Source organism: Pseudoroseicyclus aestuarii, assembly GCF_003217255.1.
In the GTDB taxonomy this organism is placed as follows: Bacteria; Pseudomonadota; Alphaproteobacteria; order Rhodobacterales; family Rhodobacteraceae; genus Pseudoroseicyclus; species Pseudoroseicyclus aestuarii.
The window spans coordinates 166,904-222,425 of sequence record NZ_QJTE01000003.1 but is presented as its reverse complement, the minus strand read 5'-3'; the positions used below and the strand labels follow the sequence as shown (position 1 = coordinate 222,425).

The following is a 55,522-nucleotide window of genomic DNA, read 5'->3' as shown; positions in this document are numbered from 1 at the left end:
GGGCATCCCCTCGGTTCCGGGCGGCGACGGGCGCGACCACCCGGTGCGGATCGAGACGCTGGTCGAAAAGCCCTTCGGCGACCTGATCCATTTCGCCGTGCAGGGCCGCGCGCCGCGTCCGCGCCGGGTGCTGCTGGTGGCGCCGATGTCGGGCCACTACGCGACGCTCCTGCGCAAGACGGTCATCAGCCTGCTGCCCGATTGCGAGGTCTTCGTCACCGACTGGCACAATGCCCGCGATGTTCCCCTGTCCGAGGGGGCCTTCGATATCGAGGCCTATACGCTCTACCTCGCGCAGTTCATGCGGCACCTTGGTGCCGACCTGCATGTCATCGCCGTCTGCCAGCCCGCGCCGCTGGCGCTGGCCGCGACCGCCATGATCGCGCAGGACACGCCCGAGGCGCAGCCGCGCAGCCTGACGCTGATCGGCGGGCCGGTCGATCCCGATGCCGCGGCCACCGATGTGACCGATTTCGGGCGCCGGGTGACGATGGGCCAGCTTGAGCAGACGATGATCCAGCAGGTCGGCGCCGGGCACGCGGGCGCCGGGCGCCCGGTCTATCCCGGCCTGCTGCAGCTAAGCTCCTTCGTGGCGATGAACGCCGGCAGCCATGCCGAGGCCTTTGGCGCCCAGATCCTGCGCGTCGCCGATGGCACGGCGCGCGAGGCCGACCGGCACAACAGCTTCTACGACGAATACCTCGCCGTGATGGAGATGCCCGCCGAATTCTACCTCTCGACCGTGGCGCGGATCTTCAAGGCGCGCGAGATCGCGCGCAATGCCTTCACCGTGGATGGCCAGCCCGTCGACATCGGCTGCATCGACCGCACCGCCGTCCACGTGATCGAGGGCGAGGCGGACGATATCTCGGCCCCCGGCCAGTGCCGCGCCGCCCTACCGCTGCTGACCGGCCTGCCCGAGACGAAGAAAGCCGCGCACCTGGAACCGGGGGCGGGGCACTACGGCATTTTCGCCGGGCGCAGCTGGCGCGACAGCATCCGCCCGCTCGTCCTGCGCTTCATCGACGCGCAGGCGCAGCCCGGCGACTGACGCTGAGGCACCACTTGCATGGACGGGCGCGTTGACAGCACCTCTCGCCGCGCCACATGCTGCATCAACGCCGGGAGGGGCCGATGGACGGAGACACAGCCGCCGCCAAGATCTGGGAGCCGTTCGGGACGCTCTACGCGGATCCCGAAGCGCGCTCCATGGCGCGAGTAGGCGTGGTCGACGTCGGGTCGAACTCCGTCCGCCTCGTCGTCTTCGACGGCGCCGCGCGCAGCCCGGCCTATTTCTATAACGAGAAGATCATGTGCGCCCTCGGCGCCGGCCTGTCGGAAAGCGGCAGCCTCTCGGCCGAGGGGCGGGTGCGGGCGCTGCGCGCGCTCAAGCGCTTTGCCGCGCTGGCCGATGGCATGGGCGTCTCGCCCCTGACGGCTGTCGCCACGGCGGCGGTGCGCGATGCCGACGACGGGCAGGACTTCGTCGACGAGGTAAAGCGCGAGACGGGGATCGAGATCCACGTGATCCCCGGCGACGAAGAGGCCCGGCTCTCCGCGCAGGGTGTGCTTCTGGGCTGGCCCGGCAGCTACGGCCTTGTCTGCGATATCGGCGGCAGCTCGATGGAGCTGGCGGATCTGGCCGACGGCAATGTCGGACGGCGCCTGACCTCCCCTCTCGGGCCGCTGAAGCTGCGCGAGGTGAAGGGCGGGGACAAGGGTCTCGACGCCTTCATCAAGGAGACGATTTCCGACCTGCACGACCGCATGCAGTCCGAGGTGGGGATGCGGCTGTTCCTCGTCGGGGGCAGCTGGCGCGCCATCGCCCGGATCGACATGGCGCGGCGGGACTACCCGCTCACGGTGCTGCACGAATACCGCATGACCCCCGAAGCCGTGGCCGAGACGCGCAAGTACATCGAGGCGCAGGACGCGGACGAGCTGCGATCCCGCGCCGGCGTCAGCTCCGACCGGATGGCCCTGGTGCCGCTGGCGATCCGCGTGCTCGAACGGCTGGTCAAGGTCTTCGAGCCCAAGGATATCGCCATCAGCTCCTACGGCATCCGCGAGGGCATGCTCTACGAGCGGATGCCGGATGCGATGCGCGACCGCGATCCCCTGCTCGAGGCCTGCCGCTTCGCCGAGGCCAAGGATTCGCGCCTGCCCGGCTTCGGCTCGATGCTCTACGACTTCGTCTCGCCGCTGTTTCCCCATGCCGACTGGCAGCGCAAGCGCATCATCGAGGCCGCCTGCCTGCTGCATGACGTCAGCTGGCGCGCCCATCCCGATTACCGCGGCGAGGTCTGCTTCGATTACGCGACCCGCGCCAACCTTGGCGGGCTCAAGCATTACGAGCGGGTGTTCCTCGGCCTTGCCCTGATGCACCGCTATTCCAGCAAGAAGCCAGACAGCCGCTTCCACCCCCTCTTCTCCCTGCTGAGCGAGGAGGACGCGAAGGAGGCCGAGGTGCTGGGCCGGGCGATGCGCTTCGGCGCCATGCTCTGGCTCGGGGCGCAGGCGCCGGGGGCGCTGCTCTGGGATGCCGCCGCGCGCCACCTCACGCTCGAGCTCGAGCCGCGGGCACAGCCGCTTTACGGCGAGGTCGGCGAATCGCGCTTCAAGGCGCTGGCCGGCGCCCTGAACGCCGAGGCCGAGGTCACGCTGCGCGGGCGGTGATCCACCGTCCGGCGGCGCGCCGCGCCCTCTTTTCATCGCCGCGCCCGGGCTCTAGCGTCGGGCCATGACAGCGGCGCATTCCTCCTACGACGTGGTGATCATCGGCGGCGCGATGACCGGCAGCGCCGTGGCCTGGTGGCTGGCACGCGATCCCGACTTCCAGAGCCGCATCCTGGTGGTGGAGCGCGACCCGAGCTTCGAATTCGCCTCGACCAGCCACACCAATTCCTGCATCCGCCAGCAGTTCGGATCCGAGATCAACACCCGCATCTCGCTCTTCGGCGCCGCCTTCATCCGCAGCTTTCGCGACTGGGCGCAGGACGAGGATGCGCCCGAGATCGCGCTCGAAGGCTTCGGCTACATGTACCTCGCCCGCACAGCGCAGGCCGAGGCGCAGCTGCGCGCCGCGCAGGCGATGCAGGCGGCCTGCGGTGCCGGAACCCGGCTGCTGACCCCGGACGAGATCGCCGCGCGCTTTTCCTTCTACGCTTTGGACGACGTGCGCCTCGCCTCGCACAACCCCGGCGACGAGGGCTACTTCGACGGCGGCACCCTGAACTCGGAATTCCGGCGCCTCGGCCGCAGGCTGGGGGTCGAGCGGATCGCCGGCGAGGTCGCGGGGATCGAGCAGGCCGATGGCCGGGTCACCCATGTCGTGCTGGCGGATGGCACCCGCATCGCCGCCGGCTGGGTGGTCAATGCCGCCGGCCCGCGCGCGGCCCAGATCGCGGCCATGGCCGGGGTGCCGATTCCCGTGGTGCCGCGCCGCCGTTTCACCTTCGTCTTCGAGGCGGCCGAGCCGCTGCCCACCCCGCTGCCGCTGACGGTGGATTTCTCGGGCGTCCACGTGCGCTCCGACGGCGCGCTCTACATGGCCGGCTGCCCGCCGCTGCAGGACGACGACGCGGCCTTCGACGATTTCCGCATGGACCACGATCTGTGGGAAGAGGTCGTCTGGCCCGCGGTGGCGACCCGCATCCCCGCCTTCGAGCGGGTGAAGCTGCGGCAGTCCTGGTGCGGGCACTACGCGATGAACACCCTCGACCGAAACGCCATCCTCGGCCCCGCGCTGGGGCTGCCGAACTTCCTGCAGGCGAACGGCTTCTCCGGTCATGGGCTGCAGCAGGCCCCGGCCGTCGGGCGCGGCATCGCCGAATGGATCCTCCACGGCGGCTGGCGCAGCCTCGACCTGACCCCGCTGGGCGCCTGGCGCATCTCTGCCAATGCCCCGCTGCCCGAGGTGGCGGTGATCTGACGAAAGGACCCAAGTGATGATGAAGAAGATCGTGCTGACCGGCGCGCAGGGCCGCCTCGGCCAGGAGCTGCGCGCGCCCCTCGCGGAGATGTGCCACGCGCTGCTCTCGACCGACATCAAGGAGGCGCCAAAGGATCTCGCGCCAAACGAGAGCTACGTTCAGGCCGATCTGGCGCAGATGGATCAGGTCGAGGCGCTGATCCAGGGCGCCGAGATGGTGGTGCACTTCGGCGCGATCCCCGACGAGGCCCCTTTCGAGGAGCTTCTGGGCCCGAACTACATCGGCGCCTATACCGTCTGGGAAGCCGCGCGTCGCCACGGGGTGCGCCGCATCGTCTACGCCTCCTCGATCCACGCGGTCGGACTGGAGCCCACCGCCGAGGGGCCGGCCCTCACGAACCGGCACCGCCCCGATACCTTTTACGGGCTGTCCAAGTGCTTCGCCGAGGATATGGCCCGGATGTACTGGGAAAAGACCGGCCTCGAGGCGGTCTGCCTGCGCATCATGTCCTGCACGCCCGAGCCCGAGAATACCCGCGCGCTCGGCACCTGGCTCTCCTACGGCGACCTCGTGCGCCTCGTCCGCGCCGCCGTCACCACCCCGACCACGGGCTTCGCGCTGGCCTGGGGCGTCTCGGCCAACGACCGCGCGCCGGTCACCAATGCCGAGGCCGCCTTCCTCGGCTACCGCCCGCAGGACAACGCCGAGGACTGGGCCGAGAAATTCCTTGCCGCGGCGAAGACGCCCGACCCTTCCGACCTCGCGCAGATGCGCCTCGGCGGCCCCTTCGCCCGCGTGCCTTTGGGCGAAAGCGGCGTCGAGGCGATCCGGAAGATGACCGCCGGGGACTGATCCCTTCATGTTTCGAGAAATACTCCACGGGGGTGCGGGGGTGTGAAACCCCCGCTCCTCGACCAGATACCAAAGGCCCCGCCGATGACCATGCCCCCCCGCTACCCCCGCGACATGACCGGCCATGGCCCCAATCCGCCCGCCGGCCCCTGGCCGAACGGCGCCTCGGTCGCCGTTAGCCTCGTGCTGAACTACGAGGAGGGCGGCGAGAACTCGCTCCTGCACGGCGATGCCGCGAGCGAGGCCTTCCTGTCGGATATCGCCGGCGCCCAGCCCTGGCCGGGCCAGCGGCACTGGAACATGGAATCCATCTACGACTACGGCGCTCGCGCCGGCTTCTGGCGGCTGCACCGGCTCTTCACCGAGCGGGGCATCCCGATCACCATCTTCGGCGTCGCCACTGCCCTCGCCCGTAGCCCCGAACAGGTCGCGGCGATGACGGCCGCCGATTGGGAGATCGCCAGCCACGGCCTGAAATGGGTCGAGCACAAGGACATGCCCGAGGAGGAGGAGCGCGCCCAGATCGCCGAGGCGATGCGCCTGCACAGCGAGGTCGTGGGCCGCCCGCCGACCGGCTGGTACACCGGCCGCTGCAGCCTCAACACGCTGCGGCTGACCGCCGAGCTGGGCCTGCCCTGGATCTCGGATGCCTACGACGACGACCTGCCGCACTGGATCCGCGCGGGGGACCGCGACCAGCTCGTCCTGCCCTATACGCTCGAGGCGAACGACATGCGCTTCGCCACCGCGCCGGGTTACACGACGGGCGAGCAGTTCTACTGCTACCTCAAGGACAGCCTCGACGTGCTGCGCAGCGAGGGGCGCGCCGGCGCGCCGAAGATGCTGTCGATCGGGCTGCACAACCGGCTGATCGGGCGCCCCGGCAAGATCGCCGGGCTGATCCGCTTTCTCGACCATGCCGCGGGCTTCGAGGATGTCTGGTTCGCCCGCCGCATCGACATCGCCCGCGCCTGGGCCGAGGCGCATCCCCCGCGGCACCGCGAGCGTCCGAGCGCGATGGATCGCGAGACCTTCGTTGCGCGCTTCGGCGGCATCTACGAGCATTCCCCCTGGATTGCCGAGCGGGCCTGGTCGCTTGAGCTGGGGCCGGCGCACGACGGGCCGGTTGGCCTCGCCAATGCGCTCGCGCGCATCTTCCGCTCCGCCAGCGAGGAGGAGCGGCTGGGCGTGCTGCGCGCCCATCCCGACCTCGCCGGGAAGCTCGCGCAGGCGCGCCACCTCAGCGCCGACAGCACCGCAGAGCAGGCCAGCGCCGGCCTCGACGCGCTGACCGACGCGGAGCGGGCCCGCTTCGAGGCACTGAACGACGCCTATGTCGACCGCTTCGGCTTTCCCTTCATCATCGCCGTGCGCGATCACGACAAGGCCGGCATCCTCGCCGCCTTCGAGGCGCGGATCGACAACGACCGAGCAGCCGAGATTGCCACCGCCTGCACCCAGGTCGAGCGCATCGCCACGCTGCGCCTGGCCGAGGCGCTGTCATGATGGCCCCGGGTATCCACCGCGCCGCGCAGCGGCGCGGGTTGCGTCCTGCCGGCGCCGCTGCGCGGCGCGGGCAGGACGCCCAGGGGGCGCGGGAGGGGGCGGGCGCGCGCACAGCGCGCGCCCGCCCCCTCCCGCGCCCCCGCCCTTTCGATCGAGGACAGCGCTGATGTATGCCTTCCCCCCCGGCGGCCTGCCGCCCCTGACCGAGGACCCCGCTGCCGCCGGCGCCCGCTTCACCGAAAGCTACGCCTTCATCCCCGCCGGCACGATGCGCGACATCACCGCCAGCCTGCTGCCCGGCTGGCGGGAGGCCCGCGCCTGGATCATCGCGCGGCCGCTGACGGGCTTTGCCGAGACCTTCGCGCAATACGCGGTGGAGATCGCGCCCGGCGGCGGCTCGGACACGCCCGAGCCCGATGCGGGCGCCGAGGCCGGTCTCTTCGTGGCCGAAGGCGCTGGCATCCTGACGCTGGAGGGCGCCGAGCACGCGCTGGAGCCCGGCACCTATATCTACATCCCGCCCGGCAGAAGCTGGAGCCTGCGCGCCAGCAGCACACTGAAGCTGCACTGGATCCGCAAGCGCTGGCAGCCGGCTGCAGGCCTCACCCCGCCCGATCCGATCATGACCAGCGACGCGGCGACCCCGGTCAGCTGGATGCCGGGCACCGAAACCTGGGGCACGACGCGCTTCGCCGATCCGGCGGACCTGCGCCACGACATGCACGTCAACATCGTCACCTTCACCGCCGGCGGGCGCATCCCTTTCGCCGAGACGCATGTGATGGAACACGGGCTTTACGTGCTCGAGGGGCAGGCCGATTACCTGCTGAACCGCGACTGGATCACCGTCGGCCCGGGCGATTTCATGTGGCTGCGCGCCTTCTGCCCGCAGGCCTGCATCGCCCGCGGCGAGGGGAACTTCCGCTACCTGCTTTACAAGGACGTGAACCGCCACGTGGCGCTGACGCTGTGACGGCGCGGATCGCCATAACGCCGCTGGAGGCCAAAAGCTTCGCGCCCTTCGGCGATGTGCTCGACACCGCGGGTGCGCCGGACAGGCTGATCAACGAGGGGCTCTGCGGGCGCTACCACGACCGCGCGCGCATGGATTTCGGCCCCGGCGGGCGCGCCGGGATCAGCCTCTTCGACGCGCAGCCGCGCGCCCTGCCCTACCGGCTGGAGCTGCTCGAGCGGCATCCCGAGGGCAGCCAGGCCTTCCTGCCCCTGCACCAGAACCCCTTTCTGGTGATCGTGGCAGAGGATGCCGGCGACGCGCCGGGCCGCATCCATGCTTTCCAAACCGCGCCCGGCCAGGGGATCAACCTTTTGCGCGGCTGCTGGCACGGGGTGCTGACCCCGCTGAGCGCGCCCGGCCTCTTTGCCGTGATCGACCGCATCGGCGAGACGCCCAACCTTCAGGAGGTCAGGCTGGAGGCACCGGTCCTGATCACCGACTGACCTCGGCGAAGGCCGACAAAGTATTTTAGTCGGGATTGACAGCACCCGAGCGTTTTGGTCAAGTTCGTGGGTGACGCACGCCAGCCCGCATCGGGTCAGCCGCAGGGACCAGCAGGAGTAGACCGATGATGCACCGCCCGACCGATGCCGCCCTTTCGCTGCGCGCCGCCCGCCCCGCCGGCGTGGCCGGCGCTTCGGAGCCCGAGATCATCCCCGTTCACGACGCCGAAGGGCTGACGCAGGGCGGGAACCGGGCCCATATCGTGCTGGGGGACCAGACCTACACGCTGCGCATCACCCGCGCCGGCAAGCTGATCCTGACGAAGTGAGGCGCCGCGCCTTGTCTTGGCGCCGCCCGCACCGATACTGACCCGACCCAGCCAGCGGGCGCGGCAGCGCCCGGCACAGCGAGGTGGAGCATGGCGAAGATTCCCAGCCCCTGCATCGGGGTCTGCAAGTTCCGGCGCGAGGGGCACTGCATCGGGTGCTCGATGACCAAGGCGCAGAAGAAGCTGGCGAAATCGATCAAGAAGCCCGATCAGCAGGACGCCTTCCTGACGCTCGTGATGCACCAGCAGAACGATCTGGGCCGTTATACCCACTGGCGCGAGGCCTATGCCAAGCGCTGCGCAAAAAAGGGCCGCAAGCTGCCCGAGGCGCTGAAGGCCGCGCTCGCACGGCCCGTCGAGGGCGAGAGGGCCAAGCCCGCCACTTCTGCGGAATAGCCTTTCCCGACAAACCGATGCCCTGAACGGCAAAAGGCGGGCCATGGCCCGCCTTGTCACCTCGTATATGGCGCCGCCTCAGGAGAGGTGGGCGCGCAGCATCCAGGCGAATTTCTCGTGGGCGCGGCCACGCTCGATGCAGAGATCCTCGGTCAGCGTGTCGCCAAGCTCGGCGGCGATCTCGCCGGCGCCGCCAAGCGTCGCGGCCACGGTTTCCTGCGCTTCGAGGAGCATGGCGATCATCTCCTTGTCGGTCGCCTCGCCCTCGTGCTCGGAGACCTTGGAGCGCTTGAGCATGCCAGCCAGCGTGCCGTTGGCGTGCATGTCGATGGCGCGGACGCGTTCGGCGATCAGGTCCTGACCCTCGAAGTGGTCCTCGTAGATCTCCTGGAACAGGGCGTGCAGGGGGCCGAAGGCCATACCCTTGACGTTCCAGTGAAAGTTCTGCGCGAGCATCGTGGTGACCACGGTCTCGGCAACGCTCTGGTTCAGGGCCTCGGCGATGGCTTCGCGGGCACTCGGCTCAAGAGCAACGGCTGTCTGGGTCATGGTGCGGGACCTCCTTGTCTGAATTTTGTGGGCTGGCTGGCGCACCGCTGGCTCGCCCTGACAGCAATATAGGAAGCGCCCCGGCCGTGCCAAGGAGTTTTTAGAATTATTCTAAATCCGAGAGAAACGCTCGGAGGTTCAGGCGGCGATCCCGGCCGCCTCGCCTTCGGTCACGCGGCGGATCATGAAGCCCAGCTCTCGCACATGCTGGGGCAGCACCCGGCTGCGCAGCAGGAAGCGCAGGCTGTCCTCGTCGCCGCCGGCGGCACAGATCATGGCCCGCATCAGCCAGGCCTCGTCGCGGCTCATCCGCGTGGCGCCGGGACGATAGAGCACGGGGCGGCAGTCCAGCGCCGCAGGCAGGCAGCGCAGCAGCGCACCCAAGGCCGCTGCAGCCCCGGCCTTCCGGTCCAGCGCGAGATCGGCGCAGGTGGCAAAGACGTCGGCCCGGGCCGCGGCACGGCAGGCAAGGCCGGCCATCCGCAGGCGGTTGAGGAGCGCCCGCTCGCGCGGCGGCAGATCCTCGGCCAGGCCGACAGGCTGGCGCCGGCCCGCGGCGGGGTGGGCATCGGAAGTCGAGGTTTCGACGATCGAGAGGGCGGCGTGCATGGCAGGCGTCCCGCTGTGGGAGATACCCGACAGTATTTATAAGAAAAGGCCCCCGCCATCAAGTGGCGGGGGCCGTCGTTTCGGCGCAATTTGACGCAGTCGTCAGTCGGCGGCTTCGCCGTGCCCTTCGGGCGAGTCCTCGATCGCGCTGCGGATCCCCGCGACATCCGCCGCCGTCACGGCGCCGGCGTCGTTGCCCCAGGCGTTGCGGACGAAGGTGGCCAGCTCGGCGACCTCCTCGTCGGACAGGCGCCAGCCGAAGCCGGGCATGCGCAGCTTGTAGGGATAGGCCTCGGTCGAGGGCAGCTCGGCCCCTTCGAGGATGGTCTGGACCAGACCTCGCGGCACAGGCGCGGTCACGGTGGCATTGCCCGCCAGCTGCGGGAAGACGTTCGCCGCCCCGCGCCCGTCGCTGAAGTGACAGGCGTTGCAGTTGTCGAGGTAAAGCCGCGGGCCCAGCGCCATCTCGGGATCGGCATCGCCCAGAAGCGTGACGGTCTCTTCTTCCGAAAGGCTGGGCACGTCGTCTTCGGCGTCGCTCTCGCGGGCCACGTCATGGCCGATCTCGTCGAGATAGGCAGCCGTGGCGAGCAGGTCGTTCTCGGTCCAGTATTGCGTCGAATACTGCACGACCAGCTCCATCTCGCCGCTGACGCCGGCATGGGCGTTGCGGCCGGTGGCGAGGAAGCGCGCCATCTCGACCTGGTCCCAGTCCTGCGGCTGGGTGCCTTCCTGTCGCAGGTCGGGGGCCGTCCAGCCGTCGATCACGCCGCCGGTCAGGAACTCCGAATCCTCGGCGGTAAAGCCCTTCTGCGCGAAGATCAGATTACGGGGCGTGTGGCAGGCGCCGCAGTGTCCCGGCCCCTCCACGAGGTAGGCCCCGCGGTTGAGCATCTCGGCGTTCTCGACCTCGTCGCCGAAGGGCGGCTCGAAGCCGGGGTCGGACAGCGCGACCCATTTCCACATGCGGATGCCGAAGCGCATGTTGAAGGGGAACATGAGCGAGGTCTCGGTGACCTCGTTCGAGGACGGCTCAACCTCTTCCATGAAGTAATGGTAGAGCCCGCGAATGTCCCGCTCCGACAGCTTGCGGTAGTTCGCGTAGGGCATCGCGGGGTAGAGGTCGTGCCCCTCCTCGTCGACGCCGTCGTACATCACGGCCCGGAAGTCATCGAGGCTGAACTCCCCGATGCCATGCTCGGGGTCGGGTGTGATGTTGCTGGCGTAGATCGGGCCCAGCGGGCTGTCGATCGGCTGACCGCCGGCAAAGGGCGTGCCGTCGGCGCCGATGTGGCAGCCGGCGCAATCGCCGAGGATCATGGCGTATTCGCCCTGCCCCTCTTCCGGGGTCCAGTCGGCGGCAAGGTCCTCCTGCGGCTCCGTCAGGTGATGCGGCAGGAAGATCAGCAGCAGCACGACGACGACGCCGATAAGCGCGAGCGCGGCGAGGATGCGAAGAAGTTTGATCATGACGCGCTCCTCAGACCAGCGGCCGCGGGTTGGGCATGTAATCCTTCCGGATCGCCTCCGCCGCCCAATAGGCAAGGGCGCCGACGGCCCCGGTGGGGTTGTACTGGATGTTCTGCGGGAAGGCGCTGGCGCCCATCACGAAGACATTGTGAACGTCCCAGCTTTGCAGGTAGCGGTTGATCGCGCTGGTGCTGGGGTCGGCCCCCATCGGCGCGCCGCCGACGTTGTGCGTCGTCTGGTAGGGACGCACGTCGTACATCGCGCCATCGCCCTTGTAGGACGATTGCATCAGGTCAGGGTTCATCGATTCCGCGACCGGCTCGATCTTGGACTTCATGAACTGGGTCATGCGGATGTCGTTGTCCTTCCAGTTGAAGGTCATCCGCATCATCGGCCGGCCATGCTTGTCGGTATAGGTCGGGTCGAGGTCGAGGTAGACGTCCCGGTAGCTCATGTTCGAGCCGTGGCTGCCGATCGACATCGAATGGCCGTACCATTCGCCGATGCCCTGCTTCCACTCCGCGCCCCAGCCCGGCGTGCCCGAGGGCAGCGCGATGCCGCGGATCGGCTGGCCGTTGGCCCGCCCGGCGGTGATGTAGCTGCCGCCGATGAAGCCTTCGGCCCCGAAGTCGATCTGGTTGATGGCATAGTCGTCGATCGACATGCCGACGGTGCCCGAGCCGATGAAGGGATTGAAGTCGACGTCCTTGAAGAACATCGAGGTGCCGCCGTTCATCTGGTAGGCGTAGTTCCGGCCCGTGACCCCTTCGCCCGTCGCCGGATCGTAAGGCTGGCCGATGCCCGACAGCAGCATCAGGTGCACGTTGTGCAGGCTGTAAGCGCCAAGGATGACGATATCGGCGGGCTGGAAGACCTCTTCGCCGGCCTCTTCGTCCCAGTAGATCACGCCCGTCGCGGTCTTGCCGTCATCGGCCAGCGTGACGCGCAGCACCTCGGAGTTGGTCTTGTACTGGAAGTTCGGCTTGCGCTTGAGCGCGTCCAGAACGCAGGTCTGCGGGCTGCCCTTGGAGTAGTTGATGCAGCCGTACCGCTCGCAGAAGCCGCAGAAGTTGCACGGGCCCAGCTGCATGCCGTACTCGTTGCGATAGGCCTCCGAGGCGTTGGCACCGGGCCGCGGGAAGGGGTGCAGCCCCATGGCCCGCGCGGCTTCGGCGAACATCTCGGCATCGGCGGTCTGCTGCAGCGGCGGAAGCGGGTAGCCGCGGCTGCGCGGCGCCTCGAAGGGGTTGCCGCCCTCGATCATCTCGCCGTTGACGTTGCCCGCCTGCCCCGAGATGCCGGCCATCCATTCGAAACGGTCGAAATGCGGCTCGAGCTCTTCGTAGGTGACGCCCCAGTCCTGGATCTGCATGTCCTCGGGGATGATCTCGGCGCCCCAGTTCTCCTCGACGTAGGAGCGCAGGCGGAACTCGTTCTCCATCGGGCGCCAGGTATGGCCGTTCCAGTGAACGCCCGCGCCGCCGACGCCGTCGCCGGGCAGGAAGCTGCCGAGGTGCCGATAGGGCAGCGCCGTCTCGTCGAGCGTGCGGCGGATCGTGACGGTCGAGTTCTTCGGCTTCTGCATCGTGCCGTAGCGGATGCCGTACTTCAGCTCGTCGATCATGTTGGGATAGGCGAAATCGGGAACCGTCTTGCGGTCCTCGCCCCGCTCGAGTGCGAGGATCTCGACGCCCTCCTTCGACAGCTCCATGCCGAGGATCGAGCCGGTCCAGCCGAGACCGACGATCACGACGTCCTTCTTGGGGTCCTGTCTTGCCATTATGCGCGCTCCCCGCTGATGGATACCGGGCCGAGCGGATAGGGCACGTCGTGCTTGTCCACCCACTCCTTGAAACTGGCGCGGGCGCCGGTGAAGCCGATGTAGGTCCAGCCCTGCATCTGGTAGTTGCCGCCGTACATCGGGTCGGCGAAGAAGCCTTCCTTGGTATTCTGCAGCAGCAGGCTGAAGAAGTCGCGCAGCTCGGCCGAGAGGATCGGCTGGCTCGTCGCCGGCTCGGCAGAGCCGCCGGAGGCCCCGCCACCGGCGCCGCTTTCCACGACCTCGGTGTCCTCGGCGCCGCTGTCACTGCCCGAAAGCGGGTCCTTGTTCTGCTCCAGTGCCTTGATGACGCTGTCCTGATCCTCGGGCGAGAGGTCGGCAAAGCCGGCGCCCATGCGGTTCTGGCAGAACTCTTCGACGACCGGGATCGCCTGGCGGTAGACCTCGGCCGGGGTCAGCGGCGACTGGTAGCCCAGCAGGGGATCGGCATCGGGCTGGAACGGCCCTTCCATGTACCAATCCGCCGCCTGGCCGAAATCGCCGCCCAGCTGCAGGTCGATATAGACCGGCACGCGCGTCTCGATGGCGCCGGGGCCATCGCCCTCGGAGGGGATCAGCCTAGCGGTCGCGGCAAGCACGAAGGCGTATTCGGCCGCGGTGAAGAACTGCGGCTCGTATTGGTCGAGCGGGACAGGCTCCGCGGCATCCTGCGCGCGGGCGCGGGCGGCAAGTCCGGTCAGCGCGGCGCCGGCGGCGCCCCCCTGCAGGAAGCCTCGGCGCGTCGGCCTGAAGTCTCGGGTGGAAGGCACGTCCGAAGACATAAGGGGGGGCTCCGTCGTCTGGGGGCCGGCCTGGGATCGCGAAAGCTGCGCTTCGTGCCTGGGTCGCCCTTGGTGAAAGCTCTGGCTCAGGTAGAGCATGCGGCAGCCGGGGCGAGCAAGGTCGCTTCAGCAGCTTCTTCCGTGGCAATCGGGCCGCAGTCTGCCTGCGGCTGTGCCTCAGGCGTCCTTGGGGTTGTCCGCAGCCTCGTCCTCCGGCGCCGCGCGCGCGCCCCGCGCCCGCTCGCCCAGCATCCGCGAGGCCAGGCGGCTGCCGACGAGTCGGGCGCCCCAGCCCAGCGCCCGCGTGCCCCGCGCCAGCTCGTCCGAGGAGGTCGCGACCTCGCGCCCGCCCTCGATCCGCAGGCGGTTGCGCTGGGTCAAGAGCCCTTCGGAGGCCGCGTTCTCGAGCGCGCGGCGCACCGCGCCGACGTTCCAGTCCGGCTCGATCGCCGAGACCGGGATCGGGTGGAGGCCAGGCAGATCGCCGGCGACGGCGCGGGTGGCTTCGGCGATGCTCGCCTTGGCCGTCTCGGGCAGCGCATGCTCGGGGAAGGGCCAGCCCGTCGCCAGCAGATCGGCGCAGCTCAGCGCGGCGACGACCGGCGGGCGGCGCCGGTCGGGCCGCGCCTCGAAGAAGGCGGTGAAGTCCTGCCACAGCGCGGCATCCACGGCGCGCGAGGGGCGATTGGCGCGCATCACCCAAAGCACCACGTCGCACTGCGTCAGCTCCTGGATCAGGGCGGCCCGCCGGGCGGCGCTGCCGTCGTTCCCGCCGGTGTCGAGGACATGCACCGGGGTGCCGTCGAGATCGGCCTCGTAGCCGGCGGCGCCCTCGGTCGTGGCGCGCATGTCCGTCTCGGCCCGGTCCTCGCCCAGCAGGGCATTGACCAGCGTCGACTTGCCGGCGCTGGTCTGGCCCACCACCAGCACCCGCAGCGGCGCATCGGGCAGCGCCAGCCGCGCCCGGTCGGTGCGCGCGGAGGCAGAGTGCAGCTCCAGCAGCTCCGCATCGGAAAAGCGCAGGCGCCCGGAATAGAGCTCGACCGAGGCATAGGCGACCTCTTCCAGCAGCACCGCCTGCAAGACCCCCATCGCCTGCGAGCCGAGGTAGTTCGAATTGCCCTCGGCGATCAGGTACTCGACCTCGCGCAGCACGCCGCGCGCCGGGTTCAGCAGCATCCGCAGCACCCGCCAGCCGGCCATCGTCCCCTCGACCGCCAGCTGCGCCCTGTCGCGGTGCTTCCACAGCCACCACAGCGTCGCGAGGCTCACCCGGTCCGAGAAGGGGACATGCCGCCGCAGGTGGCGGCGATAGCGCGAGGCCGCGCGCTCGGTCAGCAGCAGCGCCTCGGGCAGCGAGAAATCGAGCGCGCGGCGCTTCTTGCCAAGGTCCTCGGCGATGCCGTCGATCACCTTGCGGGCGAGGTCGGGCATCTCTTCCCATTCCATCGGCTCCTGCGTCGCGGCCTCGATCTTGGCGCGGGCGGCCTCGAAGGCGCGGGCCTCGTGGGGCTGCCAGCTCTTGCTGGCATCGACGGCCATCTCCTCCATCAGGGCCGAGGGCTGCGCCTCCCCCGGCGCCGGGCGCAGCAGGAAGCGGCGCAGCAGCCAGCCGACCAGCCCGGCGCCGGCGCAGATCGCGATAAAGGGCAAAAGCGCGCCATGCTCCTCCAGCCAGAGAAAGCCCAGCAGGCTGAGGGCGGTGACAGGCAGCGCCAGCACCACGGCCGAGATCACGCGATCCCAGCGCAGAAGCGCCCGGCGCAGCCGCGCGACGCGGCCGCTGCGGGTCCCGCGGCTCATTGCGCCTCCTCGTCGGCTTTGGCCTGCCGCCGCGCGCCGCGGGCGCGGGTCATGGCATCCCGGTACAGCGTCCGCAGTTCTTCTTCCGAAATCTCCTGCCCCTCGGCGGTGCGGTGCAGGTAATAGGCCGCGGCCCGGCCCAGCGCATAGGTGGCGGCGAAACTGACAGTGCCCGCCGCGGCGGCGCCGACGGTCTGGCCGAAGCCGGGGATCAGCTTGGCCGCCTGCCGCAGGGCATAGCTGCCGCCGTAGCGCAGCGCCGCGCCGAGGCCGAGCGCGGCGGCGAATTCACCCATCCGGCGGCGGGTCCAGTCGACACCCGCGCGGCGGCCCATGGCGCGCAGCATCGCGGCCTGAATGCCCGGCACGGTGACCGCGCCGATCAGCGGCGCCACGTCCGATGTGCCCGCAGCGCCCGCGTACCACAGGACCAGGGGGCGCAGCGCCTCGAACCCGGCCTCCTCGCCGGTGGGCCGGCGCGCCAGCAGCAGCGCGACATCGGGCATGGTCTCGCCCAGCAGGTCGACCAGCCGGTCGAGGCCAGCCTCGTCCGGCGCGCCGGGCGCCAGCGACAGCGCGACCGAGGGCAGCGCGCCCCCCGCCGCCGCCTCGAGCGCGGCCTGCGTCGCCGCCTGCGCCCGGTGGCGGGCCTGCGCATCGGGCACCTGGTCGGCGGCGGTATGCACCACCAGCACGCGGGTGCGCGGGCGGCGGCGGCGCACGGCGGCCAGCGCATCGCACAGCTCGCCCTGCACCGGGTCGTCCAGCCGCGCGACGGCGAGGATGGCGTGGCTGCGCGCCTCGCATTGCGCCAGATCCTCGGCCGGATCGTAGCCCACCTCGCCCAGCCCGCGGGTGTCGAGGAACTGCATCACCGGCCGGTCCTGCGGAAAATCGAAGGCATGGGCGGTGCGGGTGCAGGGAGCGAAGCCATTGCCGATCTCGGCCGCGCCGACGCCTGTCAGGCTGCGCACGAGCGAGGATTTCCCGGCGCCCGTCTTGCCCAGAAGCCAGACCACGGGCCGCGGCCCCGCCGCGCCCTTCACGTCCTCGTCGCTTGCCGGCTCGACCGGCGCGCCGCCGGTCAGCCCCTCCCAGATCGTGCCGCTCACCTGACTGTCCACCCCTGTGCCATGCTTGTCAGATAGGCCGTTCGGCGACGGATTGCAGCCCGGGCCTGCGCTTCTGCTGCCGCTGCTGCTGCTTGATCGCATCGCCGCGCCGCGTCAGGAAGGGATCGCACCCCCGCCGGAGACCCGCCGATGACCCTGCTGCAGCTTGCCTCGCTCCTGATCGTGCTGTCCGGCGCCTTCGGGGCGCTGAACTACTTCTTCCTCAAGCTGCCGCAGTCGATCGGCATCCTCGTCGTGACCCTCGCCGCCTCGATCGCGGTCTTCGTGCTGGACCTCGCCTTCCCCGGCCTCGGCCTCGTGGATGCCGCCAAGGAGGCGGTCGAGGAGCTGGAGTTCTCGGACGCGCTGCTCGAGGGGATGCTGGGCTTTCTGCTCTTTGCCGGGGCGCTGCACGTCTCTCTCGACGACCTGAAGCAGGAGGCGGCGATCGTGCTGCTGATGGCGACGCTGGGCGTCGCGCTCTCGACCGCCGTCGTCGGCTTCGGGATGAGCTTCCTGACGCCGCTGCCGCTGCTGGTGGCGCTGGTCTTCGGGGCGCTGATCTCGCCCACGGACCCGGTCGCGGTACTGGGCATCCTGCGCAGCGCCAACATCCGCAAGAGCCTAGAGACGAAGATCGCGGGCGAGTCGCTCTTCAACGACGGCGTCGGCTACGTCGCCTGGCTGATCCTCGTCGCCTTCGCCTTTCCGGGCGCCGACAGCCATGCCGCGCCGGGGCTGCTGGGCATCGGCGAGCTTTTCCTGCGCGAGGCTGTCGGCGGCGCCGTGCTGGGCGCCGTGCTGGGCTGGGGTACCTTCCAGGTGATGAAGCGGATCGACGACTACAGCCTCGAGGTGCTGCTGACGCTGGGCCTCGCCTTCGGCGGCTACGAGCTGGCCATCGCGCTCGAGGTCAGCGGCCCGATCCAGGCCGTCGTCTCGGGCCTCTTCATCGGCCATGTCGGCATGCGCGACGGCATGAGCGAGATCACCCGCGAATATGTCGACGGCTTCTGGAGCCTGGTCGACGAGATCCTGAACGCCGTGCTGTTCCTGATGATCGGCTTCGAGGTCTTCGCCGTCGATTTCGACCCGCACTGGATCTGGATCGTCGCGCTGGGGCTGGGCCTCGCGCTGCTGGGGCGCTTCATCGCGGTGCTGGTGCCGGTGGTGCTGCTGCGCCCCTTCGCCCGGCAGGAACGAGACGTGGTGCCGATGATGACCTGGGGCGGGATCAAGGGCGGCATCTCCATCGCCCTGGCGCTGGCCCTGCCCGAGAGCGAGTGGAAGGACATGATCCTCGCGGTGACCTTCACCGTCGTCGTCTTCTCGGTGCTGGTGCAGGGGCTGACGGTCGCGCGCTTTGCCCGCCGGCTCAAGCAGCGCTGGGGCTAGGGCCTCATCGCCGCCCCTCGCGCAGCCAGCCGCCCAGCACCAGAAGACCGGCCACCAGCAGCAGCGCCCAGGCGGGCAGCAGCGGCAGCACGGTGACATCGGCGGCGCGATAGGCCTCGCGCGGGGTCAGGCCGATCCAGCCGCGCCCCGAGGCCGGTCGCCCGGGCCGCACGTCGCGCAGCGAGGGTGCGCCATCGGCCATCCGCAGGATGCCGCCGCGCGTCCCCTCGACCGCCGCCTCCAGCGGCGCGGCACCCGCGATCGTCTGCTCGAACTCGCGCGGGGCGGCCGGGCCGAGGGCGATGACGGCCGACTGGTCGCCCTCCTCCAGCCGGTAGAGGCCGGTCTCCGGCGCCTCGTAAAGCACCTCGAAGCGGCCGGGGCTGACCTCCTCCAGCGGCAGATCCACCGCTTCGCCATCCGGGCCGGTGACGGTGACGCGCCCGACCTCTCCGGCGAGGGTGCGGCGGACGATGCGCATGGTCTGGCCCCGCGGCTCGGCCCAGAGGGCCTCTTCCTCGAGCTCGGGCTCCTTCATCATCCAATGCGCGAGGCGTCGCAACAATTCCAGTTGCGGCCCCCCGCCCTGGTAGCCGCGCCCCCAGAGCCAAATCTGGTCCGAGGCGAGCAGCGCCACGCGCCCCTCGCCCACGCGGTTCAGCAAGAGCAGCGGCTCTCCCTCCGCGCCTTCCATCGCGGTGGTGGCGCCGGGGCCGGGCTGCACCTGCACCTGCCGGAACCATTCGCCCCAGCCGGGGACATCCGTCCCCTCGGTGCCATAGGCCTCGGCCAGCCCCTCGGTCACCGGGTGGCGGGCACCCAGCTCGGTCATGCGCGGCACGAAGGGCTCGCCGATCACCCGCGCCGTCGGCGCGCCGGGCAGCACCATGCCCAGCGGGCTGCGATAGAGGCTTTCGGCGCCGGCATATTCCGGCCCCGCCGTCACCAGCACCGCGCCGCCGCCCTGCACGTAGCGGCCGATATTGGCGAAATACTCGGAAGGCAGAATGCCCTGGCGCGAGTAGCGGTCGAAGATGATCAGGTCGAACTCGTCGATCTTGTCGATGAAAAGCTCGCGCGTGGGAAAGGCGATCAGGCTCAGCTCGTCGGCGGGCACGCCGTCCTGCTTTTCCGGCGGGCGCAGGATGGTGAAATGCACGAGGTCGACCGAGGCGTCGGATTTCAGCAGGTTTCGCCAGGTCCGCTCGCCGGCATAGGGCTCGCCCGAGACCAGCAGCACCCGCAGCCGGTCCCGCACGCCGTTGATCTGCAGGACGGAGGCGTTGTTGCGGCCCGTCAGCTCCCCCTCCGCCCCGGGGGTGGAGAATTGCAGGACGTTCATGCCTCCGTGCTGAAGCGTCACGGGCAGCTCCATCTCCTGGCCCAGCGGCACCTCGAAAGACATCGGCGCGCCGCCGTCGACGGCGATGGTCAGCGGCACGAGGTCGCCCGGCTCCGTCGGCGCGGCGCCCTGATCCTCGACCCGCAGGGTCAGGTTCACCGGCTCTCCGATGATGCCGAAGGCCGGGGCGCCGACCACGGTGAGGCGGCGATCCCAGTCGTCCTCCTGCCCGCTCAGCAGGACGTGCATCGGCGCCGGCAGGCTCGCGGGCGCCCGCTCCGCATCATGGATGCGACCGTCTGTCAGCATCACGATGCCGGCGATGCGGCCCTGCGGCTCTTCGGCGAGGGCCTGCGACAGGGCGGTCATCGCCAGCGTGCCGCCGTTGTCCTCGGCATCCGCGACCTCGATCACGCGCAGCTCGGTATTGCCGCGCGCCGCGATCTGGGCACGCAGCGCCTCGAGCGCGGCCTCGGTCTGCGCGGGCCTGTCGGCGATGCGTTGGCTGGCGCTGGCATCGACCACCGCGATGACGATGTCGGGCAGCATGTCCCGCTCTTCGCTGTAGATCGCCGGGTTGGCGATGCCCGCCAGCAGCGCCAGCGCCGCCAGCCCGCGCAGCCACCACCCGCGCAGCCCCCGCCAGAGCGACAGGGCCACGAAGATCGCGGCCAGCACCGCGATCGCGGCGATCAGCGGCCAGGGCAGAAGCGGGTCGAAGACGATGGTACGGGTCAAGAAGGCTCCCTTGTGCGGCGCGCGCCGCTACTGTCCCAGCCGCTCAAGAAGCGCGGGGACATGGACCTGGTCGGATTTGTAGTTCCCGGTCAGCACATGCATGACGAGGTTCATGCCAAAGCGCAGCGCCATCTCGCGCTGCCGCTCGCCGGCCTGGCCGCGCCCCACGGGGCGCAGCGGCAGGCCCGCGTCATCCACCGCCCAGGCCGAGGCCCAGTCGTTGCCGCCGATCACCACCGGGCTGACGTTGTCATTGAGATCGCGGAAGGGCATCCCCTCGACCGCCTGTGCCTGGCGCGAGGTCTCGACCCAGATCGGCCCCTCGTAGCGGCCCGGAAAGGCCTGCAGCAGGTAGAAGGTGCGGGTCAGGACGTGATCGGCCGGGATAGGCTCGATCGGCGGGATGTCCAGCGGGCGGGCGATGGCCTGCAGGCGGCGCCCCTCGGGCGTCTCGCTGCCGTAGCCGGCGGTATCGGCGTCGCGGGTGTCGAAAAGGATCATCCCGCCGCCGCGCAGGTAGGCGTTCAGCTTGTCATAGGCCTGCGGCGAGGGCAGCGGCGCATCGGGTGTCACCGGCCAGTAGAGCAGCGGGAAGAAGGCCAGCTCGTCGGTTTCGATATCGACGCCCATCGGCGCCGCGGGCTCGATCGAGCTGCGCTGGAACAGGCTGCGCGACAGGCCGGTCAGCCCCGCCTGCGCCAGATCGTCCACCTCGGCATCGCCGGTCAGCACATGCGCCAGCACCACGGCATCCGTCGCCTCGGCGGCGAAGGCCTCTTCCTGCGGGGTCAGGCGCTGCTCCGCCGGCTGGGCCTGCGCCTGACCCTGCGGCAGCGCCAGCATCATCAGGGCGAGGGCGGCGGCGACAGGGCCGCGCAGTCGACCGGCCAGCAGCAGCGCCGCGATCACGTCCACCAGCAGGAGCATCAGAGCCCCGCCCAGCAGCCAGCCCTTGAGCGGCAGCTCGCGCGCGGCGCTCAGCCCCTCGACCGTGACGTTGCCGGGCCAGGCGGCGGGGGCGAGGGTCGCGTCACGCTCCAGCACGTTGACGGCAAGGCGGCGATCCTCGCCGGCATAGAGGCCGGGGGGCATGTCGGGGCCGGGGCTGCCGCCCGCGATGCGCTCGCCCGGCACGCCGGGCAGGGTCTCGGCCTCGGAGAGGGTGCCGCGCGCATCCAGAACCTCGTCCGGCATCCAGACCGTCCCGTCCAGATCGCCCGCCTCGGGCGGCGCCTGCCGGCTGGTCACGGCCAGCCGTTCGAGCATGGCGGGGAACAGCCCGGCCAGCGGCAGGCTGGACCATTCGGCATTGGCGGTCACGTGAAACAGTACCACCTGCCCCTCGCCCAGCGCCTTGCGCGTCACCAGGGGCGTGCCGTCGGCAAGCTGGGCAATCACCCGATCCGCAAGGTCCGGATCGGGCTGGGCCATGACCTGCGCGCTGACGGTCACGTCCCGCGGCACCGGCAGCCCGTAGAAGGGCGAGTCCTCGTCGAAAGGCGCCATGGTCTTCGGCTCTCCCCAGCTCATGGCGCCGCCGACATTGCGGCCCCCGGCGCGCAGCCGCACGGGCAGAAGGGGATCCTCGCGCAGGCGGGCGACGTCGCTGGCGGCCAGCCGCGGCCCCGCGAAACGCAGCAGCAGCCCGCCGTCCTCGACCCAGCCCTGAAGCGCCTCGTCCTGCCCCGCGGGCAGCGCGCCCTCGTCGGCAAGGACGATCACGTCGGGATTGGCAGGAATGGCGGTGTCCAGCCCGCCCTCGATCAGGTCGGAGGTCGGCTCCAGCGCCTCGCGCAGGTAGTGCAGCGGCGAGAGCAGGTCGAGGCCCTCGCCCCCCGCCTCCGGCTCGATCAGCGCGACCTCGCGCCGGCGCAGCCCGTCGTCGGCCAGCGCCACGGTGCCGGCGCTACGCTGGCCCGCGATCTCGAAGCGGGTGACGCGGTTGCGCAGCTCGGGCGGCAGGGTCAGCGCCACCTGCGCCACCGCCTCGCCTGGGGCGAAGTCCAGCGGCGCCGTCGCAAGCTGCCGCTCCACCCCGGCGGGATCGAGGCCGATCACCGACAGCTCGGCCGTGGTCGCCGGCCCCGTCGGCGTGCGCACGGCCGAAATCGCGATCTCGCCGTTCTCATAGGCCGCCGGCCGCAGCCCGAGGGTCTGGCGCGGCACCTGGTAGACGCTGACGCTGCCATGATCCTGCAGCGCCGCGAGCAGCGGCGCGCGGCTGTCGCGCTCCAGCCCGTCAGAGAGCCAGAGCGTGTCGAACTCCCCCTCCAGCCGGTCCGCCCAGGCCGAAAGCGCCTCGGCATCGGGGGCATAGGGCTGCGGCTGCAGGCTGGGCAGGCGCAGCAGCACCGCCTCGGCGCCGGTGAACTCGGGTGCGGGCGTCTCTTCGGTCAGCTCCGTCAGCACCGCCACGGCACTGGGCTGCCCGGCGCGCTGCGCCTCTGTCAGGAGGGCCTGCATCCGCTCCACCCGGCTGTCCCAGTCGCGGGCATCGGCCCAGGTGCCGTCGGCGATGACCAGCAGCGGCCCGCTGCCCTGCGGCTGCGGCGTCGGGTTCAGGATCGGCCCGGCGAAGCCCGCGATCAGCGCGGCCAGCGCCAGCATCCGCAGCAGCATCAGCCACCAGGGCGTACGGTCGGCCTGCGCCTCGCGGTCGCCCAGCCCCAGCAGCAGCGCGACGCCCGGAAAGCGGCGGCGCACGGGGGCCGGCGGCACGGCGCGCAGGATCAACCAGAGCGCGGGCAGCACGATCAGCCCCAGCAGCAGCCAGGGCGCGGTGAAACCGAGGGGGCCGAGCATGAGCATCAGCCGCGCCGCTCCAGCGCGCCGTAAAGCCACAGCAGTGCCGAGGCGGCGCTGGCATCGGTGTGATGCACCTCGAAGAGCCAGCCTGTGGCACGGGCCAGCGCCGCGAGCCTGTCCTTCCGCTCGGCCAGCCGCTCGAGGTAGCGGTCCTTCAGGTCACGGGCCTGCCGGGTCTCGTGGCGCAGCCCGCCCGCCATGCTTTCGAAGATGGTGCGGCCGCCGAAGGGAAAGCCCTCTTCGGCCGGGTCGAGGACCATCATCAGGACGCCGCGCACGCCGCGTTCGGCAGCGCCGGTCAGCGCGGCCTCCACCGGGGCGGGATCGCCGAGGAAGTCCGACAGGAACAGCGCGCGGCTTTGCGGCGGCAGGCCGTGGATATCGGGCGCGCCGTAATCGGCCTGATCGTCCTGCGCCAGAAGCTCTGCCAGCCGCAGAAGCTGGCCGGCATGGCGGCGCGGCGGCAGGCGCAGGCCCGAGAGGCCCACCCTCTCGCCGCCGCGGGTCAGCAGCACCGCCGAACCCAGCGCCAGCAGGCGCGCCCGCTCCTTCTTGGGCGCCATCTTCGGCGAGGCGTAATCCATCGAGGCCGAGGGATCGACCCAGAGCATGACGCTCTGCGCGATCTGCCATTCGGTCTCGCGCACGTAGGCCTCGTCCGAGCGGGCGGAGCGGCGCCAGTCGATGCTGCCCGAGGGATCGAAGGGCAGCGCCGGGCGATACTGCCAGAAGGCGCTGCCGGCACCGGGGCGGCGGCGCCCATGCTCGCCCATCGTCACCGTGGCGGCGAGATGCTCTGCCTCGGCCAGCAGCGGCGGCAGCGGCGCGGCAAGCGCCTCGGCCCGCGCGCGCAGGGCGATGGGGCCCGCTTCGGTCACGCCGCCGCCTGGCTCCGCGTGACCTGCGCTGCGACGCTGTCGATCAGCCCGGCAAGGCTCTCGCCCCGCGCGCGGGCGGCGAAGCTGAGGGCCATGCGGTGCGACAGCACCGGCGCGGCCAGCCGCGCGACGTCCTGCGCGCCGGGGGCAAGGCGCCCGTCCAGCAGCGCCTCGGCGCGCACGGCCAGCATCAGCGCCTGCGCGGCACGCGGGCCGGGGCCCCAGCTGACGGCATTCTTCACCTGCGCGGGGGCCTCGCCCTCCTCCGGGCGGCAGGCGCGCACCAGATCGAGGATCATCTCGACCACCCCCTCGCCCACCGGCATCCGCCGCAGCAGGCGCTGCGCCTCGAGCAGCTCATCGGCGGTGAAGACGGCCTGCGCCTCGGCCTCTTCGACACCGGTCGTGGCCATCAGGATGTCGCGCTCGGTCTGGCGGGTCGGATAGGGCACGTCGATCTGGAACAGGAAGCGGTCAAGCTGCGCCTCGGGCAGCGGATAGGTCCCCTCCTGCTCCAGCGGGTTCTGCGTCGCCAACACGTGGAACGGGCGGCCCAGCGGACGGTGCTGGCCGGCGATCGTCACCTCGCGCTCCTGCATCGCCTGCAGCAGGGCGGACTGGGTGCGGGGCGAGGCGCGGTTGATCTCGTCCGCCATCAGAAGCTGGCAGAACACCGGCCCCTCGATGAAGCGGAAGGCACGGGTGCCACCCTCGCCGGTCTCCAGCACCTCGCTGCCCAGAATATCGGCGGGCATCAGGTCGGGGGTGAACTGGATGCGGCTGCCCTGCAGGCCCATCACGGTCGAAAGCGCATCGACCAGCCGCGTCTTGCCCAGCCCCGGCAGCCCGACCAGCAGCGCATGCCCGCCGCAGATCAGCGCGGACAGCGTCAGCTCCACCACCCGCTCCTGCCCGATGAACCGGCGCGAGATCGAGCTGCGCGCCTCGTTCAGCCGAAGTCCAAGGCTTTCGATCTGTGCCAGCAGTTCCGCATCGTTCATCAGCAGGCCCCTTGCCGTCCGTGCAGGTCATGGTTCGGGCCCAGTCGATACCCCGCGTGCCGAGGAGCGCAAACACAAAGAACAGTGAGAACCCGAGAGCCGGTGGCGGGCCGCGCATGAATGCGCCTTGGCAGGGCGGCACGAGGTCCTTCGCCCGTCCGGCATCGCGCCGGTCAATGAGTGCGCCCGCCGCTCGCACTGGTGGGGGCGGGCGCCTCGCTGGGCCTGTCCGGATCGGTGCTCATCACGCTCGACGCCGGGCCGTCCGGCCTGCACGTGCCGAAGAAAGCCCGCACCGCGACGGCTACAATGTCCGGAGGCCGGACAAAACGCCATTTCGCTGCGTTTGCGCCAATATCGGCTATGTCTTTTTCTGGTCCTTGCGGTATAGTTCGTCCAGGAATGGGGCCTTGCCTGCTAGGTATTCAGCAATGCCGGTTCTGTTTTCTTTCTCAAGGCGTAGTTTGAGCTCTGCATATGCCCGGCGATCACAAGAATTGCTACGTAGATGGTCTCGTATCCCAAGCATTCTAGTAATCTGTGAATGGCCCGAAACGCAGACGTGAAGCTTGTGGGTTCTGATCCCACCAACATCGCGTTTGAAGAAATGATGGCCCTCCATCAAGTCTTTACCGCGCCTATAGCCCAGGCCAGTCAGCTCAGCCTGCCAATCATCCAAACTGCAGGCATTGGAAACCACCGCTAGAATATCGATTTCAGGTTTAGCAGCCAAACCCTGAACCGCAGTGCTGCCAACATGATGGATGTTGATACAGGCATCGCCAAACACCAACTGCAATCGTCCTGCCTCTTCCGAAAAGAGACGGGGCCAACTCTGGTCATAATCAGTGATTGAACTCGTAAGCTTCATTCCGCGCCTTTAGGGCAAAGCCGCCACTCGCTACAATGCAAAAAGATGTATGTCTGGGCTCCAAGCTACCCTGCGCCGCGCCTGCCCCTTCCGCTGACCCTAAACGAGGATGGTAGCGCCGCGTCGAAAGACGTGCGAGCCTGTGGCCGTGACCCAGCCGCCGCGGGAGGATCGCTTGCAGGACAGGACCGCCGCCACCGCCGACAGCATCGCCAGCACGGCGCGTCAGATCGCCGCGCGCGGCCCGGCGCCGGTGCACCTGTGGGATCCGCCCTTCTGCGGCGATCTCGACATGCGCATCGCGCGCGACGGGACATGGTTCTACAATGGCACCCCGATCGGGCGCGAGGGGCTGGTGCGGCTGTTTTCCGGCATCCTCAAGCGCGAGGGCGAGGATTACTTCCTCGTGACCCCGGTCGAGAAGGTCGGGCTGACGGTCGAGACGGCCCCCTTCGTCGCCACCGACATCACGCGCGAGGGCGCGGCCCTCGTCTTCACCACCAATGTCGGAGAGCGGGTGACAGCCGGCCCCGAGCATCCGATTCGCGTGGAGCGCGATCCCCGGACGGGCGAGCCCGAGCCCTTCGTGCTGGTGCGCGGCGGCCTCGAGGCGCTGATCGACCGCAAGAGTTTCTACCGCCTCGTCGATCTGGGCGAGACCGCGCCGCACGAGGGGGCGGACTGGTTCGGCGTCCGGTCAGAGGGGCAGTTCTTCCCGATCATCCCGGCGGCGGAGCTTCCCTGACCCACAAGGCAGAACGGGGGCCCGAAGGCCCCCGCAAGTCCGCAGCGCGCCGCGATCAGTTCAGATCGAAGCTCCAGAGGAAGGTCTCGCCAGAGCTGTCGTCGACGCCATCGTTGTCGGTCAGCGCCCAGGCGGTGCCATCTTCGGTGATCGCCAGCCCCTCGACCTTGTCGACGACGTAGCCGCCGAAGGCCTGAAGGTCGGGGATCAGGTCGCGCAGGACCTCCTTCTCGACCACCGCAAGCTCACCGCCCAGCGCCGCGGGCGTGACGCCATCGAGGCTGACGCGCGTCACCTGCTTGAGCTGCGCCGCCGCGCCGATCTGGTTGTCACGCTCGATCAGGTACAGCGCGCCGTCGTGGAAGGTGATCTCGGACAGGCCGACCCAGCCGGTCTCGGCCGTCTCCAGCGGGTAGTGCACCGCCGTCCAGGCGCCGCTCTCGGGGTCGTAGTTCAGCAGCTTGACCATGCCTTCGGGATCGTCCGCCCATTCGCGCTGCACCGCCATCCAGAGGCTGCCGTCCGCGGCCAAGGTGATCCCCTCAAGACCGTTGGTCGTCGCGCCGGCGGTCAGGTCTGCGGGCAGGTCGACCTGCTCGATGATGGCGCCGTCCGCGCCGACGTGGAAGATCGCCTGCGGGCGCCCCTTCTCGGCATGGCCCTCGTTCGCGATCCAGAAGTCGCCCTGCCCGTCCAGCGCGATGCCTTCCATGTCGAAATCGCTGCGCGTCTCGCCGCCCTCGGTCACCGGCGTCGCCGTGGTGATCCGCGCCGGGCTCTGGCTCGGGTCGATGGTGAAGATCATCGGGCTGCCGGCGTAGAAGCTGTCGTTGACGGCATAAAGCATCCCGTCCGTCCCGGCGACGAGGCCCGAGAGCGCGCCCCAGCCGATCAGCGCATCGGCGCCCGCAGAGGTCAGCGTCGGATACTGCGCCGGCCTCTCGCCATGCTCAAAGATCATGACATGGGCGCGCGGACCGCCGTCTTCGCCAAGATCGGTCTCGTTGGCGCTGACCAGCAGGCCGCGCTCGGGGATCGCGACATAGCCTTCCGGCCCGATGCCCGAGGGCAGGATCTGCAGCAGCACCGGCGCGGCAGGATCGGTCACGTCGTAGACCCCCACGGCAGAGCCGCGCTCAGATCCGATGAAGACCAGCGGCGTGCCGTCGAAGGTCGCGGTCTCGACGCTCTCGGGCTCCACGCCCTTGTTCTCGGAGCGGCCCTCCGGGTAGTGCCCGATCTCGATCAGCGCATGTTCGAAGGTATTGCCGCTGTCGTAGACCAGCGTGCCGTCCTTGTGGAAGATGCTCCAGCCGCGGCTGCCGCCGTCCATGTCGCCCTCGTTCGCGGTGGCGAAGTGATCCGCGTCGATCCACTTCACCGCATCCGGCTCGCGCGGGATGTCCGACAGGCTCTCGGTGAAGGAGAGGGCGTCATCCTCGGTCGCGTCGACCTCCGTCAGATCGACCGTGCCGGCGGAGAAGTCGTTCAGCACCGTGCCGTCCGAGGAGACAACGACGATGTGGTTGTTCTCCTGCAGGGTCAGGACGATCTCGCCAGCCTCGTTCACGTCCACGAACTCGGGCTCGGGATCCTCGGGGGCGATCTCGGCAAGGCCGGTGACATCGACCCGGATCAGCCCCTCGCAACCGACCGCGCCTTCGGCGAGCGGCAGGATGACGAGCTCGCCTGCGGGCATCTGGCCGACGCGGCCGTCGCCCAGATCCTCGTCGCGCTCGTTCTCGATGGCGACAGTGACGAAGCTGCCGTCCGGCGCGGCGGCGATGCTGTCGGGCTGGCCGCCCAGATCGCAGGTTTCAGCCTCTGCGCTGCCCGCGGTCATGTCGATCGCCGCGAGGTGGCCCGAGGGGTCGGTGAAGCTCTCGGAGGTATTGACGCCGACATAGGCCGTGCTGCCGATCACCACGACCGAGGTCGGCTCTCCGCCGAGGTCGATGGTGCCGCCGGGCTGCGGGTCGGCGGCATCGCTGATGTCGATCAGGCCGACAGTGCCCAGCGGGCTGTCGGTGTAGATCAGCGTCATGCCGTCCTCGCTGGCGTCGATGATCTCGGCCGAGGTTTCGGCCTCGCGGTCCGCGCCTTCGGCGATGTTGCTGTCGGCCGCGAAGCTGGCGATCCGGTTGAAGGCGCTGTCCTGCGCGGCGGCGGCGCCGGCGGTCAGCGCCAGGATCGAGGTCATGGAAAGCAGGCGAAGCGGCATGGGGCAGGTCCTTCTCGGTGTGTCGCGCTGCCTTGGCCCGCCGATGTGACGGCGGCGTAACGGTGAGGCGACAGGGCGATGAAATCGCCGGCCCCCCGCCTGCGTATACAATCCGGGGGAGAGGGAACGCCGCGCCGGGCCGCGCATTGGATGAGGTGCCGCAGCATTTGAGGGAGACAGCCGATGCCGGATACCAAGACCTCTCGCCGCGCGTTCCTGCGCAGCTCCGCCCTCGGCCTCGGGGCCGGAACGCTGGGCGCCGGCCCGCTGCTGGCGCAGGCCGCCAGCGGGGTCGGCACCGGCGGCACGCCGCCCGCGCCCGACCTGCCGACCAGCGCCACGGGCCGGCCGATGCCCAGCCTCGACGGCTTCAACCCGGAGCCCGCCGCCCCCGAGGATCAGGTCGGCTGGGCCGTTTGCGGGCTGGGCCATTTCGCCCAGAACTACGTCGTCCCCTCCATCGTCGAGGCGGGCCAGGCGAAGCTGACCGGCCTGATCTCCGGCACGCCGGAGAAGCTGTCGCGCCTCGGCATGGCCTACGGCGTGCCAGAGGGATCGCGCTACGGCTACGACATGGCCGGGCTGGCGGAGGACGACAGCGTGCAGGTCGTCTACGTCGTCACGCCCAATGCCATCCACGAAGAGAATGTCATCGCCGCCTTCGAGGCGGGCAAGGACGTGATGTGCGAAAAGCCCTTTGCCGCCGACAGCGCCGCCGCGCAGCGGATGCTGGACGCGCGCGATGCCAACGGGCGCAAGCTGATGATCGCCTACCGCGCCCATTACGAGCCGCATAACCTGATGCTGAAGGGGATGTACGATCGCGGCGAGCTTGGCGACGTGCGCTTTGCCACAGCCGATCATCACCGCCCGCTCGACCCCTCGGCCACGCGGGACCAGTGGCGGATGCGGCGCGATCTGGCGGGCGGCGGCAGCCTGATGGATATCGGCATCTATTCCCTGAACGGTCTGATCTGGCTGCTGGGCGAGGTGCCGGTGCGGCTGGCGGCGCAGACCCATGCGCCCGGCCTGCCCGACGATCGCTTCGCCGAGATCGAGGCGATCTGCACCGCCACGCTCGACTTCCCCTCGGGGCGCACGGCCAACATCTCGTCGGGCTATATCGCGAACAAGAAGCGGATCGACCTCTGGGGCGCCGATGTCACCGGCGTTCTCGACCCGGCGACCAGCTATACCGGCAACCGGCTGACGCTCTCCACCGCCGAGGGGACCGAAACGCCGATGGCGCCGATGCCGTCGGAGCAGCAGTTCATGGGCGAGATCGACGCCTTCAGCCGCGCGGTGCGTGACGGCAACGACTTTGCTGAGACGGGCGAGACCGGGCTGCGCGACATGCACCTGATGGAGGCGATCTATGCCGCCGCAGAGCGCGGGGAATGGGTCTCTCTCAACAGGGACGGAAGGGTGCAGTAGGGGCGCCTCGGGGGGACCGGGGGGCGGAAGCCCCCCGGCGCCCGCCCTCGGACGTCCAGCCTCAGAGGCCGAGGCAGATGTATTTCATCTCGACGTATTCCTCGATCCCGTGCCGCGACCCCTCGCGCCCCAGACCCGACTGCTTGACCCCGCCAAAGGGCGCAACCTCGGTCGAGATGATGCCGGTGTTGATCCCGACGATCCCGTACTCCAGCGCCTCGCTCACCCGCGTCACGCGGCTGACGTCCTTGGAGTAGAAGTAGCTGGCGAGGCCGAAGATCGTGTCGTTGGCCAGGGCCACGGCCTCTTCCTCGGTCTCGAAGCGGAAGAGCGGCGCGAAGGGGCCGAAGGTCTCTTCGCGGGCGACCTTCATCGCCTGCGTCGCGCCGGTGACGATGGTGGGCTGGAAATACTGCCCCTCGAGCGCCTGCCCGCCGGTCAGGACGCTGGCGCCCCGATCCAGCGCATCGGCGAGGTGATCCTTCACCTTGTCCAGCGCCTTTGGCTCGATCAGCGGGCCGAGGTCGGTCCCCTCCTCCAGCCCGTCGCCGACGCGCAGCGCCTCGACCGCCTGTTTCAGTTTTGCGGCGAAGGCGTCGTAGATGCCGGACTGCACGTAGATGCGGTTGGCGCAGACGCAGGTCTGCCCGGCATTTCGGAACTTGCAGGCAATGGCGCCCTGCACGGCGGCATCCAGATCGGCGTCGTCGAAGACGAGGAAGGGCGCGTTGCCGCCCAGCTCCATCGACATCTTCATCACCTGGTCGGCGCCCTGCCGCAGCAGGATACGCCCGACCTCGGTGCTGCCGGTGAAGCTGAGCTTGCGGACCTTCGGGTTCTCGCAGAACTCCTGCCCGGTGCCGGCGGCATCCGTGCTGGTCACGACCGAGAAGACGCCCTTGGGCACCCCCGCCTCCTCTGCCAGCCAGGCCATGGCCAGCGCCGAGAGCGGCGTCAGCTCGGAGGGGCGGGCGACGAAGGCGCAGCCCGCGGCCAGCGCCGGGGCGACCTTGCGGGCGATCATCGCGTTGGGGAAGTTCCAGGGCGTGATCGAGGCGGCGACCCCGATGGGCTGGCGGATCACGGTGATCCGCTTGTCCGCCTGGTGGCCTGGGATCGTCTCGCCGTAGAGGCGCTTGGCCTCTTCGCCGAACCATTCGATGAAGCCCGCGCCATAGGCGATCTCGCCCCGGCTCTCGGTCAGCGGCTTGCCCTGCTCGGCGGTCATCAGGACGGCGAGATCCTCCTGGTGCAGCATCAGAAGATCGTACCAGCGCCGCAGGATCTGCGCCCGCTCCTTGGCCGTGCGGGCGGCCCATGCGGGCTGCGCGGCATGGGCGGCGTCGATGGCGCGGGCGATCTCGGCCCGGCCGAGGTCGGGCAGGCTGGCGATCACGTCGCCGCGCGCGGGGTTCGTCACCTCGAAGCGGGCGCCGCCATCGGCCTGCACCCAGTCGCCGCCGACGAAGGCCTCTTCGCGCAGGAGCCGCGGCTCCTGCAGGCGGGCGGTCAGATCGGTCTTTGTTTCGTCGGGCATGATGCGGGCTCCCTCGCAGAACATCCCTCGCCGATATGGGGCGCGGCGGCGGCGGCGCCAGTGCCCTAGCCGTGCCGCGCCTGCCAGCTTGGCAGCAGGTCGCCCGGTGCGGGCCGGGCCATGTAGACGCCGCGCGCGATGGCGCGCGCGAGGCAGATCGCGGCGGCATGGCCCAGCCAGAGCGCGGCATCCGGCGCCTCGGGCAGCGGCCGCACGCCGGTGGCGGCGGCAAAGACCAGGTCCCCGTCCATCGGGCTGTGCGACAGGCCCAGCGCGCGGGCCATGCCGTCATGCGCCGCCACTGCCATCCGCGTCGCCTGCGCCTTGTCCAGCGCGGCATCGGTGGCGACCACGGCAATGGTGGTGTTCTGCCCCAGCCGCACCCCCAGCTTCGTCGCCGGCAGTCCGAAAGGCCCGCGCGCGGGGCCGAGGCCGCCGAATTCCGCACCCTCTTCCCAGGGCGCGGCCCAGAACTGCGGCCCGCCGTCCACGACCGCCGGCCCCAGCGCATTGACCGCGACCAGCGCGCCCACCGTGACGCCCGAGGGCAGCACGACCGAGGCAGAGCCGAGCCCGCCCTTGAGATCGGCGGTCAGGGCGCCGGTGCCGGCGCCATGGCTGCCCAGCTCGAAGTCCTGCCCCGCCGCCTCCAGCGCCCGCGCGCCCAGCGCGGCATAGGGGTTTTGCTGCCAGTCCTTGTCGCCGCCATTCGCGAGGTCGAAGAGGATCGCCGCAGGCACGATCGGCACGGTAAAGCCCGCGACCGCGACCCCGCGCCCCCTCCGGCGCAGCCCCTCCATCACGCCCGAGGCCGCGTCGAGGCCGAAGGCGGACCCGCCCGAGAGCACCAGCGCATCTACGTCTGTCACGCTCTTGTCGGGGGCCAGAAGGTCGGTCTCGCGCGTGCCCGGCGCGCCGCCCATGACATGGACACCGCAGGTGAAGGGGGCATCGCCGGTCACCACGGTGACGCCCGATTTCAGCATGTCGTCCGAGGCATTGCCGACCCGCAGCCCCGCGACGTCGGTGATCAGGTTGCGCGGGCCCGGCTGCATCGTCCCGGTCACCGGCGCGGCGCCGCAGGATCGGCGCCTGTCGCGCGCAGGTCGACGGAATATGTCATCATTGTCCCCGGCCAGGCACAGGCCGTGACATGCATCACGCACCCGCAAATCGTTGATCGGCAGGCGATTGCCTAATGCCACGCTGATGTTACCTAGGGCGGAACCCTCGTGTCAAAGGCTGCCACCTATGCACTCAACCACCACACGCCGCGGCGCGCTGCGCGGCCTTGCCGGCCTGTCGCTTCTGGCGGTCGGCGCCTGCGCGCGCCAGGCCGTGCCTGAAACCGTCCCCCAGATGCAACTCATCGGCGGGGTGCCCGTCGACCAGATCGTGCCCGGCTACGGGCTGATCGAGGATGACGGCTACCGCCTGCCGCCCGTGCCGCCCGAGTACCTGCAGGGCGTCAACCGCCGCATGAACCTGCGCTACACGGGCACCGAAGCGCCCGGCACCATCGAAGTCGATCCGCATGCCAAGTTCCTGTACTGGGTGCAGAACGACGGCAACGCCTGGCGCTTTCCCATCGCCGTGGGCCGGCAGGGCAAGTCGATGAGCTACGACACGGTGATCCGCCGCAAGGAGCATTGGCCCAGCTGGACGCCCACCGCGAACATGCTGCGCACCGAGCCCGAGATCTACGGCGGCTTCGCAGGCGGCGTTCCGGGCGGCCTCGCCAACCCGCTGGGCGCGCGAGCGCTCTATCTCTACCAGGGCGGGCGCGACACCTACTTCCGTATCCACGGCACCAACGACATGGCCTCGATCGGGAACTCCGGCTCAGCGGGCTGCATCCGGCTTTTCAACCACGACATCATCTTCCTCTACCCGATGGTGCCGCGCGACACGCTGGTCACGGTGCGCAGCTACGACGAGTCGGTGCGGATCGAGGGGCAGGCCCTCGCCAATCGCGGCCGCGAGCTGGACCCCACCTACGTGCCGCCCGAAGAGATCTACGCCGCCGCCGCGCGCAGCGGCCCGCCGCAGATCTCGGGCCAGTAGGCTTTCGCGCGGGCGCCCTGCCCGCGCGACAGACCGATGCCCGCCCTGCTTCGCCTTCTCCTTCTGGCCAGCCTCGTGCTGGGCGTGGTCTACCTGTGCCTCTCGCTCTGGGCGCGCGATCGCTGCCGCGCCCGGCTCGAGCGTCAATGGGACGAGGAGATCCGCGAGGGCGACCGCGCGGCCTTCGTCCGCGAGGGGCTGGCGATCCGGCAGGGCGACATAAGGCGCCGCCTGATCTGGGGCGTGCTGGTGATCCCGCTGGCGCTGATCGCCGCCGCGGCGGGGCTGGCGCAGTAGCGGCGCGTGACTGTCGCGCCCCGCTGGGCTAGATCGGGCGCAGACAGATGCCCGGACAGGGCCCCAGACTGCGAGACGCCATGACCTTCGACCGCACGATCAAGATCGCCCCCTCGATCCTCTCCTCCGATTTCGCCCGCCTGGGCGAGGAGTGCCGCGCCATCGAGGCGCAGGGCGCGGACTGGGTGCATGTCGACGTGATGGACAATCATTTCGTGCCGAACCTGACCATCGGCCCCGGCGTCGCCAAGGCGATCCGCCCGCACATCAAGGGCGTTATGGACGTGCACGTGATGATCGCGCCGGTCGATCCGCTGATCGAGGCCTTTGCCGAGGCCGGCACCGACATCCTGACCGCCCATGCCGAGGCCGGCCCGCATATCCACCGCACGCTGCAGGCGATCCGCGCGGCGGGGATGAAGGCGGGCCTCGCCCTGAACCCCGGCACCCCGGCCGAGGCGGCGGCGCCGCTGCTCGACAGCGTCGACCTGATCCTTGCGATGACGGTGAACCCCGGCTTCGGCGGGCAGGCCTTCCTCGAGCCGGTTCTGGACAAGGTCGCCGCCCTGCGCGGAATGATCGGCGACCGTCCCGTGCACATCCAGGTCGACGGCGGCATCGACACCCGCACCGCCGGGCGGGCCGCGGCCTCTGGCGCCGATGTCCTCGTCGCGGGATCGGCGGTGTTCCGCGGCGGCTCGCCCGATGCGGCGCAGGTCTACGGCGACAACATCGCCGCGATCCGCAGCGCCGCCGAGGCCGGGCTGACCGTAGGCTAGCCCTCGTCCTTCGGCTTCAGCAGGATGTCGCGCGGCACGCTGCTGAACTCGCGCGACCACAGCAGCCATGCCACGAAAAGCGTCGCGGCGATCATCGCCGCCGCGCCCAGCAGCCAGGCCAGCGCCGCCAGCGCGAAATACATCGCCCGAAGCCCGCGGTTGAAGTTCCAGGCGGCGCGAATGTTCAACTCTCCGGCGCGCAGGGCACGCGGCGCGGCCTCGGGGTGGGCGGCATCCTGCGGCACCGCCGCCATCATCACCGCGCAGTAGCCGAAGACGCGGTGGGCCCAGACGAACTTCAGAAAGGCGAGCGACAGCAGCAGCGTAACCGGCAGCAGCTTGATCTGCCACAGGGCGGCCGGCATCTCGACCGCGGCGATATGCTCGGCCACGCCCTGCAGCGGTTCGGTATTGCCCAGCAGCGCCAGCACCCCGCCGATCGCCAAGAGGCAGGTCGAGGCGAAGAAGGAGGTGCCCTGCCGCAGGCTGCCGAGGATCTGCGAATCGAAGATCCGGTTGTCCCGTTGCAGGAACTCCGCCATCCAGGCGCGGCGGTACTGCGACATCAGGACCGTGACGCTGGGCGCGCGGCCCGGATGCTCGATCCGCCAGCCGGTGGCGAAGAAGGCCAGCCAGAGCAGCGCCAGCGCGGCGGCATCGAGCGGCGTCAGAAGATGCAGGTTCTCGAGCGGGCTCATGCCGGCAGATTAGGCCGTGCCGAAGCGCTTGGGCAGGGGGCACGCGCGATCCGCGGCATCGCCGGGCAAGCCGGCCACAGCGGCGCCGCGCCCGCGGCGGGCCGGGTTCCCGTGGCGCCGCCCTGCCCCTATGCTGGAGCACGAGCTAGAAGGACGACCTTGCGCATGCATGGGCTGACCGCGATGATTCTGTGCTGCGTTCTGGCGGCGGCGCTGCCGCTGGCCGCGTCGGCGCAGGCGCCCGCATCAGGCTCCGCCCCGCTGCAAACGCAGGGCTGGGAGGCCGTGGGCCGGCTCGACATCGACGGCAAGCGGTTCTGCACCGGGTCGCTCATCGCCCGCGACGTGGTCCTGACGGCGGCGCATTGCCTTTACGACCGCGACAGCGGCGCCCGCGTCGCGCCCGAGCGTATCACCTTCCGTGCCGGTCTGCGCGACGGCGCCGCGCTGGCCGAACGCAGCGCCGTCGTGGCCGTGCATCCGCCGCGCTACGTCTTCGGCGGCGCCGGGGCGACGCGGGCCAGCCCCTACGATCTTGCCCTGCTGAAGCTTTCGGCGCCCGTGGGCATCGAGGTGCAGCCCTTCGCGGTGATGCGCGGCGCGGCGACGGGCGACAGCGTGGGCATCGTCTCCTACGCGCGCGGGCGGTCCGAGGCGGCCTCCCTGCAGGAGGTCTGCGCCGTTCTGGGGCGCGAGGAAGAGCTTGTCGTGCTGTCCTGCGAGGTCGATTTCGGCGCCTCGGGCGCACCGGTCTTCCGCCTCGACGGCGAAACGCCGCGCCTCGTCTCCATCGTCTCGGCCAAGGCCGAGATGGAGGGGCAGCCGGTCGCCGTCGGCGTCGCGCTGGACGAGACGCTGCAGGCGTTGATGGTGCAGCTGTCGCCGGCCGATCCGGGCACCCTCGTCGCCGGCCTGCCCGCGCCGCAATCGCCCACGGACGGGGCGCAGGACGCGGCCGCGCCGCTGCCCGAGGGGCTGGTCAGCAGCTTTCGCAGCCTCGCGCCGGCCTCTGTCAGGGTGCTGCGCGCCGGCGAGCGCAGCGATACCGGGGCCCGCTGGGTTCGCCCCTGAAATGCGCGCCCGGGCCTCTTGACCCGCCGACAGCCCATTCCCAAATCTGCCTCGCCGGGGTGCCCGACAGGGGTTCCGGCAGGAAACGCGGCCTGTCCCGGCAGGGAAGGCCGGCATTGTTATCGCTTGCACGAGGATGACCCAGATGCGCAATTTCGACTTCGCCCCGCTCTACCGCGCCACCGTCGGCTTCGACCAGGTCGCTGACCTGATGGACCGCGTGATGGCCAAGGAGACCGGGCAGACGAACTACCCCCCCTACAACATCGAGAAGACCGGCGAGAGCGCCTGGCGCATCTCGATCGCCGTGGCCGGCTTCTCGGCCGACGACCTGAGCGTCGAGGTGCGTGAGAACGCGCTGATCATCTCTGCCCAGCTCGCCGAGGATCAGACCGGCCGGACCTTCCTGCACCGCGGCATCGCCACGCGCGCCTTCGACCGCCGCTTCGCCCTGGCCGAGCATGTGCGCGTCACCGACGCCAGCCATGTCGACGGCATGCTGCACATCGATCTCGTGCGCGAGGTGCCCGAGGCGCTGAAGCCGCGCCGGATCGAGATCGCCAGCAAGGCCGGGACCAAGCGCCAGCTTGTCGAGAACGACGGCTGAGGCCCCTCGCCGTCACCTGACGCAAAGGGCGCGGATCACCTCCGCGCCCTTTTTCGTGCCTCAGAAGCTGAGGGTATAGTTGTCGCCGACGTCCGGCTTCTGGCCCGAGACCTGCGCCTTGGCGATCTCGTAGAGGAACTTGGCCCCGCCGACCGAGGCCCAGACCTCTGCCGCCGCCATCTTGAACTGCATCAGCGTGATGTCGGGATCGCGCTCGCCATGGTCGAACCAGCTGGCGACCACGGCATTCCAGATCTCGTCCAGCTTCTGGGGGTCGTGCTCGACCTGCAGCATGCCGCGGATATGGGTATAGAGGCCCTGCTTCTCGCTGGAGCCGATGAAGATCGCCTCCTGCGGGCCAAGCTTGCTCTCGGCAGCCAGCTCGGTCCCGGCATGGGTGACGAACCAGAGGCTGCCGCCTTCCTTGTCGGGGTAATGCGCCATCGGCACGAGGCGGCCGGAGGCGGTGGTGCCCAGCATGCCGGCCTGAAAATCGCCGAGACGGTCCCAGAATTCTGTGACGTGATCGGACATTGGATCGATCCTTTCGGAGTGGGGCGGGCAGCGCCCGCTTCTGGCACCGAACGGTCGGCCGGGGCCGGGCGTTCCACGCGCCCGCCTCGGGCCTCGCGCGCTACTGCGCTGTGTCGCAGGCCTGCAGGGCCGCGGGAGAAAGGCGCATCGCCCGTGACCATGTCTCGGTCGTGCCCGAGGCGACGGCCACGACCTCTCCGTCCAGCGTCAGCACCGGCGCGCCGGAGGCGCCGTGGGTCAACGGGCAGTCGAGGATCAGCGCCTCGTCCTCCACCTGCAGCACGGTGCAGGCGACCTCCGTCTGCACCTCCTTTCGCGGGCGGCCATAGCCGGTGACGCGCAGCAGATCGCCCACCCGCGGCGGCGCTTCCGCCACGGGTAGCGCCTCGGGCGCCTCCCCCGGCAGGCAGAGGGCCGCGGTATCTGGACCCAGCGTCACGGCGCGCCCGGGCACGAGGCGTTCGGCATAATCCGCCCTATCGTAGCCGAACAGCAGCGTCAGGCGCGGCAGGGACAGCGGGGTCAGGCAGTGGCCGGCGGTGACGGCCACGCTGGGCGCCACGGCGAAGGCAGTGCAGTGCCAGCGCACGTCCCAGCCGCTCCAGTTCGCGCGGGCGATGCCGTCCAGCGGCGCTGGCACCGGCACGCCCTGCGCCAGTGCCCCGGCGGGGGCGAGCGCGGCGGCCAGCGCCAGCGCCCGCAGGATCAATGCGCCTGCGCCCAGCTGCGCCCCTGCCCCGCGTCCACCTCGAGGTGCACGTCCAGCTTCACCGCCGGATCGGCGGCGCCTTCCATCACGCCGCGCGCGGCAGCGATCAGCGGCTCTGCCTCGGTCTCGTCCACCTCGAACAGGAGTTCGTCGTGCACCTGCAGCAGCATCCGCGCCGAGGGGACGGAGGCCGTCGCCGCCTCCATCCGGATCATCGCGCGGCGGATGATGTCGGCGGCGGTGCCCTGGATCGGCGCGTTGATCGCGGCGCGGCGGGCGAAGCCTGCGGTCGGCCCCTTGGCGGCGATCTCGGGGGTGTTGATGCGGCGCCCGAAGAGCGTCTCGACGAAGAGGTTCTTCTTCGCGAAGGCGATGGTCTCGTCCATATAGGCGCGAATGCCGGGGAAGCGTTCGAAGTAGCGGTCGATGAAGCGCTGCGCCTGCTCGCGCGGGATGCGCAGGTTCCGGGCAAGGCCGAAGCCCGAGATGCCGTAGATCACGCCGAAGTTGATCGCCTTGGCCTGGCGCCGCACCTCGGAGGTCATCTGGTCGAGCGGCACGTCGAACATCTCCGAGGCGGTCAGCGCGTGGATATCCACCCCCTCGCGGAAGGCCTGCTTCAGCTCCTCGATCCCGGCGATATGGGCGAGGATGCGCAGCTCGATCTGGGAGTAGTCGAGGCTGACCAGAACCCGCCCCTCGGGCGCGACGAAAGCCTCGCGGATGCGGCGCCCTTCCTCGGTCCGGACGGGGATGTTCTGCAGGTTCGGATCGGTCGAGGCGAGGCGTCCGGTGTTCGCCCCGGCGATGGAGTAGCTGGTATGCACCCGCCCCGTCTCGGGGTTGATCGCCTGCTGCAGCGCGTCGGTATAGGTCGATTTCAGCTTCGAGACCTGCCGCCAGTCCAGCACGCGGGCCGGCAGCTCGTGCAGCGTCGCCAGATCCTCGAGCACATCGGCCCCGGTGGACCAGGCGCCGGTCTTGCCCTTGGAGGGTTTCTTGCCCTCGGGCAGGGTCAGGCCCAGCTCGTCGAACATGATCTCGCCCAGCTGCTTGGGCGAGCCGACGTTGAACTTGCGCCCCGCCAGCCCCTCGATCTCTTCCTCGAGGGCGGCCATCTTCTGCGCGAAGGCGCCCGACATGCGGCTGAGGACGTCGCGGTCGACCTCGACCCCCGCCATCTCCATCCGCGCGAGCACGGGGACGAGGGGACGTTCCAGCGTCTCGTAGACGGTGGTCACATGCTTGACGTGCAGCTGCGGCTTGAGATGCTTCCACAGCCGCAGGGTAATGTCGGCATCCTCGGCGGCGTAGCGGGTGGCGGCCGTGATCTCGACCCTGTCGAAGGTGATCTGCGACTTGCCCGTGCCGATCAGCTGCTTGATCGGGATCGGCTGGTGGCCGAGGTAGCGTTCCGACAGCTCGTCCATGCCATGGTTGTGCAGCCCGGCGTTCAGCGCGTAGCTGATCAGCAGCGTGTCATCCAGCGGCGCGACCTCGATGCCGAGGCGGGCCATGACCTTGCCGTCGAACTTGGCGTTATGGGCGATCTTCAGGATCGAGGGATCCTCGAGCATCGGCTTGAGAAGGGCCAGCGCCTCCTCCATCGGCATCTGCCCATCGGCCAGGGCATTGCCGCCGAAAAGATCGCCCTCCCCCTCGCCCTTGTGCTGCAGCGGGATGTAGCAGGCCTGCCCCGGCTCCACGCAAAGCGAGAGGCCGCAGATCTCGGCCCGCATCTCGTCGAGGCCATTGGTCTCGGTGTCCCAGGCGACGTAACCGGCCTCGTAGATGCGATCGATCCAGACCTGCAGGGCCGCCGCGTCGCGCACACATTCGTAGGCATCGGGGTCGATCGGCGCGGCCTCCTGCGCCTGGACCGGGGCACCGGCGTCGGGGCGATCCTCGATCACCGACGCCTCGGCGCCCAGCTTCTCGGCGACGCGGCGGGTGATGGTGCGGAATTCCATCTCCGACAGGAAGGCGAGCAGCGCCTCGGGATCGGGATCGCGCACCTCCAGTTCGTCCAGCGTGAAGTCCAGCGGCGTGTTACAGTCCAGCGCGACCAGCCGCTTCGACAGGCGGATCTGCTCGGCATGCTCGATCAGGGTCTGGCGCCGCTTGGGCTGCTTGATCTCCTCGGCGCGCGAGAGCAGCGACTCCAGATCGCCAAACTCGTTGATCAGCAGCGCCGCCGTCTTGACGCCGATGCCCGGCGCGCCCGGCACGTTATCGACGGAATCGCCGGCCAGCGCCTGCACATCGACGACGCGGTCGGGCGCGACGCCGAACTTGGCCATCACGCCCTCGCGGTCGATGCGGACGTTCTTCATCGGGTCGAGCATCTCGACCCCGTCGCCGACCAGCTGCATCAGGTCCTTGTCCGAGGACAGGATCGTCACCCGCCCGCCGGCCTCGCGCGCCTGACAGGACAGCGTGGCGATGATGTCGTCGGCCTCGAAACCGGCCAGCTCCTTGCAGGCGATGTTGAAGGCCTCGGTCGCGCGGCGGGTCAGCGGGATCTGCGGGCGCAGGTCCTCGGGCATCGCCTCGCGGTTCGCCTTGTACTGGTCGTACATGTCGTTGCGGAAGGTGTGCGAGCCCTTGTCGAAGACCACCGCGACATGGGTCGGCGCATCCGGGCCGGTGTTCCCGTCCACGTAGCGCTGCAGCATGTTGACGAAGCCCGAGACCGCGCCGACGGGCAGGCCGTCGGACTTGCGCGTCAGGGGCGGCAGCGCGTGGTAGGCGCGGAAGATGAAGGCAGAGCCGTCGATCAGGTGAAGGTGACAGCCTTTGCCGAACTGGGTCATTCGCTCGTCTCCGCCATGGCGCCGCATAGAGGGCGGTCATGCCATGTTCCGCCCCGTTCTGCCAGCCGCCCGGGCCGCCGCGATGGGGCGTATGCGGAAGGGGGCACCGGGCCGCGCCATGCGGCCCGGTGCGCGAGGGGTCAGCCGCGGCGGCGCAGCACCAGCCCGGTCAGGCCGAGCGCGCCCAGCAGCAGCGGCAGCGAGGCCGGCACCGGCACGGGGGCCGGCGCATCGCCGATGGTCAGCGTGACGGTGTCGTTCATCGTCGAGCCGCTGTAGCTGCCACGGAACAGGCCCAGCGAGTCGAAGCTGGCATCCGCGAGCACGGTCGTGCCCGAGATCGCGCCGCCGGTGCTGCCAGCCAGAACGCCGATGCTGCGGGACGAGAGCGACAGCTGCGCCCCGGTGAAGGTATCGGCAGGCTGGGTGAAGCGGGTGAAGCCACCGCCGCCAAAGGCGCCGAGACCGGTGAAGCCGCTGTAGAAGTCGAAGGCGGGCGTCGCCGTCGGCGGGGTCCGGCTATAGGCGCCGAAGGTCAGGCTGCCGTTACGCGGGGTGGTGCCGGCATTGGCGATCTGCGTCGAGGAGACGCGCATCCCGGTCAGATCGAGGCTGCCGCTGTAGGAGAAGACGACGCTGCCGTCCTGCTCGTAGGCATTGACGACGATCGAGGCGGCGGCACTGCCGGCGAGGGCGGTGGCCGCGACGGCACCGAGAAGAAGAGTCTTGAGGGTCATGGAGCAGGTCCTTGCGACGTGACGATGGACGCTGCGTTTCACCCCAGTCTAACGCTGGCGTGACCGCTGCGTGAATACGTCAAGACAGCGGCCCGATTATGGCAACACTATGGCAGGGACCGGATCTTCGGCGCCGCGGGGGAAACCGCAGGCGCCCGCCGCGTCAGGCTTGGCCCGACCGATCTTCGTCCCGGGTCAGATCGTCCAGCCCCGCCTCGCCCTTCTCGGCGAAGGAGCGGTGGACGAAGCGCCGGTCGCAATAGCCGCATTCGACGAAGCCGGTGTCATGCGGGATCACCAGCCAGACGCGGGGATGTCCCAGCCCGGGGCCGGAGCCGTCGCAGGCCACGCGCCAATCGTCGGTGATGGTGGTTTCGGGCGCGGGAAGCGTCATTGCGGGATCCTGATGCAAGGTTCGGGCGCCATCATAGCCTCTTGACGGCCTGAGGCAAGTTGACCTGCCGCGCCGGAACCGGCCATGTCTGCTTAGGTTGCCCGCGACGCAGAAGAGGAGTCCCCGCTTGGACGAGATCGACCCGGCCGCCCGAGAGGTTCTGTCCAAGCTGGATCAATGGGCCGACGGCTTCTTCCGGCTGCTTCCCAACATCGCCGTCGCGCTCGTGGTGCTGCTGCTTTTCGTGCTGCTCTCGCGCGTCGTGCGGCGGCTGGCGCTGCGGGCCGGGCACCGCCGCGGCCGCGAGAACCTGGGCGAGGTCGGCGGCAGCCTGCTGTCCTGGACGGTGCGGATCGTGGGGCTGATGCTGGCGGTGACCATCGTCGCCCCCTCGATCACGCCGGCCGATCTTTTATCCGGGCTCGGCATCGGCTCCGTTGCCGTGGGCTTTGCCTTCAAGGACATCCTGCAGAACCTGCTGGCGGGCATCCTGATCCTGATCCGCCAGCCCTTCGAGATCGGCGACCAGATCGTCTCGGGCGGGCACGAGGGCACGGTCGAGAAGATCGAGACCCGCGCCACCCTGATCCGCACCTACGACGGGCGCCGCGTCGTGATCCCGAATTCGGACATCTATACCGACGCGGTCATCGTCAACACCGCCTTCGCCCAGCGCCGGACCGAGCATGACGTGATGATCGGCAGCGATTCCGACTGGGCCGAGGCGGTGCGGCTGATGGTGAAGGCCACCGCCGGATGCGAGGGGGTCGCGGCCGACCCCGCGCCCGAGGCCCTGCCATGGGAGATCGGCGAAAGCGGCAACATCATCAAGCTGCGCTGGTGGACCGATTCGCGCCGCGCCTCGGTGGTGCATGTGAACGCGCGGGTGATCCATGCGGTCTACATTGCGCTGACCGAGGCGGGGATCGAGCTGCCCTACCCCAAGCAGGTCGTCATCTTCGCCGGCGAGGGGGCCGGCAACCCCCTCGCGCCGCCGCAGCAGGATTAGGCCCGGATCGGGCCGATCGCCTCGCCGCCAAGGATGTGCAGGTGGAAATGCGGCACTTCCTGCCCGCCGTCCGCGCCGGTGTTCGCGACGACGCGGTAGCCGCCCTCCAGCCCCGCCTGCTCGCAGACCTGGCCCAGCGCGCGGGTGAAGCCCAGGATCTCGTCGTCCGAGGCCTCGCGCGCGAAATGGCCGTAATCGACGTAAGGCCCCTTGGGGATCACGAGGATATGCACCGTCGCCTTGGGAGCGACGTCCTCGAAGGCGAGGGCCCAGTCGTCCTCGTGCACGGTCTTGTTCGGAATTTCGCCGCGCAGGATGCGCGCGAAGATGTTCTGGTCGTCGTAGCGGTCGGTCACGCTGGCCTCCGGTCAATCCTCGAACAGGTCCGGTGTGTCGACGATCCGCGCCGCGACGTCCAGCGGGATCGACAGTGCCCGGGCCAGGGCTTGTGCCTGCTCGCCGGCGGGGTCGGTCTGCCGCAGCACCTCGTGCCGGCCAAGGCCCGCCGCGCGCAGCTGCCGCGCCTCCTGCGCCAGCTCCTGCCGCAACGAGGGCAGAAGCGGCGCCACCTCGAGCGCCTCGGCGCCGCCGCAGCCCATCGGCGCCAGCCCCAGCCGCTGCGCATGCGCCGCGAGGTAGTCGTCCGAGATCTCGCATTGCATCTCGAGCAGCGCGGTATCGCAGCCGTCGGCGGCGAAATCGCGCATCACCTCGATCCGCGAGGGATCGAGGCAGATCGCCAGCCGGTCCGTTTCCAGCACGTCGAAGATCAGCCGCAGCACGGCGCGGCGATGGCGAGAGCGTTTCTCCATCCCCCGCTCGATCCCGCCAAGGTCGGGCAGCGGCGCGGCCTCGTCGTCGAAGACATGGCCCAGCGCCGGCACCCCCGCGTGCTGCGCGAGCCTATCGACAAGCCGCCGGGCCGGGGCCCATTTCTTGCAGGTGACGATCAGCAGGCGGCGGCCCGCGCCGATGCCGGCATCCCAGATGCGCGGGGCGTAGCGCGTGCCCTCGCGCCCGCGCCGCGCGAGGTAGTCGATCTGCCGCGGCCCGTCGCCCGAGACGGCGACCTCGCTGCCCTCCCCGGACCAGAGCGACCAGAGCTCGCCCCGCAGCCGCGCCGCATGGGCGCTCACCTTGCGGGCAAAGAAGGCGTCCTGCCGCAGCAGCAGGCCGCGGTGATCGTCGTGAAAGGTGACCGGCATGCCGTAGTCGTTGAACATCAGAAAGGTCGGCGGGCGGCCCGATATCTGCGCCCGCGGCACCAGATGCGCGACCAGTGTCTGGAAGAAGGTCTCGTCCGGGATCCAGCTTCGGCGGAAGAAGCGCGGCAGGTCGGGACGCGCGGCGATCAGCACGCGCAGCGCCATCACCGTCTCGCGGCGCAGGCACCACCACTGGCTGCCGATCATCACCCGCAGCCCCTCGGGCAATGGCCGCGACAGGCGCAGCGCCCGCTGCAGACCCAGCGCGGCATAGAACGCCCGCCTCTGACGCCGCTCGTTGAAGGGGTGGCGGTAGATCAGACGTTCCTCGCGGATGCCGGTGCGGATCCAGCCGCCGGTCAGAAAATCGGTGCATTCGATCCAGTCGGTCTGCGCCGCCTCGAGCCGGGCCCGGACGAAGCCCGCGGGCTTGATCGGCAGGCAGTCGCCGGACAGCAGGTAGAAATGCCCGGCCTCGGGAAAGGCGGCGACGGCGGTCTCCAGCGCCTCGAGCGTGGCGGCGACAAGGCTCCAGTCGCCCCAGCCGCAGGCGATGCGGCGGCGGGTCGGCACGATGCCCGGCACGTCCCGCACCCCTTCGCGGACCTGCGCTCAGGCCGCCGCCGGGGCGCGCCCGTCCAGATGCAGGACCACGCCGTCACCCCCGGCCGCCAGCGCCCGCGCCTGCGCGATCACCGTGGCGGGATCCTTGTGGCACAGCAAAAGGAAGGCGATCCGTCCCAAGGGCCGATCCGTCGGTTTGAAGCTAACTCGTCCCTTGATAGCGCAGAGGGTCGCGAGATAAACCTATGCGATAGCTTCAATTCACCACGACGCGCAGCGGCCGGCCGGCCCCCGAGGAGGCGATTGATGGGTTTTCCGGGCGTCTGGATGACCGAAAGCGAGAGCCTGCTTTACCGGGTGGTGCCGAAATGCGCCTGCTCCAGCATCGGGCAGGTCATGTATCATTCGGACTACGGGCAGTTCTACGACGGGGACATTCACGACACCCGCCAGGGCCTGCACAAATGGGCGCAGGAGGACAGCCGGGGCCCGATCAAGGCGGCAGTGGCGGGGGGCCACCCCCTCGCCTTCACCTGCGTGCGCAATCCCTATACCCGCGTCCTGTCGGCCTTCTTCGACAAGATCTGCGGCATCCAGCGCAACGGGTCCCGCTACAGGGGCAACATGGTGCCCACGGCAACAGAGATCTACGGCTTCGAGGTCGGCAGCCCCGAGGATGGCTTTGCCTTCGACCAGATCGCCAGCTTTCGCCGGTTCCTGCTTTTCGCGCGGGACACCATCCTCTGGGGCAAGCCGATGCGGCCGGACATCCACTGGTCCTCCGTCTCGGGGCACCTGTCGACCTTCGTCCGCAACGGCGGCCGCTTCGACCACATCGTCTGGACCGAGCACTTCGAGGAGGGGATGGGCGAGGTTCTGGCCCGGGCCCGGCTGCGCCACCCGGTCGATCTGGGCACGATGCCGCGCTTCAACGAAAGTGCGGATCACGGCCCGAAGCGCGCCCATCCGGTCGAGGCCTTTTTCGACGACCTCTCGCGCCACCTGATGTGGGAGATCTACCGCAACGACTTCGAGCTTTTCGGCTACGACTTCGACGATCCCGGCAATCCGGCCCCGATCCGCGAGATCGACCTCGATCTTGTGCACGGCGCGCTGGCCGAGTGATGGACCGCCCGCCGAAATAGGATATGGGGCAGGCCATGCCGATACACCTGCCCCCCGCCCTGAAGCATCGCCTTGCCACCCGGGTGGAGCTGCGCGCCCTGCCGCCGCTCCTGATCGCGGCCGGTGGCATCTGGCTGTTCATCGCCCTCGCCGGAGAGATCGCCGAGGGCGAGACCCGCGGCTTCGACGAGATGCTGCTGCTGGCCCTGCGCACCGCCGGTGACCCCTCCAACCCGATCGGCGGGCACCGGCTGCAGAACGCGATGCGCGACATCACCGCGCTCGGCTCGGGCGTCGTGCTGGTCGGGGCCGTGGTGGCCGTGGCCGGGTTCCTCGCCCTCGCGCGGCGCGGGGCGACGGCGCTGTACCTGGTCATGGCGACGGGGTCGGGCATGGCCGTCAGCGCGCTGGCCAAGCGGCTGGTCGACAGGCCGCGCCCCGACCTCGTGCCGCACGAGGTGCTGGTCTCCAGCCCCTCCTTCCCCTCGGGTCATTCGATGAGCGCGGCGGTGGTCTACCTGACGCTGGCCGTGCTGCTGGCCCGCGCGCTCGAAAGCCGGGCACAGAAGGCCTATGTCATCGCGCTGGCGGCGCTTCTTGCCGGCGCCGTGGGCCTGAGCCGCGTTTACCTCGGGGTGCACTGGCCGACGGACGTGCTGGCCGGCTGGGCCGGCGGCGCGGCCTGGGCGCTTGGCGCCGCGAGCCTCGCGCATTGGCTGGGCCGCCGCGGCCGGATCGAGCCCGACCGCGACGGCACGGCGGACTAAAGGAGGCCCGCCCGCTGCATCAGCGCCCGAAGATCGGTCTCGGGGCGGGCGCCGAAATGGCCGATCACCTCGGCCGCGGCGATGCAGCCCATGCGCCCGCAAGCCTCGAGGCTGGCGCCCTGCGACAGGCCGAACAGCAGGCCCGCGGCGAACTGGTCGCCCGCGCCGGTCGCGTCCACCGGGGTGACGGTATGGACCGGCACCTCGATCCGCTCCTCGCCGCGGATCAGCACGACCGGGTTGCCCGAGCGGGTGCAGACCGCCAGACGGCACTCCTGCGCCGCGCGGGCCAGCGCCTCGTCGATGCCGCAGTCGTAGAGTGCCGACCACTCCGCCTCGTTGCCGATGACGAAGTCGAGCTCGCGCACGAGGCGCTGGAAATCCGCACGGTGACGTGTGGCGCAGAAGGGATCGGACAGGGCGATGCCCGCCTGACCGCCGCCCTCGCGGCACAGGCGCGCGGCGCGTTCGAAGGCCGCCTTGCCCTTGTCCTTGTCGTAAAGATACCCCTCGAGGAAGAGGACGCCCGCCTCACCGGCCACGGCGTCCGAGACATCCTCTTCGCCCAGCTCCGAGGAGATGCCGAGGTAGGTGTTCATCGACCGCTCGCCATCGGGCGAGACGAAGATCATCGAGCGCGAGGTCGGAAGCTCGCCGCCCGCGACGGGGCGGTTCGGGAACTCCATCCCCTGCTCTTCCATCTCCTGCGCGTAGAAACGGCCCAGCGCGTCGTCGTTCACCCGGCCGATGAAGGCGCCCTTCAGCCCGAGGTTGCCAAGCCCCGCGATGGTATTGGCGACCGATCCGCCGGCGGCCTGCTGCCGCTCCTTCATCGCGGCATAGAGCGTCTCGCCCCGCTCGCGCTCGACAAGCTGCATGATGCCCTTCTCGATCCCCATCAGGTCGAGAAAGCTGTCGTCCCCGCGCGCGAAGACATCCACGACGGCATTGCCGATGCCGACAACCTGGTACTTCTTCAAAGCCACTTCTCCTCGTATCCGCAGTGCTCCCGTATCAGGCACGCGGGACATTTCGGTTTCCTTGCCACGCAGGTGTAGCGCCCGTGCAGGATCAGCCAGTGATGCGCCCGCAGCTGGTACTGCGCAGGGATGCGATCCTCGACCGCGCGCTCGACCGCGACGACATCCTTGCCCGGCGCGATGCCGGTGCGGTTTGCAACGCGGAAGATATGCGTATCGACCGCCTGCGCCGGCACGCCGAAGGCCGCGTTCAGCACGACATTCGCCGTCTTTCGCCCGACGCCGGGCAGCGAGACCAGCGCCTCGCGGCTGCTCGGGACCTCGCCGCCGAAGTCGTCGACGAGGATGCGCGCCATCTTCATGATGTTGCGCGCCTTGGTCGGGTAGAGGCCGACGGTCTTGATATGCGCGATCAGCCCCTCCTCGCCGAGGTCGAGCATCTTCTGCGGCGTATCGGCGACGGGGAACAGGCTGCGCGTCGCCTTGTTCACGCCGGCATCGGTGGCCTGCGCCGAGAGCGCCACGGCCACCAGAAGCGTATAGGCGTTCACATGCTCGAGCTCGCCCTGCGGATCGGGCTCCGCCTCTTCGAAGAGGGCAAAGATCTCGGCGATCGTCTGGTAGGGCAGCGGAGCGGTCATGGCTGTCGTCTAGGGGCGGGCGGTCATCGGTGCAAGGCGCAGGTTCCGGGTCGCATGGCGGTGCAAGGCGGGTAGATTGGGCACATGGATCAGGACAGCAGATACCACTACGGCGTCATCGCCCGCGCCATCGCGGTGATCGACGCAGAGCCGGGCCTCGGGCTCGAGGCCCTTTCGGCGCGGATGGGCATGTCGCCCGCGCATTTCCAGCGCGTCTTCAGCGCCTGGGTCGGCGTCTCGCCCAAGCGCTACCAGCAGTACCTCGCGCTCGGGCAGGCCAAGACGCTTCTGGCGCAGCGGCGCACCACGCTTGAGGCGGCGGATGGCAGCGGGCTCTCCGGCACGGGCCGGCTGCACGACCTCTTCCTGCGGTGGGAGGCGATGAGCCCCGGCCTCTGGGCCGCGAAGGGCGAGGGGCTGACGGTGCGCTGGGGCGCCTTCGACAGCCCCTTCGGCCCCGCAGTGGCGATGGGCACGGAGGCCGGTCTCTGCGGCCTCGGCTTCGCCGCCGAACTGGGGCTAGAGGCGACGCGGGAGGAGCTGATGGCCCGCTGGCCGAAGGCCCGCTTCATCGAAGACCCGGCCGCCGTGGCCCCCTGGGTGGAGGCCGCCTTCACCGGGCGCGGCGAGGCGCGGCTGGCGCTGATCGGCGCACCCTTCGCGCTGAAGGTCTGGGAGGCGCTGCTGACGATCCCCTCGGGCATGGTCACCACCTATTCCGACGTCGCCCGCGCGGCGGGCAACCCCGCCGCCGTCCGTCCGGCGGGCACGGCCATCGGCCGCAACCCGGTGGGCTGGCTGATCCCTTGCCACCGGGCCCTGCGCAAGTCCGGCGCGCTGGGCGGCTACCACTGGGGGCTGCCGGTCAAGCGGGCGATGCTGGCCTGGGAAGCGGCGCGCAGCGAGGCCCGGGACGATGGCATGGAACTGGCGGAACCCTGCGCGGAACAAGGGTATCAAGGCCGCGTTATTGCCTAGCAACAGGGGGTGCGCCAGATGGGATCCTGATCCCGCGCGACCGATCGCGCCCCATAGTGAAACGGACAGGACCATGATCGCCTTCAAGACCCCCCTCGCCCTCGTCACCGCCTCGGCCCTTGGCCTCGCCGCCTGTACGCCGGTGCAGCCGACCGCCAACAACCCCGACCCCAACAGCAACGCCCGCCGCGGCGCGCTGGTCGGTGCCGGTCTGGGTGCCGCCGTCGGCGCGCTGACGGGTGACGACAGCAGCGAGCGCCTGCGCAACGCCGCCATCGGTGCCGCCGTCGCCGGCGGTGTCGGCGCGGCCGCGGGCAACCGTCTGGACCAGCAGGAAGCCGAGCTGCGCAACCAGCTGGGCAACAACGTCGGCATCGTCAACAACGGCGAGCAGCTGGTCGTGACCCTGCCGCAGGACATCCTCTTCGCGACCGACAGCGCCACGCTGACCGGCAGCCTGACGAGCGACCTGCGCACCATCGCCACCTCGATCAACAACTACCCGAACACCACGGTGAACGTGATCGGACATACCGACGGCGACGGCTCCGCCGCCTACAACCTGGACCTCTCGCAGCGCCGCGCCCAGTCGGTGGCGAACGTGCTGACCGGCGCCGGCGTCACGCCCAGCCGCATTCGCGTCATCGGCCGGGGTGAAGACCAGGCGATCGCCTCGAACCTGACCCCCGAGGGCAAGCGCCAGAACCGCCGCGTCGAGATCATCATCACGCCGAACGCCTGATAGGCTCCCGTCTCGACGAAAGGGGCCGCCTCGCACCTGCGAGGCGGCCCCTTTTTCTTGCTGACTGTGGGCCCGCCTGCCCTGCCGAGCGATAGCCGCGAACAGCAAAAGGCCCGCCGCGATCCCTCGCGGCGGGCCTTTCTAATACTCTGGCCGAAAGGCTCAGTGCATCCGGTCGCGCACCGTCTGGATCGAGCTTTCGATCATCCGGTCGCGCCGCTCGGGCGTCATCTGCTGGATCAGCACCTCGCGTGCGGCGGCCACGGCCACCGTCACGGCGCGGTTCTGGACCTCCTGCACGGCGGCCGCCTGCGCGCTTTCGATCTGCTCGGTGGCGCCGGCCAGCCGGCGCTCGACGGAGGCACGGATGTCCTCCTTCGACTGCTCAGCCGCGCGGCTCGCCTCGGTCCGGGCGTTCTCGACGATGCGGTCGGCCTGGGCCTGCACGTCCTTCTGCTTGCGCTCGTAAGAGGCCAGCAGCGCCTGCGCCTCGTCCCGCAGGGACCGCGCCTCGTCCAGATCCTTGCGGATCTGGTCCGACCGCTTGTCCAGCATCCCGCCGACCTGGCTGGGCACCTTGAAGTAGGCGAGCACGGCAAGGAACAGCAGGAAGGCCAGCGTGACGACGAAGTCGGTGTTGTAGAGCGAGAAGAAGGCGTCGTGCCCGCCCCCGTCATGGACGGCGGCATCCTCGATCACCACCTCCTGCGCGGCGGCCGGAAGGGCCACCAGCAGCGCGACCGGCAGGACGGCCAGCTTGCGGATCATGGCGGTCATGCGCGTGCTCCCATCTTGTCGTCGACGGCCTGATCGACGGCAGAGCCATCGGCCTCGCCGCCAAGCGCGGTGACGATCTCGCGCGCGACGTCGCGGGCGACGATGCTGACGTTCTCGGTCGCGCCGGCCTTGATCTCGGCGATCGCGGCTTCGCTCTCGGCGGTTTTCTCGGCGATGCGGGCATCGGCCTTGGCCATTTCCGCATCCAGCTCGACCTGGATCTCGGCCTTGGCCTCGGCGACGATGGCATTGGCCTCGGTGCGGGCATCGGCCAGCGCCTTGTCGTAGGCCTTTTCCGCGTCGGCGGCCCGGCCGCGCAGCTCTTCGGCGGCGGCGAGGTCATTGGTGATCGTGCCCGACCGTTCGGCCAGCACGGCACCGATGCGCGGCAGCGCGAACCGCGACAGGATGAAGTAGATCGCGACCAGCGCGATCACCAGCCAGAAGATCAGGTTCGGGTAATAGTTGAAATCGAGCTGCGGCATGCCGGCGCCCGTCTGGTCATGGGCGAGGGTATGCGCGCCGAGATCCGCTGCACCCTCAGGCGTCACCACGGCATCCGCTTCGATGGCGTCAGGCTCCAAGATCCGGCTCCTTCAGGATATGGGACAGGCGGCGCGAAGACCCGCGCCGCCCGAAATAGGCCGAAGTGTCCGTCCGGATCAGACGGCGAACATCAGCAGCAGGGCGACCAGGAACGAGAAGATCCCGAGGGCTTCCGCGAAGGCCAGGCCGATGAACAGCGTGGCGGTCTGGGCCGCAGCGGCCGAGGGGTTGCGCAGCGCGCCGCCCAGGTAGTTCGCCGCGACGTTGCCCACGCCGATGGCCGAGAGGCCCGAGCCGATGCCCGCGAGACCGGCGCCGATGAACTGGCCGAGGTTTGCGATATCGCCTTCCATGATGGTGCTCCTTGGTGGAAATGGCTGGAATTGTTGATGGGTCGGGTGCGCCGCCACGGATCAGTGCGACGGGTGCAGCGCGTCCTTGAGGTAGATGCAGGTCAGGATCGCGAAGACGTAGGCCTGGATGCCGGCAACCAGCACCTCGAGACCGTAGATCGCGGTGATCGCCAGGATCGACAGCGGCGAGACCGCTGCGATGGCGGCGAAACCGGCGAAAACCTTGATCATGGCATGGCCGGCGACGATGTTGCCCGCCAGACGAATGGAGTGGCTGACCGGCCGCACGAAGTAGGAGATCAGCTCGATCACGGCGATGACCGGGCGCAGCACCAGCGGCGCCTCGGACATCCAGAACAGGCCGAGGAACTTGGTCCCGTGCTTGACGAAGCCGATGATCGTCACGGCGAAGAAGACGCCGAAGCCGAGGACGGCGGTCACCGCGATATGCGAAGTGGAGGCGAAGCTCATCGGGATCAGCCCGAGGAAGTTCGCGAAAAGGATGAAGCAGAAGAGCGTCATGATCCAGGGGAAGTAGCGCAGCGCTTCCTTGCCCGCGACGTCCTCGACCATCTTGTGGGTGAAGCCGTAGAGAAGCTCGGCCATGGACTGGCTGCGGCTCGGCACGGTGGCCCGGCCGCGGGCGCCGTAGACCAGCAGCAGCGCGACGGCGAGGACGGTCAGCGCCATCCAGAAGGTCGCGTTGGTGATGGTGTACCAATGCACGGGATCGCCGTTCTCGCCGAAGAGCGGGCGCACGATGAACTGGTCGAGCGGGTGAAAGACCAGCCCGCCGACTTCTTCGCCGTGAATCGCCTCGGCGCCGTGCAGTTCTTCTTCCATCCTCAGCTCCCCTCGCCGCCGTCTTCACCCGGCGGTGTCTTCGCCTGCAGCTCCCGCGCCGATCGCAGCATGACGTTCACGCCAGCCGCGAGGCCCAGGAAAATGAACAGCACCAGAAACAGCGGCATGGTCCCGAAGAGGATGTCCAGCCCGTACCCGATGCAGAAACCGATCACGAGACCGGCCACCAATTCCACGACCATGCGCCAGGCCAGTGACCCCTGCGAATAGCCCTTGTCCGTATGCGGAACCTGCTGCGGCGTTCCCTGCGCGTCCCGGATGCGTTTCTCCAGCGCCTTCAGGCGTCCGGCGTCGTCATCGGGTTGCGGGTCTGGCACCGCGGCGGTCCTCATATCGGCTGCGGAAGGTGCTACTGGGCAGGCGGGTCCGAGTCAAGCTGGGGTTAACCCCATATGCGCTTGGCCTAACCCTCTGGCAACACTCACGATTCAGGTTGCCATCATGGCGCGCGCAGGTACGGCGCCGGCTGCCTCGCACCTCCGGGACATTCAACCGGACGGTTGACGTTGCCCGCGCGGGATGCGCTTTACCGCCTCATGTCCCAAAGGCTCGACATGGTTTTCGCGGCTCTGGCCGATCCGACGCGGCGGGCGATCCTGGCCCTGCTGCTCGAGGACGACATGGCCGTGACGGATGTCGCCGGGGCCTTCACCATCTCTCTCGCGGCGGTGTCGAAGCACCTCGGCGTGCTCGCCGGCGCCGGCCTCATCAGCCAGGAGCGGCGCGGAAGGCTGCGCTGGTGCCGGCTCGAGCCCGACGCCCTGCGCGAAGCCAGCGCCTGGATGCTGGGCTTCGGGTTGATCGAGGCGGTCGACCTCGACGCCTTCGAGCGTTTTCTCGATCAGGAGGCGCTGGCAGGCCAGGCGCCTGAAGAGGCCAATTAGCCCCAGCCCTTCGAGGCCTCCTTCAGGGCCTTGAGCACCGCCTGCACCTTGGCGCTGCGGTGCAGGTCCACGTGGGTCACCAGCCAAAACTGCGACCCCCAGTCCTCGCGCGGGGGGAGTACCTCGTGCAGGCTGTCGTCGGCGGCCGCCTCGTCCGAGGCGACGAAGCCGATGCCGGCGCCGGCCATGATTGCCGCCCGCTCGCTGCGGTGGTCATGGACGCGGAAGACGATGTTCTCGGCCGGGACCGTGTCCTGCAGCCAGCGGTGGAACGGCGCGCGGGGGCCGTTCTCATCGGCGCAGACGAAGCGGTGCTGCTGCAGATCGCTCAACCCCTCGGGCAGGCCGTGGCGCTGCACGTAGGCGTCAGAGGCGACCATCGAGACGCTCTGGGTGAAGAGTGGCTGCACCACGTTGTCGGGCTGGCTGGGCGCGGCGCCGGCGCGGATCGCGACATGCGCCTCGCCGTATTCAAGGCGGAACAGCCGCCCGCCGGTCAGGTAGCGCACGCTCAGCCCCGGATGCGCGGCCTGCAGCTCCACGAGGATCGGGGTGACGCGGTGCGTCAGCGCCTCGATCGAGGTGACGACAAGCTCGCCGTCGATCCCGTCGCGCCCGCCGCGCAGCCGCCCGGCAAGCTGGGCGAACTGGTGGTCGGTGCTTTGCGCGACCGTCAGAAGGTCGCGCCCGGCCTCGGTCGGGGTATAGCCGCGGGCATGGCGCTGGAACAGCTTCACCCCCAGCCGCGTCTCGAGCGCGTCGACATGGCGGATCACCGTCGCGTGGTGCACCCCGAGCGCCTCTGCCGCGCCCGAGACGGTGCCCAGCCGCGCGACCTGAAACGCGGTCCTGATCTCGTCCCAGCTATCCATGCGCGGTCCTCTCGGTTGCACCCGCAAGGGATAACGGCCCGCAAAGGCAAGGGAAAGCCCCGGATGCCCCGCGCCTCTTGACGCCGGGCGCCCGATGGGGGTATCAGCCCGGCCTAACCCCGAAGGCCCCCGGCTTTCGGTCCCCGCCCTTTTGGGGATCGCCGTCCGTCAGCGCGTTGCGCCCACGGGCGCCGTTCCGCGTTGGGCCGTTGTTGCGACCCGCTTGGTCCGGCCCCAGTTTGGGGCACAGGGCCGGACGGCCCGGATGGAAAGGACCGCGATGTTCGACTCTCTCTCCGACCGCCTCTCCGGCGTCTTCGACCGCCTGACCAAGCAAGGCGCGCTGTCGGACGACGACGTCAAGACCGCCCTGCGCGAGGTGCGCACCGCCCTGCTCGAGGCCGACGTCTCGCTGTCGGTGGCGCGCGACTTCGTCAAGTCGGTGCAGGACAAGGCGACCGGCCAAGCGGTGACGAAATCGGTCACCCCCGGCCAGCAGGTCGTGAAGATCGTCCATGACGAGCTGGTCGCCACGCTGCAGGGTGACAGCGATCCCGGCAAGCTGAAGATCGACAACCCGCCCGCGCCGATCCTGATGGTCGGCCTGCAGGGCTCGGGCAAGACGACGACGACGGCGAAGCTGGCCAAGCGGCTCAAGGACCGCGAGGGCAAGCGCGTGCTCATGGCCTCGCTCGACACCAACCGCCCCGCGGCGATGGAGCAGCTGGCGATCCTCGGCACGCAGATCGGCGTCGACACGCTGCCGATCATCAAGGGCGAGACGCCGGTCCAGATCGCCAAGCGCGCCAAGACGCAGGCGGCGATGGGCGGCTACGACGTCTACATGCTGGATACTGCCGGGCGGCTGCATATCGACGCCGAGCTGATCCAGCAGGCGGCCGAGGTGCGCGATGTCGCCAACCCGCGC

Annotated in this window: 56 protein-coding genes (2 of these 56 cut by a window edge); 24 read left to right on the top strand and 32 right to left on the bottom strand. The window is 69.8% G+C overall.

Going from position 1 to position 55,522, the window contains the following annotated elements:
- The 9 genes from phaZ to DFP88_RS10305 form a co-directional block, all read left to right on the top strand.
- Positions 1-1,051, top strand: the 3' portion of a protein-coding gene (phaZ, locus tag DFP88_RS10345) for a polyhydroxyalkanoate depolymerase (RefSeq protein WP_425450831.1). 185 nt of this gene lie to the left of the window's left edge; the window shows 1,051 of its 1,236 coding nt (coding positions 186-1,236); the start codon falls outside the window, past its left edge; the stop codon is at positions 1,049-1,051.
- Between the two features lie 83 nt (positions 1,052-1,134).
- Positions 1,135-2,676 carry a Ppx/GppA family phosphatase gene (locus tag DFP88_RS10340; protein ID WP_110814408.1) on the top strand — a complete coding sequence of 514 codons (1,542 nt, stop codon included), beginning with the start codon at positions 1,135-1,137 and terminating at the stop codon, positions 2,674-2,676.
- A 64-nt stretch (positions 2,677-2,740) separates the two neighbouring features.
- The gene (locus DFP88_RS10335) at positions 2,741-3,931 is read left to right on the top strand and encodes an NAD(P)/FAD-dependent oxidoreductase (RefSeq protein WP_110814407.1); all 1,191 of its coding nucleotides are present in this window, start codon (positions 2,741-2,743) and stop codon (positions 3,929-3,931) included.
- Between the two features lie 16 nt (positions 3,932-3,947).
- A complete protein-coding gene (locus DFP88_RS10330; RefSeq protein ID WP_245904776.1) occupies positions 3,948-4,784 on the top strand; it encodes an NAD-dependent epimerase/dehydratase family protein in 837 nt (278 codons plus the stop codon).
- Between the two features lie 90 nt (positions 4,785-4,874).
- Positions 4,875-6,290, top strand: a complete 1,416-nt coding sequence (puuE, locus tag DFP88_RS10325) for an allantoinase PuuE (RefSeq protein WP_110814798.1) — start codon at positions 4,875-4,877, stop codon at positions 6,288-6,290.
- A 163-nt stretch (positions 6,291-6,453) separates the two neighbouring features.
- Entirely contained in the window at positions 6,454-7,263 is an 810-nt protein-coding gene (locus DFP88_RS10320) for a bifunctional allantoicase/(S)-ureidoglycine aminohydrolase (protein WP_110814797.1), read from the top strand.
- A complete protein-coding gene (locus DFP88_RS10315; RefSeq protein ID WP_110814406.1) occupies positions 7,260-7,748 on the top strand; it encodes an ureidoglycolate lyase in 489 nt (162 codons plus the stop codon). The genes DFP88_RS10320 and DFP88_RS10315 overlap by 4 nt, the downstream gene beginning before the upstream one ends.
- Positions 7,749-7,873: 125 nt before the next feature.
- Positions 7,874-8,077, top strand: coding sequence for a hemin uptake protein HemP (hemP, locus tag DFP88_RS10310; RefSeq protein WP_245904775.1), 204 nt, complete (start codon positions 7,874-7,876; stop codon positions 8,075-8,077).
- Between the two features lie 90 nt (positions 8,078-8,167).
- Positions 8,168-8,473 (top strand): DUF1289 domain-containing protein, encoded by a 306-nt coding sequence (locus DFP88_RS10305; RefSeq protein ID WP_110814405.1) that lies wholly within the window; start codon positions 8,168-8,170, stop codon positions 8,471-8,473.
- 78 nt (positions 8,474-8,551) lie between these two features.
- Here the strand turns inward: DFP88_RS10305 and DFP88_RS10300 are convergent, their stop codons facing one another.
- The 7 genes from DFP88_RS10300 to DFP88_RS10270 form a co-directional block, all read right to left on the bottom strand.
- Positions 8,552-9,022: a Dps family protein gene (locus tag DFP88_RS10300; RefSeq protein ID WP_110814404.1), complete on the bottom strand. Its 471-nt coding sequence runs from the start codon at positions 9,020-9,022 to the stop codon at positions 8,552-8,554.
- A 138-nt stretch (positions 9,023-9,160) separates the two neighbouring features.
- On the bottom strand, positions 9,161-9,631 hold the full coding sequence (locus DFP88_RS10295) for a hypothetical protein (protein WP_110814403.1): 471 nt from the start codon (positions 9,629-9,631) through the stop codon (positions 9,161-9,163).
- Positions 9,632-9,733: 102 nt separating this feature from the next.
- Complete coding sequence (locus tag DFP88_RS10290; protein WP_110814402.1) at positions 9,734-11,101, bottom strand: cytochrome c; 1,368 nt, start codon at positions 11,099-11,101, stop codon at positions 9,734-9,736.
- 10 nt (positions 11,102-11,111) lie between these two features.
- Positions 11,112-12,881, bottom strand: a complete 1,770-nt coding sequence (locus DFP88_RS10285) for a GMC family oxidoreductase (RefSeq protein ID WP_110814401.1) — start codon at positions 12,879-12,881, stop codon at positions 11,112-11,114.
- Positions 12,881-13,690, bottom strand: coding sequence for a gluconate 2-dehydrogenase subunit 3 family protein (locus DFP88_RS10280; RefSeq protein WP_181418618.1), 810 nt, complete (start codon positions 13,688-13,690; stop codon positions 12,881-12,883). The genes DFP88_RS10285 and DFP88_RS10280 overlap by 1 nt, the downstream gene beginning before the upstream one ends.
- A 189-nt stretch (positions 13,691-13,879) precedes the next feature.
- Positions 13,880-15,505, bottom strand: coding sequence for a GTPase family protein (locus DFP88_RS10275; RefSeq protein WP_110814399.1), 1,626 nt, complete (start codon positions 15,503-15,505; stop codon positions 13,880-13,882).
- Positions 15,502-16,617 carry a YcjF family protein gene (locus DFP88_RS10270; RefSeq protein ID WP_245904774.1) on the bottom strand — a complete coding sequence of 372 codons (1,116 nt, stop codon included), beginning with the start codon at positions 16,615-16,617 and terminating at the stop codon, positions 15,502-15,504. The genes DFP88_RS10275 and DFP88_RS10270 overlap by 4 nt, the downstream gene beginning before the upstream one ends.
- Before the next feature lie 150 nt (positions 16,618-16,767).
- Between DFP88_RS10270 and DFP88_RS10265 the strand changes: the two genes are divergently transcribed.
- Positions 16,768-18,012, top strand: coding sequence for a cation:proton antiporter (locus DFP88_RS10265; protein WP_110814397.1), 1,245 nt, complete (start codon positions 16,768-16,770; stop codon positions 18,010-18,012).
- A 4-nt stretch (positions 18,013-18,016) separates the two neighbouring features.
- Here the strand turns inward: DFP88_RS10265 and DFP88_RS10260 are convergent, their stop codons facing one another.
- From DFP88_RS10260 to DFP88_RS10240, 5 genes are all read right to left on the bottom strand, one after another.
- Positions 18,017-20,092 carry a hypothetical protein gene (locus DFP88_RS10260; protein ID WP_110814396.1) on the bottom strand — a complete coding sequence of 692 codons (2,076 nt, stop codon included), beginning with the start codon at positions 20,090-20,092 and terminating at the stop codon, positions 18,017-18,019.
- Positions 20,093-20,119: 27 nt separating this feature from the next.
- The gene (locus DFP88_RS10255; RefSeq protein ID WP_110814395.1) at positions 20,120-22,900 is read right to left on the bottom strand and encodes a DUF4159 domain-containing protein; all 2,781 of its coding nucleotides are present in this window, start codon (positions 22,898-22,900) and stop codon (positions 20,120-20,122) included.
- Complete coding sequence (locus tag DFP88_RS10250; protein ID WP_110814394.1) at positions 22,900-23,775, bottom strand: DUF58 domain-containing protein; 876 nt, start codon at positions 23,773-23,775, stop codon at positions 22,900-22,902. The genes DFP88_RS10255 and DFP88_RS10250 overlap by 1 nt, the downstream gene beginning before the upstream one ends.
- A complete protein-coding gene (locus DFP88_RS10245; RefSeq protein WP_181418617.1) occupies positions 23,772-24,776 on the bottom strand; it encodes an AAA family ATPase in 1,005 nt (334 codons plus the stop codon). Before DFP88_RS10245 ends, DFP88_RS10250 begins: the two co-directional genes overlap by 4 nt.
- Before the next feature lie 361 nt (positions 24,777-25,137).
- A complete protein-coding gene (locus tag DFP88_RS10240; RefSeq protein ID WP_110814392.1) occupies positions 25,138-25,647 on the bottom strand; it encodes a GrpB family protein in 510 nt (169 codons plus the stop codon).
- 175 nt (positions 25,648-25,822) lie between these two features.
- Here DFP88_RS10240 and DFP88_RS10235 point away from each other — a divergent pair, with 175 nt between their 5' ends.
- Entirely contained in the window at positions 25,823-26,392 is a 570-nt protein-coding gene (locus tag DFP88_RS10235; protein WP_245904773.1) for a DUF1285 domain-containing protein, read from the top strand.
- Between the two features lie 55 nt (positions 26,393-26,447).
- Here the strand turns inward: DFP88_RS10235 and DFP88_RS10230 are convergent, their stop codons facing one another.
- Positions 26,448-28,613: an esterase-like activity of phytase family protein gene (locus DFP88_RS10230; protein ID WP_110814390.1), complete on the bottom strand. Its 2,166-nt coding sequence runs from the start codon at positions 28,611-28,613 to the stop codon at positions 26,448-26,450.
- Between the two features lie 183 nt (positions 28,614-28,796).
- Between DFP88_RS10230 and DFP88_RS10225 the strand changes: the two genes are divergently transcribed.
- Positions 28,797-30,047, top strand: coding sequence for a Gfo/Idh/MocA family protein (locus DFP88_RS10225; protein WP_110814389.1), 1,251 nt, complete (start codon positions 28,797-28,799; stop codon positions 30,045-30,047).
- Positions 30,048-30,108: 61 nt separating this feature from the next.
- Here DFP88_RS10225 and DFP88_RS10220 read toward each other — a convergent pair whose 3' ends face one another.
- Positions 30,109-31,584: an NAD-dependent succinate-semialdehyde dehydrogenase gene (locus DFP88_RS10220; RefSeq protein WP_110814388.1), complete on the bottom strand. Its 1,476-nt coding sequence runs from the start codon at positions 31,582-31,584 to the stop codon at positions 30,109-30,111.
- A 65-nt stretch (positions 31,585-31,649) separates the two neighbouring features.
- Positions 31,650-32,639 carry a P1 family peptidase gene (locus tag DFP88_RS10215; RefSeq protein ID WP_110814387.1) on the bottom strand — a complete coding sequence of 330 codons (990 nt, stop codon included), beginning with the start codon at positions 32,637-32,639 and terminating at the stop codon, positions 31,650-31,652.
- 196 nt (positions 32,640-32,835) lie between these two features.
- Here DFP88_RS10215 and DFP88_RS10210 point away from each other — a divergent pair, with 196 nt between their 5' ends.
- From DFP88_RS10210 to rpe, 3 genes are all read left to right on the top strand, one after another.
- Positions 32,836-33,648: a L,D-transpeptidase gene (locus tag DFP88_RS10210; RefSeq protein ID WP_110814386.1), complete on the top strand. Its 813-nt coding sequence runs from the start codon at positions 32,836-32,838 to the stop codon at positions 33,646-33,648.
- Positions 33,649-33,684: 36 nt separating this feature from the next.
- The gene (locus DFP88_RS10205) at positions 33,685-33,945 is read left to right on the top strand and encodes a hypothetical protein (protein WP_110814385.1); all 261 of its coding nucleotides are present in this window, start codon (positions 33,685-33,687) and stop codon (positions 33,943-33,945) included.
- A gap of 80 nt (positions 33,946-34,025) precedes the next feature.
- Positions 34,026-34,724 (top strand): ribulose-phosphate 3-epimerase, encoded by a 699-nt coding sequence (gene rpe / locus DFP88_RS10200; protein ID WP_110814384.1) that lies wholly within the window; start codon positions 34,026-34,028, stop codon positions 34,722-34,724.
- Here the strand turns inward: rpe and DFP88_RS10195 are convergent.
- A complete protein-coding gene (locus DFP88_RS10195; protein WP_110814383.1) occupies positions 34,721-35,422 on the bottom strand; it encodes a DUF599 domain-containing protein in 702 nt (233 codons plus the stop codon). The two genes, rpe and DFP88_RS10195, sit on opposite strands and share 4 nt — an antisense overlap.
- Before the next feature lie 165 nt (positions 35,423-35,587).
- On the opposite strand from DFP88_RS10195, the gene DFP88_RS10190 reads away from it, so the two are divergent.
- Positions 35,588-36,493 carry a trypsin-like serine peptidase gene (locus DFP88_RS10190; protein WP_110814382.1) on the top strand — a complete coding sequence of 302 codons (906 nt, stop codon included), beginning with the start codon at positions 35,588-35,590 and terminating at the stop codon, positions 36,491-36,493.
- Positions 36,494-36,638: 145 nt separating this feature from the next.
- A complete protein-coding gene (locus DFP88_RS10185) occupies positions 36,639-37,100 on the top strand; it encodes an Hsp20 family protein (protein ID WP_110814381.1) in 462 nt (153 codons plus the stop codon).
- A gap of 60 nt (positions 37,101-37,160) precedes the next feature.
- On the opposite strand, the gene DFP88_RS10180 is transcribed toward DFP88_RS10185, so the two are convergent.
- The 5 genes from DFP88_RS10180 to DFP88_RS10160 all read right to left on the bottom strand — a co-directional run bounded on the left by DFP88_RS10180 (position 37,161) and on the right by DFP88_RS10160 (position 42,287).
- Entirely contained in the window at positions 37,161-37,634 is a 474-nt protein-coding gene (locus DFP88_RS10180) for a pyridoxamine 5'-phosphate oxidase family protein (protein ID WP_110814380.1), read from the bottom strand.
- Between the two features lie 100 nt (positions 37,635-37,734).
- Positions 37,735-38,343 (bottom strand): trypsin-like serine peptidase, encoded by a 609-nt coding sequence (locus tag DFP88_RS10175; RefSeq protein ID WP_181418616.1) that lies wholly within the window; start codon positions 38,341-38,343, stop codon positions 37,735-37,737.
- Positions 38,340-41,156: a DNA polymerase I gene (gene polA / locus DFP88_RS10170; RefSeq protein WP_110814379.1), complete on the bottom strand. Its 2,817-nt coding sequence runs from the start codon at positions 41,154-41,156 to the stop codon at positions 38,340-38,342. Before polA ends, DFP88_RS10175 begins: the two co-directional genes overlap by 4 nt.
- A gap of 140 nt (positions 41,157-41,296) precedes the next feature.
- On the bottom strand, positions 41,297-41,893 hold the full coding sequence (locus DFP88_RS10165; protein WP_110814378.1) for a hypothetical protein: 597 nt from the start codon (positions 41,891-41,893) through the stop codon (positions 41,297-41,299).
- Positions 41,894-42,056: 163 nt separating this feature from the next.
- Positions 42,057-42,287 carry a zinc-finger domain-containing protein gene (locus DFP88_RS10160; RefSeq protein WP_110814377.1) on the bottom strand — a complete coding sequence of 77 codons (231 nt, stop codon included), beginning with the start codon at positions 42,285-42,287 and terminating at the stop codon, positions 42,057-42,059.
- A gap of 127 nt (positions 42,288-42,414) precedes the next feature.
- Between DFP88_RS10160 and DFP88_RS10155 the strand changes: the two genes are divergently transcribed.
- Positions 42,415-43,296 (top strand): mechanosensitive ion channel family protein, encoded by an 882-nt coding sequence (locus DFP88_RS10155; RefSeq protein ID WP_110814376.1) that lies wholly within the window; start codon positions 42,415-42,417, stop codon positions 43,294-43,296.
- Here DFP88_RS10155 and DFP88_RS10150 read toward each other — a convergent pair.
- From DFP88_RS10150 to DFP88_RS17465, 3 genes are read right to left on the bottom strand one after another with little or no spacing between them, the layout of a single operon-like run.
- Positions 43,293-43,652 (bottom strand): HIT domain-containing protein, encoded by a 360-nt coding sequence (locus DFP88_RS10150; protein ID WP_110814375.1) that lies wholly within the window; start codon positions 43,650-43,652, stop codon positions 43,293-43,295. The two genes, DFP88_RS10155 and DFP88_RS10150, sit on opposite strands and share 4 nt — an antisense overlap.
- 12 nt (positions 43,653-43,664) lie before the next feature.
- Entirely contained in the window at positions 43,665-45,086 is a 1,422-nt protein-coding gene (locus tag DFP88_RS10145) for a DUF5928 domain-containing protein (protein WP_245904772.1), read from the bottom strand.
- 27 nt (positions 45,087-45,113) lie between these two features.
- Complete coding sequence (locus DFP88_RS17465) at positions 45,114-45,245, bottom strand: hypothetical protein (protein ID WP_281268163.1); 132 nt, start codon at positions 45,243-45,245, stop codon at positions 45,114-45,116.
- Positions 45,246-45,371: 126 nt separating this feature from the next.
- Between DFP88_RS17465 and DFP88_RS10140 the strand changes: the two genes are divergently transcribed.
- Together DFP88_RS10140 and DFP88_RS10135 are read left to right on the top strand one after the other, a co-directional pair.
- On the top strand, positions 45,372-46,190 hold the full coding sequence (locus DFP88_RS10140; protein WP_110814374.1) for a sulfotransferase family protein: 819 nt from the start codon (positions 45,372-45,374) through the stop codon (positions 46,188-46,190).
- Between the two features lie 35 nt (positions 46,191-46,225).
- Positions 46,226-46,957, top strand: a complete 732-nt coding sequence (locus tag DFP88_RS10135; protein ID WP_220032318.1) for a phosphatase PAP2 family protein — start codon at positions 46,226-46,228, stop codon at positions 46,955-46,957.
- On the opposite strand, the gene DFP88_RS10130 is transcribed toward DFP88_RS10135, so the two are convergent.
- Positions 46,954-47,937 (bottom strand): adenosine kinase, encoded by a 984-nt coding sequence (locus tag DFP88_RS10130; protein ID WP_245904771.1) that lies wholly within the window; start codon positions 47,935-47,937, stop codon positions 46,954-46,956. The genes DFP88_RS10135 and DFP88_RS10130 overlap by 4 nt on opposite strands.
- Positions 47,934-48,578, bottom strand: coding sequence for an endonuclease III (nth, locus tag DFP88_RS10125; RefSeq protein ID WP_110814371.1), 645 nt, complete (start codon positions 48,576-48,578; stop codon positions 47,934-47,936). Before nth ends, DFP88_RS10130 begins: the two co-directional genes overlap by 4 nt.
- Before the next feature lie 84 nt (positions 48,579-48,662).
- On the opposite strand from nth, the gene DFP88_RS10120 reads away from it, so the two are divergent.
- Together DFP88_RS10120 and DFP88_RS10115 are read left to right on the top strand one after the other, a co-directional pair.
- Entirely contained in the window at positions 48,663-49,556 is an 894-nt protein-coding gene (locus DFP88_RS10120) for a bifunctional helix-turn-helix domain-containing protein/methylated-DNA--[protein]-cysteine S-methyltransferase (RefSeq protein ID WP_110814370.1), read from the top strand.
- A 73-nt stretch (positions 49,557-49,629) separates the two neighbouring features.
- Entirely contained in the window at positions 49,630-50,298 is a 669-nt protein-coding gene (locus DFP88_RS10115) for a YiaD family glycine zipper/OmpA-like lipoprotein (RefSeq protein ID WP_110814369.1), read from the top strand.
- A gap of 162 nt (positions 50,299-50,460) precedes the next feature.
- Here the strand turns inward: DFP88_RS10115 and DFP88_RS10110 are convergent, their stop codons facing one another.
- From DFP88_RS10110 to DFP88_RS10090, 5 genes are all read right to left on the bottom strand, one after another.
- Positions 50,461-51,066, bottom strand: a complete 606-nt coding sequence (locus DFP88_RS10110) for a F0F1 ATP synthase subunit B family protein (RefSeq protein WP_110814791.1) — start codon at positions 51,064-51,066, stop codon at positions 50,461-50,463.
- A gap of 5 nt (positions 51,067-51,071) precedes the next feature.
- The gene (locus DFP88_RS10105; RefSeq protein WP_425450830.1) at positions 51,072-51,659 is read right to left on the bottom strand and encodes a F0F1 ATP synthase subunit B'; all 588 of its coding nucleotides are present in this window, start codon (positions 51,657-51,659) and stop codon (positions 51,072-51,074) included.
- Positions 51,660-51,737: 78 nt separating this feature from the next.
- A complete protein-coding gene (locus DFP88_RS10100; RefSeq protein ID WP_110814367.1) occupies positions 51,738-51,974 on the bottom strand; it encodes a F0F1 ATP synthase subunit C in 237 nt (78 codons plus the stop codon).
- Positions 51,975-52,034: 60 nt separating this feature from the next.
- On the bottom strand, positions 52,035-52,817 hold the full coding sequence (locus DFP88_RS10095; protein ID WP_110814366.1) for a F0F1 ATP synthase subunit A: 783 nt from the start codon (positions 52,815-52,817) through the stop codon (positions 52,035-52,037).
- Positions 52,818-52,819: 2 nt separating this feature from the next.
- A complete protein-coding gene (locus DFP88_RS10090; protein WP_245904770.1) occupies positions 52,820-53,155 on the bottom strand; it encodes an AtpZ/AtpI family protein in 336 nt (111 codons plus the stop codon).
- A gap of 219 nt (positions 53,156-53,374) precedes the next feature.
- On the opposite strand from DFP88_RS10090, the gene DFP88_RS10085 reads away from it, so the two are divergent.
- Complete coding sequence (locus DFP88_RS10085) at positions 53,375-53,722, top strand: ArsR/SmtB family transcription factor (RefSeq protein WP_110814789.1); 348 nt, start codon at positions 53,375-53,377, stop codon at positions 53,720-53,722.
- Here DFP88_RS10085 and DFP88_RS10080 read toward each other — a convergent pair.
- Positions 53,719-54,594, bottom strand: a complete 876-nt coding sequence (locus DFP88_RS10080; protein ID WP_110814364.1) for a LysR family transcriptional regulator — start codon at positions 54,592-54,594, stop codon at positions 53,719-53,721. The genes DFP88_RS10085 and DFP88_RS10080 overlap by 4 nt on opposite strands.
- Before the next feature lie 280 nt (positions 54,595-54,874).
- On the opposite strand from DFP88_RS10080, the gene ffh reads away from it, so the two are divergent.
- Positions 54,875-55,522, top strand: the 5' end (the start) of a protein-coding gene (ffh, locus tag DFP88_RS10075) for a signal recognition particle protein (RefSeq protein WP_110814363.1). It continues 858 nt past the right edge of the window; the window shows 648 of its 1,506 coding nt (coding positions 1-648); its start codon is at positions 54,875-54,877; its stop codon lies beyond the right edge, outside the window.

What these genes read in the sequence shown, in the direction of transcription:
- DFP88_RS10095 (WP_110814366.1), bottom strand. Translation starts at nt 52,817, where the DNA reads ATGGAAGAAGAACTGCACGGCGCCGAGGCGATTCACGGCGAAGAAGTC.
- DFP88_RS10115 (WP_110814369.1), top strand. Translation starts at nt 49,630, where the DNA reads ATGATCGCCTTCAAGACCCCCCTCGCCCTCGTCACCGCCTCGGCCCTT.
- DFP88_RS10165 (WP_110814378.1), bottom strand. Translation starts at nt 41,893, where the DNA reads ATGACCCTCAAGACTCTTCTTCTCGGTGCCGTCGCGGCCACCGCCCTC.
- DFP88_RS10110 (WP_110814791.1), bottom strand. Translation starts at nt 51,066, where the DNA reads ATGATCCGCAAGCTGGCCGTCCTGCCGGTCGCGCTGCTGGTGGCCCTT.
- DFP88_RS10160 (WP_110814377.1), bottom strand. Translation starts at nt 42,287, where the DNA reads ATGACGCTTCCCGCGCCCGAAACCACCATCACCGACGATTGGCGCGTG.
- DFP88_RS10220 (WP_110814388.1), bottom strand. Translation starts at nt 31,584, where the DNA reads ATGCCCGACGAAACAAAGACCGATCTGACCGCCCGCCTGCAGGAGCCG.
- rpe (WP_110814384.1), top strand. Translation starts at nt 34,026, where the DNA reads ATGACCTTCGACCGCACGATCAAGATCGCCCCCTCGATCCTCTCCTCC.
- DFP88_RS10330 (WP_245904776.1), top strand. Translation starts at nt 3,948, where the DNA reads ATGATGAAGAAGATCGTGCTGACCGGCGCGCAGGGCCGCCTCGGCCAG.
- DFP88_RS10080 (WP_110814364.1), bottom strand. Translation starts at nt 54,594, where the DNA reads ATGGATAGCTGGGACGAGATCAGGACCGCGTTTCAGGTCGCGCGGCTG.
- DFP88_RS10135 (WP_220032318.1), top strand. Translation starts at nt 46,226, where the DNA reads ATGCCGATACACCTGCCCCCCGCCCTGAAGCATCGCCTTGCCACCCGG.
- DFP88_RS10295 (WP_110814403.1), bottom strand. Translation starts at nt 9,631, where the DNA reads ATGCACGCCGCCCTCTCGATCGTCGAAACCTCGACTTCCGATGCCCAC.
- DFP88_RS10255 (WP_110814395.1), bottom strand. Translation starts at nt 22,900, where the DNA reads ATGCTCATGCTCGGCCCCCTCGGTTTCACCGCGCCCTGGCTGCTGCTG.
- DFP88_RS10100 (WP_110814367.1), bottom strand. Translation starts at nt 51,974, where the DNA reads ATGGAAGGCGATATCGCAAACCTCGGCCAGTTCATCGGCGCCGGTCTC.
- DFP88_RS10180 (WP_110814380.1), bottom strand. Translation starts at nt 37,634, where the DNA reads ATGTCCGATCACGTCACAGAATTCTGGGACCGTCTCGGCGATTTTCAG.
- DFP88_RS10225 (WP_110814389.1), top strand. Translation starts at nt 28,797, where the DNA reads ATGCCGGATACCAAGACCTCTCGCCGCGCGTTCCTGCGCAGCTCCGCC.
- DFP88_RS10195 (WP_110814383.1), bottom strand. Translation starts at nt 35,422, where the DNA reads ATGAGCCCGCTCGAGAACCTGCATCTTCTGACGCCGCTCGATGCCGCC.
- DFP88_RS10085 (WP_110814789.1), top strand. Translation starts at nt 53,375, where the DNA reads ATGTCCCAAAGGCTCGACATGGTTTTCGCGGCTCTGGCCGATCCGACG.
- DFP88_RS10240 (WP_110814392.1), bottom strand. Translation starts at nt 25,647, where the DNA reads ATGAAGCTTACGAGTTCAATCACTGATTATGACCAGAGTTGGCCCCGT.
- DFP88_RS10185 (WP_110814381.1), top strand. Translation starts at nt 36,639, where the DNA reads ATGCGCAATTTCGACTTCGCCCCGCTCTACCGCGCCACCGTCGGCTTC.
- DFP88_RS10290 (WP_110814402.1), bottom strand. Translation starts at nt 11,101, where the DNA reads ATGATCAAACTTCTTCGCATCCTCGCCGCGCTCGCGCTTATCGGCGTC.
- DFP88_RS10120 (WP_110814370.1), top strand. Translation starts at nt 48,663, where the DNA reads ATGGATCAGGACAGCAGATACCACTACGGCGTCATCGCCCGCGCCATC.
- DFP88_RS10340 (WP_110814408.1), top strand. Translation starts at nt 1,135, where the DNA reads ATGGACGGAGACACAGCCGCCGCCAAGATCTGGGAGCCGTTCGGGACG.
- polA (WP_110814379.1), bottom strand. Translation starts at nt 41,156, where the DNA reads ATGACCCAGTTCGGCAAAGGCTGTCACCTTCACCTGATCGACGGCTCT.
- DFP88_RS10210 (WP_110814386.1), top strand. Translation starts at nt 32,836, where the DNA reads ATGCACTCAACCACCACACGCCGCGGCGCGCTGCGCGGCCTTGCCGGC.
- DFP88_RS10230 (WP_110814390.1), bottom strand. Translation starts at nt 28,613, where the DNA reads ATGCCGCTTCGCCTGCTTTCCATGACCTCGATCCTGGCGCTGACCGCC.
- nth (WP_110814371.1), bottom strand. Translation starts at nt 48,578, where the DNA reads ATGACCGCTCCGCTGCCCTACCAGACGATCGCCGAGATCTTTGCCCTC.
- DFP88_RS10265 (WP_110814397.1), top strand. Translation starts at nt 16,768, where the DNA reads ATGACCCTGCTGCAGCTTGCCTCGCTCCTGATCGTGCTGTCCGGCGCC.
- DFP88_RS10215 (WP_110814387.1), bottom strand. Translation starts at nt 32,639, where the DNA reads ATGCAGCCGGGCCCGCGCAACCTGATCACCGACGTCGCGGGGCTGCGG.
- DFP88_RS10300 (WP_110814404.1), bottom strand. Translation starts at nt 9,022, where the DNA reads ATGACCCAGACAGCCGTTGCTCTTGAGCCGAGTGCCCGCGAAGCCATC.
- DFP88_RS10285 (WP_110814401.1), bottom strand. Translation starts at nt 12,881, where the DNA reads ATGGCAAGACAGGACCCCAAGAAGGACGTCGTGATCGTCGGTCTCGGC.
- DFP88_RS10205 (WP_110814385.1), top strand. Translation starts at nt 33,685, where the DNA reads ATGCCCGCCCTGCTTCGCCTTCTCCTTCTGGCCAGCCTCGTGCTGGGC.
- DFP88_RS10305 (WP_110814405.1), top strand. Translation starts at nt 8,168, where the DNA reads ATGGCGAAGATTCCCAGCCCCTGCATCGGGGTCTGCAAGTTCCGGCGC.
- DFP88_RS10140 (WP_110814374.1), top strand. Translation starts at nt 45,372, where the DNA reads ATGGGTTTTCCGGGCGTCTGGATGACCGAAAGCGAGAGCCTGCTTTAC.
- DFP88_RS10245 (WP_181418617.1), bottom strand. Translation starts at nt 24,776, where the DNA reads ATGAACGATGCGGAACTGCTGGCACAGATCGAAAGCCTTGGACTTCGG.
- DFP88_RS10190 (WP_110814382.1), top strand. Translation starts at nt 35,588, where the DNA reads ATGCATGGGCTGACCGCGATGATTCTGTGCTGCGTTCTGGCGGCGGCG.
- DFP88_RS10335 (WP_110814407.1), top strand. Translation starts at nt 2,741, where the DNA reads ATGACAGCGGCGCATTCCTCCTACGACGTGGTGATCATCGGCGGCGCG.
- puuE (WP_110814798.1), top strand. Translation starts at nt 4,875, where the DNA reads ATGCCCCCCCGCTACCCCCGCGACATGACCGGCCATGGCCCCAATCCG.
- DFP88_RS10275 (WP_110814399.1), bottom strand. Translation starts at nt 15,505, where the DNA reads ATGAGCCGCGGGACCCGCAGCGGCCGCGTCGCGCGGCTGCGCCGGGCG.
- hemP (WP_245904775.1), top strand. Translation starts at nt 7,874, where the DNA reads ATGATGCACCGCCCGACCGATGCCGCCCTTTCGCTGCGCGCCGCCCGC.